The organism is Dechloromonas agitata is5, assembly GCF_000519045.1.
Lineage (GTDB): Bacteria > Pseudomonadota > Gammaproteobacteria > Burkholderiales > Rhodocyclaceae > Azonexus > Azonexus agitatus.
This window is the reverse complement of sequence record NZ_KI912532.1, coordinates 2,877,159-2,933,076: the sequence shown is the minus strand read 5'-3', so window position 1 is coordinate 2,933,076 and position 55,918 is coordinate 2,877,159. Positions and strand designations below refer to the sequence as shown.

Below are 55,918 nucleotides of genomic sequence, written 5' to 3'. Positions count from 1 at the left end.
ATGGAAGAGCGCCTGCACAACCGCGTGGTCGGCCAGGACGAAGCCGTGCGCCTGGTAGCCGACGCCATCCGCCGCTCGCGCGCCGGGTTGTCCGACCCGAACCGTCCCTACGGTTCCTTCCTCTTCCTCGGTCCGACCGGTGTCGGCAAGACCGAGCTGTGCAAGGCGCTGGCTGAGTTCATGTTCGATAGCGAGGAACACCTGATTCGCATCGACATGAGCGAGTTCATGGAGAAGCACTCGGTCGCCCGCCTGATCGGCGCGCCGCCGGGCTATGTCGGCTACGAAGAGGGCGGCTACCTGACCGAAGCGGTGCGCCGCAAGCCGTACTCGGTGATCCTGCTCGATGAAGTCGAAAAGGCGCACCCGGATGTCTTCAACGTGCTGCTGCAGGTGCTTGACGACGGCCGGATGACCGATGGCCAGGGGCGTACCGTGGATTTCAAGAACACGGTGATCGTCATGACCTCCAACCTGGGCAGCCAGATGATCCAGCAGATGTCGGGCGACGACTACGGCGTGATCAAGGTGGCGGTGATGGCCGAGGTGAAAACCTACTTCCGGCCGGAGTTCATCAACCGCATCGACGAAGTGGTCGTCTTCCACAGCCTCGACGAGGAGCATATCGCCGGTATCGCGAAGATCCAGCTCGGCTATCTCGAAAAGCGCCTGGCCCAGCTGGAGATGGGCATTGTCGTCGAGGACAGTGCCTTGTCCGAACTGGCCAAGGCCGGCTTCGACCCGGTGTTCGGTGCCCGCCCCTTGAAGCGCGCCATTCAGCAGCAGATCGAGAATCCGTTGGCCAAGGCCATCCTGGAAGGCCGCTTTGCCGCCAAGGACACGATCCGGGTGGCCTGCGAAAACGGCATCATGCGTTTTGCCAAAGGTTGATCAGCGAGCAGGCTGAAACAAGAAGGGCGATGCCAGGTGGCATCGCCCTTTTTATTTGTGGGGGAGCGGAATCAGCAGCGGCCCTTCTTGGCCTGGCCCGGCGGACAATGGCCGCCATCCTGGTGCGGCACGCCTTTGTTACCGCGACCGGTATAGTATTTTTCGCCTCGCGGACCGTTGTGCTGCTTCCAGTAGCCCGGGTCGCGCCAGTCGTAACCATCCCAGTAGTAGCCGCGATCATTGCGGGTGCCGAAGGTGACGCTGACACCGGGCGCGTCAACGCGTACGCTACCGAGATTGACATTGATGTCGGCGGCGCTGGCGAACCAGGGCAGGGTGCCGAACAAGGCGGTAATCAAGATTTTTTTCATGGGCACTATCCTCATCAGTGTGAATGAACAAGCGAAGGAAACCGCCTGACACTCGTGTAGAACCATGATAACCATTTCGCGGACAGGATGACGAATCATGCGGGAAGAACAGAAGGAATGGCAGGCTCGGCGCCATGCCGAATTGAGCGCTCCGGACAGTTGGTTGGGCATGGCCGGTTTGTTCTGGTTGCAACCTGGCGTGAATCGGGTCGGTTGCGGTGACGATTGCCTGGTTTGCCTGCCAGAGGGCCCGGCGCATCTCGGCGATCTGCTCTGGCAGTCTGGGTTGTTGCTCTGGCAGCCGGTCGACGGGCCGGAGCAAAGCCTGCAAACAGACTTGAACGGTGCCCCCAGCGTGGTCGATTTCGGCGACTGGTCGTTCTTCGTTGTCGACCGGGAGGGGCGGCTGGCTGCCCGTTTGCGCGATCGGGCCTGGGCAGCGAAGCAACCGTTCAGCGGTCTGGCCTATTTCGACGACGACCCGCAATGGGTCATCGAAGCCGATTGGGAGACGCTGTCGCCGCCGCTCAGCATGGAGGTTCCCAATGTCAGCGGAGACCTGAAACAGGTTGAGGTTGGGCATCGTGCGGTATTCAACGTCGGAGGCGAACCCGCCAGCTTGTTGCCGATGGCGGTCAGCGACAATGAGGTCTTCTTCGTTTTTCGTGATCGGACCAGTGGTCGCGAGACATACGGCGCCGGGCGGTTCCTCAAGGTGCCAGTGCCGACTGGCCGCAAAATCAGGCTCGATTTCAATCGTGCCTACAATCCGCCCTGCGCCTTCACGCCGTTTGCCACCTGTCCGCTGCCACCGCCGGAGAACTGGCTGCCTTTTCCGATCACGGCCGGGGAAAGGAAATGGCTTCCGAAATGAGCCTGGCGGTCGTCGCCTGATTGTTCGGCTCCTTCCACAGGCGCCCTGTCGTGACTCGGCGTCGCTCTCCGGCAGATGCCGTGCCCTGAGATCGCCGCCCTCAGCCTTCGGCGCGGGTTGGCGCGAGGGCTGGGAGGCCGATTTATTCCGTTGTTTGGGGAATGGATTCCAGTTGAAGCTGCTGATAGTTGGTAGTACATTTGGCAAATAAATGTCAAAAATAATGCCTGCTTGACCAACTGGCGGGCGTGGAGACACATCATCAAGGTCCATAGCCGCATCCTGCTGGTTCTGATTCTGCTGGTCATCGTTGCGCTGTTGGCGGTTACCGACACCATGCGCCGCTGGTACCAGTCGATCGACGATCGCCTGAGCAGCGACGCGACGGGTATTCTTGCCCGGCGTGACGACGTGTTCGGCCAGGCGTTGCGGCAGCCGCTGGGCAGCCTGCGTCTGCTGGCTGCATCGCGGACCCTGGCGCATGCAAAACCGCTCGATGTCCAGGCCGACCTCGATACCTGGAAGGCCAACCTGCAGGATGTCGAGGCCATTTACCTGTTCATGCTGGATGGTCGCATCATCGCCGCAGGCGGGTCAGAGAGCACCCCGGCGTACATCCGGGACGCCTACCGCGACTATCGTGAACGGGGGGCGCCGGCACTCGCCATGCCCCGTGTCGTGATGGATGGCGGCCGGCCACTGGTCATCATGGGCACGCCGCTGGCGGGGCAGGCGGCCGGCGTCGTGCTGGCCACCTTCCATCTGGATCAAATGCTGGGGCCTTTGCTGGTTCGTCTGCCCGGCAACAACGCCCGCCTCATTCTCCTCGACGGGAGTGAGCAGGTGCTGGTCGATGGCTTTGCGCAGCCCGCCTCGGGCGACCATCTGCTCAATGGGCAACAGGCGGCCCATCCGGCCGCACTGCTCGCGGCGCTGCAAGGCAAGGCGACGCCTGCTGGCGTGGTCGCTGGCCTCTATACCGTGCACGGCGAGCAATATCGCTATTACGCCTCGCGCATGAGCAGCACAGACTGGTTGCTCGCCTACGTCCAGCCGGAGGCCGATCTGCTCGCCGCCTACCGGGAGGCCAAGTATCTCGGCTGGGCGCAGCTGTTTTTCGTCGTGCTGGCTGCCTTGTTGCTGGTGGCGATGATGCAGCGCCTGGTGTTGCGCCCCCTGCAGGCCCTGGCCAGGGTTCAGGAGGCCATGCGGGACGGTGCCGTGCCGACCCCGGTGGCCGTACGGGGAAGTGGTGAATTTGCCGCCATGGCCGCCTCCTATAATCGCCTGGTGGCTGACCTTTCCGCCTCGGAATCACGGCTGCGCACGATTTTCGAGGCTTTCCCGGAGTCGGTCATCGTCACGCGCCTAACCGATGGCGTTATCGTGGACACCAACGACGTCTTCCTGAACAAGATTGGACGGTCGCGGGCCGAGGTGATCGGGCATACCGGCCAGGCGCTCGGTGTGCTGGCCGACAATAATGATGTGATGGCACACCGCGAGACCTTGTTGGAGAAAGGCAGCCTGGAACGCGAGCTGATCCATTTGCGGACAGCGCAGGGCGAGGATCGCTGGAGCATGTATTCCAGCCGCCTGATCGACTTCGACGGTGTACCGGCAGCACTGATCGTCTCGGTTGATGTGACGCAGCTCAAGCTGGCCGAGACGCGTATTCGCCAGGGCGAAGCGAATTTCGCCGCCCTTTTCCAGCTGGCGCCGGTGCCGATGTCCTTCATCCCCGAGCGCGACCAGTACGGCCACACGCACTGGAACGATGCCTGGTATGCGGCATTCGGCTTCCTGCCGGAGGAGGCCGAGGGGCGGGGCGGCGACGTGCTGGGCATCTGGGTCAATCCGGATGAACGCCGCCAAATGATCCAGGGCGTGCTGGATACCGGCCATGCACATGCCTTTCAGGTGGTACTGCGGCGCAAGGATGGCGCCTTGCGCCAGCACATCCTGTATGCCGACCGGATCGAGACCGGCGAGGGCAAGGCGATGATCGTCGCCTATGTCGATGTGACCGACAGCCGCCGGGCCGAAGCCGAACTGCGGGCCAGCGAGGAAACCCGGCACGCCATTTTCAACGCCTCGCCAGTCGCCATGCTGGTTTCCGATATGGCGCACGACTATACGGTGGTCGATGCCAACCAGGCCTGGTTGCGGCAGTTCCAGCGCACGTTGCCGGAAATTCTCGGGCGCAACGGCCGGCAGATCGATTTCTGGGTGAATGAAGAAGATCGCCGGCAGGTCGTCGGCCTGATCGAGCGGGAAGGCCAGGTCGCCGATTACGAGGCCGAGTTCGTGCGCGGCGATGGCAGCCGCCTGATCTGCCGCGTCGGCGCCCGGCGGGTGCAGGTCGAAGGCCGGGATCTGCTGCTCATGCTGCAGGAAGACATCACGCTCCAGCGACAGACCGAGCTGGCGCGCCAGGAGGCCGAACGCAAGCTGCGCCGCTTCAGCTTCATGGTCAGCCATGCCAACGACGCGATGTTTTTGTTCGATGAGGGGAAGATATCCGATTGCAATGAGGCGACGCTGCGCATGTTCGGGAGTACGCGCGAGCGCTTCATCGGGCAGTTGCCGGATGCCTTTTCGCCGCCGACCCAGCCCAACGGTGCATCGTCGCGCGAATTGGCGATGGACCGTGTGGGTGCGGCGATTGCCGGCGAGCCTCAGCGTTTCGAGTGGGTGCATACGCGGGGCGACGGCAGCCTCTTCGATGCCGAGGTTTCGCTCAGTGCTTTCGAGGAATCAGGTCGGGCGCTGATCATTGGTGTGGTGCGCGACATCACCGAGCGCAAGAAGGCCGAAGCCGAGATCCGTGATCTGAATGCGACGCTTGAAGCCAGGGTAGTGTTGCGTACTCGCGAACTGGCGCAGGCCAACACGGAACTGGAGGCCACGCTCGGCAACCTGCAGCGAGCCCAGGACGAACTGCTGCGGGCGGAGAAGCTCGCCTCGCTGGGTGCCCTGGTGGCGGGCATTGCGCATGAACTGAACACGCCGATCGGCAATGCGGTCACCGTATCCAGCACCTTGCTCGACGAGCAGCGGCGTTTTTCCGAGAAGGTGGCGAGCGGCCTGACGCGCAGCGCGCTCGACCGCTTCGTGGGCGTGGTGGGCGAAGCGGGGCAGATCGTCGAGCGCAACCTGTACCGGGCGGCGGAATTGATCGGCAGCTTCAAGCAACTGGCGGTCGATCAGTCGAGCTATCAGCGGCGCCCCTTCGACCTGCAGGACGTGGTGCGTGAAATCATGCTGGCAATGGCGCCCAGCATTCGCCGCACCCCCTTCCGCATCATTGACGAGGTACCGGCCGGCCTGGTGCTCGACAGTTACCCGGGGCCGCTTGGGCAGATCCTGATGAACCTGATCAACAATGCGCTGATCCATGCCTTCGACGGGCGTGACAGCGGCCAGGTCTTGATCAGGGCCGAGACCGCCGAGCCGGGCTGGATCGTCCTCAGCGTGGCCGACGATGGCTGCGGTATTTCGGCGGAGCACCGGAAGCGCATCTTCGATCCTTTCTTCACCACCCGGCTCGGCCAGGGTGGGTCGGGGCTCGGCCTGCACGTCGTGTTCAGCCTGGTGGTCGATCTGCTCGGCGGGCGGATCGATGTCGACAGCACCCCCGGACAGGGTGCAAGATTCATTGTGCGTTTGCCGCAGGTGGCGCCGCAGCCGAATGGCGAGCTAGCGGTTTCGACGGCCAGTGAGCAGAACAGGGAGATGTAATGATTCTGGAAGACCGCGACGAACCTCTCGTCTTTGTCGATGAAGCGGAGCGCCCTGGAGATGCGGCTGCTGCTTCCTGGCGCATCCTGATCGTCGATGACGAACCCGATGTCCATGAGGTGACGCTGCTTGCCCTGCGCGATGTGATCATCGAGGGGCGCAGCCTGAGCTTCCTGCATGCCCGGTCGGCGGCCGAAGCCGAGACGCTGTTGCGCCAGGAAGACGACATCGCCGTCGTGCTGCTCGACGTGGTGATGGAAACCGAGGATGCCGGGCTGCGGCTGGTGCGTTTTCTGCGCGACGAACTGGGCAATCGGGCCACGCGCATCATCCTGCGCACCGGCCAGCCCGGCTACGCGCCGGAAATCGAGACGATCCGCCTCTACGACATCAACGACTACAAAACCAAGTCCGAACTCACCCGCGTCCGGCTCTACACCAGCATCACGGTCGCCATTCGCTCGTACTGGCAGATCCACCAGCTGGAGGCCAACCGGCGGGGGCTGGAAATGATCGTCAACGCGACGATGGAATTGAGCAGGCCGAGAGGTTTGCGCCGCTTTGCCGAGGGTGTCGTCACCCAGTTGTGCGCCTTGCTCGGCATCGGCGAGGAGGGACTGGTCTGCGCTGCCGCCAGTGTGGCGGGGGTTTCGCCTTATGTCCTCGCCGCGGCCGGGCGTTACTCGGCATGGATCGGCCAGTCGCTCGACAGCATTCCGGACGATCGGGTCCGGCAGGTGCTGGAGGATGCGCTGGGCAAGCGACAGCACACCTTCGAAAAATCGACCTGCCTGTATTTCTCGACCTCGGGCAACCACGCCCTGGCCGCCTTCGTCGATATCTATCACCCCCTGAGCGATGTCGATCGCAAGCTGCTTGAGGTCTTCTGCAGCAATATTGCGGTGGGCTTCGAAAACGTCCAGCTCTATCAAAAGGTCTATGACCTGGCTTTCGAGGATTTGCTCGTTCGCCTGCCCAACCGCAACAGCTTCATCGGTCTGATCGAGTGCCGGCCGGCCTCCGCTGACCGCGTCGCGCTGGTCGACATCGACGGCTTTTCGGATATCAACAGCATTCTCGACCAGGCGTTTGGGGATCAGGTGCTGGAGGCCGTGGCCAAGCGCCTGCGCGCTGCGTTCCCGCTATCGGTTGCCGTGGCCCGGGTCGGCAGCGACGTCTTCGGCCTGCTCGGCAATGCCGACGAGGTGACGCCGGAGCATGTCGCCCAAGTCTTTGCCCAGCCATTCTCCGTTAACGACCAGGATCTGCGGCTGTCGGCCACCACCGGCCTGATTTCGCTCGTTGGCAACACCGAGCGGGCGGTCGAGATCATGAAGAATACCGGCGTCGCGCTCAAGCAGGCCAAGAGCTTCCGGCGCGGCAAGGCGATGTTCTACGAGCCGGCCCATGCCATCGAGGCGCGTGATCGCATGCGGCTGCTCAACAGCTTGCGTCAGGCCTTTTCGGCCGACTACCTGTTCCTGCAGTACCAGCCCTTCATCGACCTCGCCTCCGGTCGCGTGGTCGGTGCCGAGGCCCTTTTGCGCTGGAAGACGGAAGAAGGGCAGTTCGTGCCGCCCGACCGCTTCATTCCGCTGGCCGAACAGTCCGGACTGATGGTCGCGCTGGGGAATTGGGTCATGCGCAGCGCCCTGCAATTCCTGGCGCGCCTGCACAGCGAGGGGATCAGCGATTTCCGGATGGCCATCAACGTGTCGCATGTCCAGTTCCGCGAGCCGGATTTCGTCGAAAAACTGGAGGCGGCCATTGCCTCCTGCCAAGTCGCACCGTCTGCGGTCGAGATCGAATTGACCGAATCGGTCGCCATCGAGAACTTTGCGCTGATCGAGCAAAAGCTGGTCGCCTTGCGCCGGGTCGGCGTGGCTGTCGCCATCGATGATTTCGGTACAGGTTATTCTTCGCTGAGCATCCTGCGCCGCCTCGATGTCGACCGGCTCAAGATCGACCGTGCCTTTGTCAGCGGCGAGCAATGTGTCGCCGAGGATAGCGGCATCGCCCGCATGGTCCTGCAACTGGCCTCGCAACTGGGCCTGCAGACGATCGCCGAGGGCATCGAAACCGAGGCTCAGCGCCAGACGTTACGCGAACTCGGTTGCGACGAGGGCCAGGGCTACCTCTTTTCCCGGCCCCTCGCGGCAGATGCCTTGCTGGATTTCGTGAAGCAAGGCCGCGCCTGAAGCGCGCCGGGGTCAGCCCAGCGAATCCAGCGCTTGGGCCAGGTTGGCGACGGTGCGCTCGGGGTTGTGCAGCTTTTCCAGACCGAACAGGCCGATGCGGAACGTGCGGAAATCCGGTCCCTCGTCGCACTGCAGCGGCACACCGGCAGCGGTTTGCAGCCCGGCAGCGAGGAATTTCTTGCCGGACTGGATATCCGGGTCGGTGGTGTAGCTGACCACCACGCCCGGCGCCTGGTAGCCTTCTGCCGCCACGCTCGGGAAACCGCGCGATTCGAGCAGTTGGCGGATGCGCCGGCCGAGTTCGCGTTGTTCTTCGCAAACCCGGGCGAAGCCGTAGGCCTCGGTTTCCAGCATCACGTCGCGCATGGCCGCCAGTGCATCGGTCGGCATGGTGGCGTGGTAGGCATGCCCGCCGTTTTCGAAGGCCTGCATGATCTGCAGCCATTTCTTCAGGTCGCAGGCGAAACTGGTGCTGGTGGTTTGCTCGATCCGGGCCAGGGCACGCTCGCCGAGGCCGATCAGGGCGCAGCACGGCGAGGCGCTCCAGCCTTTTTGCGGAGCGCTGATCAGCACATCCACATCATTGGCCAGCATGTCGACCCAGACGGTGCCGGAGGCCACACAATCGAGCACGAACAGGCCGCCCACCTCGCGCACGGCGGCGCCAACCGCCTGGATGTAGTGGTCGGGCAGGATCATGCCGGAGGCCGTTTCGACGTGTGGTGCGAAGACGACAGCCGGCCGCTCGGCGCGGATGGTGGCGACGACTTCGTCAATCGGGCAGGGGGCGAAGGGGGCCTGCGCGCCGTTCGTTATCTGGCGGGCCTTGAGGACGGTGACGCTTTGCGGGATGCGTCCCATGTCGAAAATCTGTGTCCAGCGGAAACTGAACCAGCCGTTGCGGATGACCAACACCTTTTGATCCGTGGCGAACTGGCGGGCAACGGCTTCCATGCCGAAGGTGCCGCTGCCCGGCACGACGACGGCAGCCTGGGCGTTGTAGACCTGTTTCAGGAGGCGCGAGATGTCCTTCATCACGCCCTGGAAACGCTGCGACATATGGTTGAGTGCGCGGTCGGTGTAGACCACCGAGTATTCGAGCAGACCATCGGGATCGGGGTGGGATAGCAGGGCGCTCACGCTTGTCTCTCTCCATGGTTTGAGTGCGGTGGCACAGCATAACGCCTAGTCCAGTGACTGTGCCAATGGGCGCCAAAAAAGATGATTGTTCTGTATATTTTCCTTAAAAAAGTGAATTCGCCTGCCGGGTTGTTATTCGTTGGGTGGGTGTTTTTAAAACTACAAAATATTTGGTTGAAGATTCTTGTAATTGATTTTCTTCCCAAATAAGCTGCTGCAAACAGCGTCATGAAGTGCATAAATCACCAGCGGAGAGTGCCATGGTAGAGCGAGTCACTGTTCTGGTTGTCGGTTGCGGCCGGTGTTGGCTGTGCCCGGTTGGCCGGGTTGCTGGGCGGATATCCCCGCTGCCTGCCGCCGGGCGACTGGCTAAACGAACTCATTGGAGGACTGCATGCACAAACTCGATCAGATTGATCTAGATATCCTCGCCGCCTTGCAGGCCGACGGCCGCATTACCAATGTCGCGCTGGCCAAGCAGGTTGGCCTCAGCGCCACGCCTTGCCTGGAGCGTGTCAAATCGCTGGAGGCGGCCGGGCTGATCACCGGCTATGTCGCCCGCTTGTCGGCACAGGCGCTCGGCCTGGGGCTGACGGTGTTCGTGCAGATCGCCATCGAGCGCACCTCGCAGAGCGTGTTCGAGGCCTTCCGCGAAGCCGTGCGGGCCATCCCGGAAATCGAGGAATGCCACATGGTGGCGGGCGGCTACGACTACCTGCTCAAGGTGCGCGTTCCCGACATGGCGGCCTATCGCACCTTCCTCGGCGCCGTACTGTCGGGCATCCCGGGTATCCGCGAGACGCACAGCTACCCGGTGATGGAAGAGGTCAAGGACTCGGGCACGCTGAGCCTGGGCCATTTGCAGCCCCAGACTTGAGGAGGGGGCCATGAGCACGGAAATCCGCGCCACCTTGCGCCTCGCCTATCGGGCCGACGAGGCTGTTTGCGTCAATCGGCTGGCCGATCAGGTGGCAGCCCTGGCTTACGACCGTGCGGCGGCCGTCACCGAAGCCCGGCGCCTGGTGGCCGCCGTTCGCCAACAGCGCAGCCATGCCAGCGGCGTCGATCACCTGATGCACGAGTTTTCGTTATCCAGCCAGGAAGGCGTCGCCCTGATGTGTCTGGCCGAAGCCCTGTTGCGCATTCCCGACCCGGCCACTGCCGACCGCCTGATCCGCGACAAGATCAGCCGGGGCGACTGGAAATCGCACCTCGGCGGCAGCCCGTCGCTATTCGTCAATGCTGCCACCTGGGGCCTGATGCTGACCGGCAAGCTGGTCGCCACCCAATCGCACAACGCGCTGGGCGGCGCTTTGAACCGCCTGCTGGCCAGGGGCGGCGAACCGCTGATCCGGCGTGGCGTCGATTTCGCGATGCGCCTGCTCGGCCAGCAGTTCGTGATGGGCGAGGACATCGCCTCGGCGTTGGCGCGTAGCCGAAACAACGAGGCGCGCGGCTATCGCCATTCCTTCGACATGCTTGGCGAAGCGGCGCTGACAGCAGCTGATGCTGCACGCTATGCCGCGGCCTACAGCACGGCCATCCACGCCATTGGCGCGGCCAGTGGCGGGCGGGGCGTCAAGGACGGGCCGGGCATTTCGGTCAAGCTGTCGGCCCTGCATCCTCGCTACGTACGCAGCCAGCGCGACCGGGTGATGGCCGAACTGCTGCCGCGCCTGGCCGATTTGTGCCGTCTGGCACGCCAATACGACATCGGCCTCAATATCGACGCCGAGGAGGCCGACCGCCTGGAGCTGTCGCTCGACCTGTTCGTCGCGCTGGCCGAGGATGCCACGCTGGCCGGCTGGGATGGCCTGGGCTTTGTCGTGCAGGCCTATCAGAAGCGTTGCCCGTTCGTGATCGATGAGCTGATCGCCCTCGCTCGCCGCACCGGCCGTCGCTTCATGGTTCGCCTGGTCAAGGGCGCTTACTGGGATAGCGAAATCAAGCGCGCCCAGGTGGATGGCCTGGCCGACTACCCGGTTTTCACGCGCAAGGCGCATTCTGATCTCTCCTACCTGGCCTGTGCCGACCGCCTGCTGGCCGCACCGGATGCAATCTTTGCCCAGTTCGCCACGCACAACGCCCACACCCTGGCGACGGTGGCCGAAATGGCCCGGGCGCGTGGCGTCGATGACTACGAGTTCCAATGCCTGCACGGCATGGGCGAGCCGCTCTACGACAACGTGGTGGTTGCCGGGCGGCCTTGCCGCATCTACGCACCGGTCGGTACGCACGAAACCCTGTTGCCCTATCTGGTGCGTCGGTTGCTCGAAAACGGTGCCAATTCGTCCTTCGTCAATCGCATCGTCGATGCGGCGGTGTCCATCGACGAACTGGTCGAGGATCCCCTGGCGCAAGCCCGGCTGGGCGGCGGTAGCCGGCATTCGGCGATTCCGTTGCCGGGCGGCATCTACGGTGCCGGGCGGGTCAATTCGCAGGGCCTCGACCTGTCCGACGAGTGCAGCATCTCAGCCACTACCGACCAATTGCATGTGCTGTCCTCACGCCAGTGGCAAGTCGGGCCGCTGGTGCCGGGCGCCACGCCCGACGGCCAGGGCTTGCCCATCACCAATCCGGCCCGTCGCAGTGACGTGCTCGGCGGGGTGCTCGATGCGGACGGGCCGACGCTGGAACTGGCACTGGCCAATGCCGAGCGGGCAGCACCTGGGTGGCATGCCGTTCCGGCGGCGACACGGGCTGCCATCCTGCTGCGGGCGGCCGATCTGCTCGAGGCGCACCGGCCGGAATTGCTTGGGCTGTGCGTGCGCGAGGCCGGCAAGACCTGGGGTAATGCCGTTGGTGAAGTGCGCGAGGCGGTCGATTTTTGCCGCTACTACGCCCAGCAACTGCTCTCCGATGCCTTTGCCGATGCCGGAGTAGCGCCTGGGCCGGTGGTCTGCATCAGCCCGTGGAATTTTCCGCTCGCCATCTTTATGGGCGAGGTGGTTGCGGCGCTGGCGGCCGGCAGCCCGGTGCTCGCCAAGCCGGCCGAGCAAACGCCATTGATCGCCGGTCTGGCTGTCACCTTGTTGCACGAGGCCGGTATCCCGCGCGAAGTGCTGCAATTCCTGCCCGGCCCTGGGGAAACGGTGGGCGCACGACTGGTGGCCGATCCGCGCGTCAAGGGCGTGGTATTCACTGGCTCGACCGAAGTGGCGCAGCGCATCAACCGCAGCCTGGCCGAACGCGGCGGGGCGCGCCTGATCGCCGAGACGGGCGGGCAGAACGCCATGATCGTCGATTCGTCGGCGCTGCCCGAGCAGGTGGTACAGGACGTCCTGGTTTCCGGCTTCGACAGCGCCGGCCAACGCTGCTCCGCCTTGCGCGTGCTGTGCCTGCAGACCGACATTGCCGACCGCACGCTCGTCATGCTGAAGGCGGCGATGCAGGAGTTGCGCATTGGCGACCCGGCCGAACTGGGCACCGATATCGGCCCGGTCATCGACGAGGAGGCCCGTCGCCGCCTGCTGGCCCACATCGACCGTATGCGCGCCCTGGGTCGGGCTGTTTTCCAGTTGCCCCTGCCGGCCGACTGTGCCGCCGGCTGCTTCGTGCCACCGACCCTGATCGAAATTGACGCACTGGCCGATCTGCACGGTGAGGTGTTCGGCCCGGTGGTGCATGTCCTGCGTTTCGGTGGCGACAAGCTGCCGCACCTGCTCGAACAGATCAACGCCGCCGGCTACGGCCTGACCATGGGCATCCACAGCCGCATCGATGAAACCATCGAGGCCATCCGGGAGCGGGCGCAGGTAGGCAACCTGTACGTCAATCGGAATATGGTCGGTGCCGTGGTCGGCGTCCAGCCATTTGGCGGCGAGGGCTTGTCCGGCACCGGGCCGAAAGCCGGCGGGCCGCTCTACCTGCATCGCCTGGCCGAGCATGGGCAGGTCTTGCCGGCCATGCTCAGCCAACGCGAGGCGGATGGCTTGTGCGATCCGCCGCTGCTTTTCCAGCGTTTTGCCGAATGGGCTGTCGATAGCCATCGGCACGATCTCGCCCAGCTATGCACCCGATATGCCGAGGATAGTTTGCTGCAGACCCGGCTTGTCTTGCCCGGCCCGACCGGCGAGTGCAACGAACTGCGCTTTGCTCCGCGCGGGCGCATGTTGTGTGTTGCTGCGCAGGAAGATGGGCTGTTGCGGCAACTGGCGGCGGTGCTGGCCACCGGCAACCGGCCTGTGTTGGTCGATACGACCTTGTCGCGCGATGTGGCGGCCCGCTTGCCGCCGGAACTGGCGATCCGGATCGAGTTCCGTTCCCGCCAGGCCTTGTCGGGGTTGGCTGGTGTGCTGCTGGCCAGCGACGATCCCGCCCTGCGGTTCAGTGTGGCTGCCGAAGATGGCCCGCTGATCCCGGTTTTCACGGAATCGGCCGAGGGTTATCCTTTGTATCGCATGGTCGTCGAACGCGTGGTCAGCATCAACACCACCGCAGCCGGCGGCAATACCACCCTGATGACGCTTGGTGCATGAAAGGTGAGACCATGACGCAGACCGAACTGCCTTCCTATATTTCCTCCGAAAACATCGGCCCCTGGCGCATTTTTCTGCACCAGATCGAACAGGTTGCACCGCTGGTGGAGCCGGCACTGCAACCCTGGGTGGAAACCCTGCGCCGGCCCAAGCGCTCGCTGATCGTCGATGTGCCGATCCGTCTCGATAGTGGCGAGATCGCCCACTTCGAAGGCTATCGCGTGCATCACAACACCTCGCGCGGGCCGGGCAAGGGCGGCATCCGCTATCACCAGGACGTGACGCTGTCGGAAGTGATGGCACTGTCCGGTTGGATGACCATCAAGAACGCCGTGGTCAATGTGCCGTTCGGCGGGGCAAAGGGTGGCATACGGGTCGATCCGCGCCACCTCAATGCCTCGGAACTGGAACGCCTGACTCGCCGCTACACCAGCGAAATCAGTTCGATGATCGGGCCGGACAAGGATATTCCCGCCCCGGACATGAACACCAACGCGCAGACCATGGCCTGGATGATGGATACCTATTCGATGGGCGAAGGGCGCACGGTAACCGGCGTGGTCACCGGCAAGCCACTGGCACTGGGCGGCTCGCTCGGCCGGCAGGATGCTACCGGGCGCGGCGTCTTCGTCACGGCCCGCGAGGCGGCGCGGCGGCTCAATGTGCCGATCGAAGGGGCGCGCGTGATTGTGCAGGGTTTCGGCAATGTCGGCGAGGCGAGTGCCCGGATGTTCGCCCAGGCCGGCGCCAAGGTCATAGCCGTGCAGGATGTCAGCGGCACGGTCTATAACCCGGTCGGGCTGGACGTTTCGGCCCTCAAGGCTTTTCATGCAGCGAATGGCACCCTGCAGGGCGCACCGGATACGCAAACCCTGGCCAACGCCGAATTCTGGGCGCTGCCCTGTGAGTTCCTGGTGCCCGCGGCACTGGAGTCGCAGATCAACCGCTACAACGCCGAGCAGGTCGCGGCACGCATCGTCGTCGAAGGTGCCAACGGCCCGACTACCCCGGAAGCCGAGGCTATCCTGGCCGAGCGGGGCGTGACGGTGGTTCCCGACGTGCTGGCCAACGCGGGTGGCGTCACGGTCAGCTACTTCGAATGGGTGCAGGATTTTTCCAGCTTTTTCTGGAGCGAGGAGGAAATCAACGCCCGTCTCGACCGCATCATGGCCGAGGCGTTTGCGGCCGTCTGGCAATTGGCCAAGGAGCGCCAGTTGTCGCTGCGCACGGCAGCCTTTGTGATCGGTTGCAGCCGGGTGCTGGCGGCGCGGGCGACACGCGGGCTCTATCCGTAAGCGGCACGAAATTTCAGCCGATTCCCTTGAGAAAGCGGGTGGCTGGCCGTAAATAGGGCTGTGGGGATCGTGAAAGGAGTTGTGCCATGAACGTTTTCTACAACAGCGAACATTACTCGGTGCTGGCCTACCCGCGACTGATGGGTTTCGAGTTGCTGGACAAGTCGGCGGGCCGCATTCTCTTCCTGCACGGGCCGCATGCCCGGCACTTCCGCCTGGCCATCGAGGAAATCCCGGAAGCCGAGCGCGACGAGGAAACCATCGACGCGTTTCTCGATGGCTACTGTGCCGGTGAAGCGCGCCCCATCGTCTTCCACTGACATGCTAGAATCGCGCCCATTGCTTTGAACTTTCGAGGGATTTGAGGATATGGGTCAGGTCAATTCGACGTATACGTCCGACCATCAGGACTGGATGAACGAACAACTGGCAAAGCACCCCGAGTGGGTCGAGGACCAGAAAGCTGGTCGCGCCCTGTGGTGGGACAAGAAGCAGGATGTCGAGACGACGGTGCGCAACGCCGAGTCGAAGGTGCCCCAGAAACCGTATCCGTACGACGTGAATTTCTTCGGCGAATAACGCGCCGCAGCGAGCAAGGCACAAAAAAGCCGGTCGAATCGACCTAGGCGTTAAGTTATCGTGTTGAAAACTCGGTAACGAATCATTAAAATCCCCTATAGGTCTCAATGACTTATAGGGGATTCTTCATTGGCAGTAAATTCTTCCGCGTCGAACTCGGCCGCCAAGGCCACACCGGTGCCACCTGCCGTAGCAGGTTTGGACGTGAATTTCTGCAAAAATCCAGCCTGTGCCAACTTCGGGGTTCCGGCGAACATCGTTAAGCACACCCGGCGCAAGGGCACGGAACTAGCAACAACTCCAGGCACGGCTTACTCGCTTGTTGGGGTGGGAAAGAACCGCCCGGCACTGAAGTGTCTGCTCTGCGAAGAGACCTTCTCTCTGAAGAGCAACCTGGCCGTGGTAGAGGAATATCGGCGCTTTGCGCGCTACCTGTTGCCGTCCGAACCAGCGAGTTGCCCCAATGCGGAGTGTGCCAACCACGCTGTGCCGGTTTCTACCGCGAATGCCTATTATCGCTTTGGGGTAACCAACGCCGGAACACCTCGGTACCGCTGCAAGCACTGTAAACGGACGTTTGCAGTGGGTGGCCGGGCCACCAAGAAGCAGCGTATCACTCACCTCAACAAGACCATCCTGTTGGCCCTGACCAACAAGATGCCAATTCGCCGTATTGCCAAGGTCACTGGGCTTAACGCAGTCACTCTATACGGAAAAATCGACTTCTTGCACCGGCAATGTATGGCCTTCGCTGCTGCTCGCGAGCGGGAACTGCCGACGTTGGCTCGCTCCCGCCTCTACATCAGCGTGGACCGTCAGGATTACATGGTGAATTGGAGCCGGGACAACGACCGCCGAAACATTATCCTACGGGCGGTGGGTAGTGCGGATAACACCACAGGCTACGTTTTCGGCATGCATCTGAATTTTGACCCCGAACGAGACCCGGTGACTATCGAGCAAGACGCTGCCGACGTAGCTGACCAGACGCTGCCATATCCTCACCGAAAGTATGCTCGGCTCTGGCTCGCTTCCGATTACGAAGAAGCCCTGCAGGACGCGGCAAAGGAGCGCAGCCGGAAGGCGGCAAAGGCGGCCAAAGGTCCGGTCAGCAATGCGCTGCCCGACCTTATCGGAGATGCCTATGAAGCGGCTGGAGCACGCGAAGATAGCGAGGTATCGGAACTCAAGGACGAGGACCAGAAGCTGCCGGAGAAGGCGGGGATGCAAGTGCGTGAGGAATATTCGCTTTACGGGCATTTCCAGTTCTTGAAACAACAACTGGCCGGAGTCGAAAAGCTACGATTCTTTCTTGACCAAGATTCGGGCATACGAGCAGCCTGCTTTGCCGCGTTTGCCGAGGACATCCAACAGAAACGGGTCGATGCGTTCTTCGTTCGCATAGCCAAGGAGATGACGGTCGACAAGAAGCGCGCCCTCGTCAATCGGTCATTGTCCGAATTCAAGAAGACGAAGGCGGCAAACGACAAGCTCTCGGACGCGGCGATAGAGGTGTTGCTGATGCGCGAAGCCATAGCGCAAGCGCAGGCCATCGGCAAATGGGAAGACCGCTGGGCATCGCATCCGTTACCAACGATGCTAGAGCCAGCTAAGGCCATGTGTTGGCTGACTGACCTGCGTAGGGAGAAGCCTGATTACGAAGAAGAGCATCAAGCTCGTCTCTTTCTGAAGGCGAGCCTTTCAGCCATCGACAACTTCTTCCAGCGCATCCGACGCAGCATCAATCCGCTAGAACGCCCCTTACTGACGGCGAGCAAGGGGCGGCGGACGTGGTACGGCTATAACCCCTACAACCCGGCAATGGTAGGCAAGCTATTGGACATCTACCGGGTTATGCATAACTTTGTCGAAGTGACGGGCAAGGATAAGAAAACACCTGCTATGCGCCTGGGGCTGGTGAGCAAAGCGTATGAACCTGAAGATATTTTGTATTTCGAAGCATAGGCCCAGTCCAGCAGCTAGTTAAAATGGCTTGTGACCTTCGCTCGCGCCGGCTGGCTACCAGAGGCCTGCGTTGAAGCCGGCAGGCACCGGGTACTGAAAATTAGCTTGGCCGAAGTTGGCCTCCACGACCATCAGATTTTTCATGTTGGCATCTTTTGTAACGCCAGGGTAATAGGCTCTAGCGGTAATTCCCGTAAAGGCGACGCCTTGCCGGACCCCGTTTTTAGAGTATTCCAGCGTGTGGCTGTCCATGTCCAGGAGCACTCCGATAACGTCACCGTTTACATATACGGGGCTACCGTAGGGGACATACCCGCTGTAGCTATCCTTACATTTTACGCTCCGGTAATCGTTGGTTGTCCAAGCATATGTAAACCACGCATAGCCCAAGCCTGCGTTATTGCAAATACGTTCGCTAATAGCCGCTTGTAACGGAAGTATGTTGACGCTCGTTGAAAACTGACCAGAAAAGCGAGGTTGTGCGCGCTGAAAATTGACCAGGGTGATTAACTCGTCCGCTCATTTTTTGAGCAGGATTTTAGGAGATGATCACCATGAAGGATCTGGGAAGGATTCGGCGGTTGTTTTATCGGGATGGCCTGTCGCTGTCCGAGATTTCGCGGAAGACGGGGTATAGCCGGAACACCGTCAAACGTTGGTTACGGACACCGGAAGGGACGGAGCCGAGGTACGAACGGCAGAACCCGAACGTCAAGATTGCCCCGTATGCGGCGCGCCTGATCAAGGCACTGGAGGCGGATGCCCGGCGCCCGAAACGGGATCGGCGTACCGCGCTGAAACTCTTTGGCGAATTGCAGGCTGCCGGATTCACCGGCACCTACTGCCGGGTCACCGAGTTCATCCGGCGCTGGCGGGCCGATGGCGGTGCAGCCGTCAGTAAAGCCTTCGTTCCGCTCCACTTCGAGTTGGGCGAAGCCTTCCAGTTCGACTGGAGCGAAGAGCATCTGGTCATTGGCGGCGTCTGGCGGAAGATACTTGCCTCACATCTGAAACTCTGCGCCAGTCGGGCCTTTGTCGTTCAAGCCTACCCGACGCAAGGTCACGAAATGCTGTTTGATGCCCACACCCGCTCGTTTGCTGCCTTGGGCGGCATTCCCCGACGCGGCATCTACGACAACATGAAGACGGCCGTCGATAAGGTGCAGAAAGGCAAATCCCGCATCGTCAATTCGCGCTTCTCGGCGATGGCCTCCCACTACCTGTTTGATCCGGATTTCTGCAATGTCGCCAGCGGCTGGGAGAAAGGCGTTGTCGAGAAGAACGTCCAGGATAGTCGGCTGCGGCTCTGGCAGGATGCCGGTAAGGAACGGTTCAGTTCGTTCACCGAACTGAACGTTTGGCTGCTCGAGCGCTGCCGGGGGCTGTGGCAGGAATTGCGTCATCCCGAGTACGCCGATCTGACGGTGGCCGAGATGCTCGAACACGAGCAACCCAGCCTGATGCCGATGGTGGCGCCGTTCGATGGCTATGTCGAAACATTGGGCAAGGTATCGAGCACTTGTCTGGTGACACTGGATCGCAACCGCTACTCGGTCCCTTGCGAACTCGTGGGCCAGGCCGTCAGCCTGCGTCTTTATCCAGAGCGGATCGACATTGTGGCGCACGATACTCGGGTGGCCAGTCATCCCCGCAACTTCAGTCGCCAGCAAACCCTCTACGACTGGCAGCACTACATTCCGCTGATTGAACGAAAGCCCGGTGCCTTGAGAAACGGTGCGCCGTTTGCCGACATGCCGGAACCGTTGCAACGATTACGCAACTTGCTCCTGCGCCGGGAAGGTGGGGATCGGGTGATGGCCAAAGTGCTGTCAGCGATTGCGCAGTTTGACCTGGAAGCGGTGCTGGTCGCCGTCGATCTGGTGCTGGAGTCCGGCCTACCCAGTGCCGAGCACATCGAGAACATGCTCAACCGCCTGAAGTCGGGTCCCATGCCGCCACCGGTGGAAACGCCACTCACCCTCAGCGAAGTGCCGATTGCCGATACTGGCCGCTATGACCGCTTGCGTACCGAGGTGACTGATCATGCGTGAGCTGATGAGCGAGTTCAAGGAACTGCGTCTGCACGGCATGGCCGGTGCGTGGGAGGAACTGACAGCCAACGGTGGCAGCCGTGTCGAAGCCTCCCGCTGGCTGATCGAGCATCTACTGCAAGCCGAGCATACGGATCGCGTGATGCGTTCGATTGGCTATCAGATGCATGCGGCCCGCTTCCCGGTACATCGTGATCTGGCCGGATTCGACTTCGAGCAATCGAAAGTGGATCAGAAGCTGATCCGGCAACTGGCCGACCTCTCCTTTGCCGAGGAAGCCCAGAACGTCGTGTTCATTGGCGGTACGGGCACCGGCAAGACGCACCTGGCCACGGCGCTGGGTGTCTCGGGCATCACCCATCACAGCAAACGGGTGCGTTTCTTCTCGACAGTCGATCTGGTCAATGCGCTGGAACAGGAGAAGGCTGCCGGCAAAGCCGGGCGGATTGCCTTGGGGCTGCTGCGTATGGACCTGGTCATTCTCGATGAGTTGGGCTACCTGCCGTTCAGCCAGGCCGGTGGCGCCTTGCTGTTCCACTTGCTCTCAAAGCTCTACGAGCACACCAGTGTGATGATCACGACCAATCTGACCTTCGCTGAATGGCCGAGCGTCTTCGGTGATGCCAAGATGACCACCGCCTTGCTCGACCGGCTGACGCATCACTGCCATATCGTGGAAACGGGCAACGAGTCGTTTCGCTTCCGGCACAGCACGGCCACTGCCAAGTCGAGGATCAAGGCACGGGAGCAGAGCAAGCGGGGAAATCCACCCGAAGCAGATCCGTTCTGATCGGGGCCGCGTTGGGAAATCCGTTCCGGACTTCGTCCTCCACGGCTTCCCCAACGCATTCGTCGTGGCTCGGAAATCAGTTGTTCTGAGCTACACTTATCCACAAGCCAACCTATGTCAGGCGGCTATCACACCTGGTCAAAATTCAACGCGCACAGGTGGTCAAATTTAAACGCGCGCCGACAGAAGTACGCCAATTTCGCTGTAAATCGGCTCCAAACTACCGAAATTGTTAGCACCCGTGGACCGAATAGTGAGCTCCCAGTACCATTTTCCTGTCGTCTTGCCTACGGTAGCCCGAATTCCCCCGGCGATTGTTCGATTAGGCAACTGAACCACTAAGTTATCCGCTGATAAGGTCGTTGCGCTTGTTCTATCGGTTGGATTCCAGGTGGCGCACCCCGTAGCTCCCGAGGTGCAGCCGCCCACCGTGCTGACGCCATCTCCAACAAGGGAAGGAACCTGCGGTGTTGACGGGGTAACTACTGCGTTGACGGTCAGTCCTGGCACTGGCATGCGGTATTGATAGGATATAGCGGCGAGTGCTGCGGGCACGCTTGCGCCAAGCGCAAGCGCGGCAACTAGCGGTTTAATTAGGGTTGGTTTCATTTGGCGTCCCAAAACAGATTGAATGTCTGTTGTATAGGCATCGCACGTCAAATCTGGCGCCCCGAAAGTGGTTAATAACCTTTGCTTAGCCCAAAAAAAACAGGCTTCCGAAGAAGCCTGCCTTAAATCAGATGCGGTCATGCCATTGGCGTAAATATTTCAACACGATAACTTAACGCCTAGTCGAATCGACCGGCTTTTTGCATTATTGGCCCGGTGCTGCGGGCCAATGGCGGATCAGCCCGTCAGCGGCTTGACCACGCGCTTGACGGCGGTGTCGTCAGGATGCGGATGGATGGTGAAGCCCAGGCTGGTCATCAGGCGGAACATCTTGGCGTTGGTCGACAGCACGTCGCCGACCACGGCCCGGTAGCCCTTCATGCGGGCACACTCGATCAGTGCCGTCATCAGCTTGCGGCCGACGCCGCATTTCTGCCAGTCGTCGCCGACAGCCAGGGCGAACTCGACCGATTCGCCATCCGGGTTGACCACGTAGCGGGCGACGCCGATCTGTTTCTCCATTGGCGGCACGCCATCGACGTTGTCCTCGACCTCCTTGGTGATCGTGGCGACCAGCGCCATTTCGCGGTCGTAGTCGATCTGCGTGAAGCGAACCAGCATGGTCTGGGTCAGTTCGCGCAGGGTATCCATGAAGCGGTAGTAGCGTGATTCGTCCGACATGTTCTTGACGAATTCCTGCTCCATGTCGGCATCTTCCGGGCGGATCGGTCGGATCGTGACGACCTGGCCATCGTTCATCTGCCATTCCTGGATCAAATGCACCGGGTAGGGGTAGATCGACATGTGGGCGTAGCGGTCGCCGTTCGAACTGGTGGCGTGGTCGATCACGATGCGGGCATCGGCAGCGATGGCGCCGTTTTCATCGACGATCAGCGGATTGAGATCCAGTTCCTGGATCCACGGCAGTTCGCAGACCATTTCCGAAATGCAGAGCAGGACTTCCTTGATCGCTTCGCGGTCGGCCGGCGGCATGTTGTGGAACTGGCCAAGAATCTTCGAGGCACGCGTCGATTCGATCAAGTCCTTGGCCAGGAAACGGTTCAGAGGCGGCAGGGCGACCGAGCGGTCGGAGAAGATCTCGACGTCGAAACCGCCGGCGCCGAAGGTGATCACCGGCCCGAAGATCGGGTCGCGGAAAACGCCGATCATCAGCTCACGGCCGTTAGGGCGGGACAGGAAGGGCTCGATCGAGACGCCATTGATCTTGGCATCCGGCCGGCGCTTCTGCACCGTGTCGATGATGTCGTGATAGGCGTTGCGAACAGCCGGGGCGTTCTGGATGTTCAGTCGCACGCCACCCGCGTCGGACTTGTGCGGCAGATCCGGAGAGTCGACCTTCATCGCCACCGGGAATCCGATCTGCTCGGCCAGCAGCAGCGCTTCGGTGGCGGTGCGGGCAACCATGGTCTGCGCCACCGGCACCTTGAAGGCGCGCAGGATGGCCTTCGATTCCATTTCCGACAGCACCTTGCGACGCTCGGCGAGCAGGGCCTCGATCAGCATCTTGGCGCCTTCCGCCTCGGGGCGGCCGAACTGGCGGGTTGGTTCCGGCGTCTGGAGCAGCAGCTTCTGGTTGCGGTAATACTTGGAAATATGATGGAACAACTCGATCGCCGTCTCCGGCATGCGGAAGGCCGGGATGCCGGCATCCTCGAGCAGTTGGCGGGCCTCGCGAACCTGGTCTTCGCCCATCCAGCAGCAGATCAGCGAGCGGTTCAGCTTGTCGGCCACCTCGATGATCGCCTTGGCGACGGCCAGCGGGTCGGTCATCGCCTGCGGCGACAGCATGACCAGCGTGCTGTCGACATGGGGATCCTGGGTGACGGCCAGGATGGCTTCGCGATAGCGTTCCGGGGTCGCGTCGCCGCCGATGTCGATCGGGTTGCTGTGCGACCAGTTGGCCGGCAGCGCCTTGTTCAGCACGGCCATCGTGTCATTGGCCAGTTCGGCCAGCGGAATGCCGAGGTCGCCGGCGCGGTCGGCTGCCATGGCGCCCGGACCGCCGCCGTTGGTAATGATGGCCAGGCGGTTGCCGAGCGGCCGGAATTTGGAAGCCAGCGCCTTGGCGGCGTAGAACAACTGGCCGACGTTCTGTACGCGAACCACACCGGCCCGGCGCACGGCGGCGTCGAACACGGTGTCGGACACAGCAGCCATGCCGGAATGGGTGGCAGTGGCCATGGCGCCCGCTTCGTGGCGACCGGCCTTGAGCAGGATGATCGGCTTGATGCGGGCCGCCGAACGCATGGCGCTCATGAAGCGGCGGGCGTTACGGATGCCTTCGACGTACATCAGGATGTAGTGCGTCCGGCTGTCGTAGATCAGGTAGTCGAGGATTTCGCCGAAATCCACGTCGGCAGTCATGCCGATGGAAATGACCGACGAGAAGCCGACGTCGTTGGCCTTGGCCCAGTCCAGCACGGCAGAGCACATGGCGCCGGATTGCGAAACGAGGGCGAGGTTGCCAGCCTTGGCGGAAATCTTGGTGAAGGTGGCATTCAGGCCGAGGTCGGGGCGGATGATGCCCAGGCAGTTCGGGCCGAGGATGCGCACGTTGTAGGAACGGGCGATCTCCAGCACCTTGCGCTCCAGCGCGGCACCGACGTGGCCGGCTTCAGAGAAGCCTGCGGCGATGATGATCACGTTGCGCACGCCGCTGCGGCCGCACTGCTCGATCAGTTGCGGCACGGTCTGCGGCCGGGTGGCGATGACCGCCATTTCGACCCGGGCGCCGATTTCCTCGATCGACTTGTAGGCCGGTTGGCCCTGGATCTTCTCGTGCTTGGGGTTGATGGCGTACAGGCGGCCTTTGTAGCCCGAGCCGAGGATGTTCTTGAAAATGATGTTGCCGACCGAATTTTCACGGTCCGAAGCGCCGATCACGGCGACGGATTTCGGTTCGAAAAGCCCCGTAAGATAGTGCTGTTCAAGCATGGCGAGCCCCTTGTCAGGCTGTTATTGTGCAGTGCGGAATTTTGGCATAAGGACCCTGTAATGTCATGGGTCGAATAGGGTTATTCAGCGTGTCGTCAGTTCGCAGGCGAGCACCATCGATTGCGACAGGGCCCGGTGCACCGGGCATTTATTGGCGATTTCCAGCAGGCGCTGGCGCTGATCGTCGCTCAGTTCGCCTTCCAGCGTGATGCTCCGGTTGATGCGGTCGCGCGTCACGCCGCCGATTTCCACCTTTTCGTGGCTGAGCGCAACGCTGACCCTGGTCAGCGCGAGGCCCTTGCGTTCGGCGTACATGCGCAGGGTCATCGAGGTGCAGGCACCGAGGCCGCTCATGATGAAATCGAAGGGCGCCGGTCCCGCATCCGCCCCGCCCATGCTCGCCGGTTCGTCGGCGATCAGTTGATGCTGGCCGGCGGTGATGGCCTGCTGGTATCTTCCCTTCCCATTTTCTGCAACGACGACGATGCCCGACATGACTGCCTCCGTGTGTGAATTGCCTTCGATCATACCGCCTTCCCCGTGGGTGGTGCGCCACTGTGGACACATCGTGCCGGGCGGCAGGGTGCTCGACCTGGCCTGCGGCAGCGGCCGGCATGCCCGTTACATGGCCAGCCTGGGCCATCCCGTCGCCGCTGTCGACCGCGATGCCGCGGCTATCGCCGGCTTGCAGGGTTTGCCCGGCATCGTGGCCGAGCGGCACGATCTGGAAGCGGGAGGCTGGCCACTGGCCGACCATTCCTTCGCCGGCGTCGTCGTCACCAACTACCTGTGGCGGCCCCGCCTGCCTCAAGTCATGGCCTTGCTGGCGCCTGGCGGAGTGTTGATCTACGAAACCTTCATGCGCGGCAACGAAGCCTATGGCAAGCCGTCCAGCCCCGCCTTCCTGCTCGAACCGGGCGAGTTGCGGCGGGTTGCCGCCGCCGCCGGGTTGGTGGAAATCGAATTCGTCGAGGGCTACGTTGAAACGCCCAAGCCGGCCATGCGTCAGGCCATTTGTGCCGTGCGGGCCTGAACGATGGCGGCAGCCAGCCGGTCGATGCCGTCCGGCGACAGGTCGTCGGTGGCAAAGGTTTCCGGGTGCTGCAGGCCGGTGAAATTGTGGTCCTGCGAGCGGCGGTAGAGCGGGTCGTAATGCAGTTCCAGCAGTTCGCGCACCAGGACGGGCCAGTCGGCCGTGCTGACGTAATCCTGCCAGCGCTGCAGGGTCTCCCCGGCAATCAGCGTGCGCAGGGCATCCAGACGGCGGTTGAGGAGATCCGGCAGGTCGAAAAAGTAGGCGTAGTCGCGCAGCAGGAAATCGACGCGGGCGGCCAGTGTCGCCTCGACATTCAGGCAGTCGCCGGCGCGAACCTGGCGTATCAGCGCTTCCGGTACGTGCAGGTTGCCGATCTTCCGGCTTTCTGCCTCGACATAGACCGGGCGCCCGGGATCCAGGGCGCTCAGTGCCTGGAGCAAGCTGGTTTCGAACCATTTCTGCGTCGGTTGCGGTTGCCCGGGCAGGACGCCGAGCACGGAGCCCTTGTGGCTGGCCAGGCCTTCCAGGTCGAGCACTTGCTCGCCGAGCCGGCCGATAGCCTGCAGGATGGCCGTCTTGGCGCTACCCGTCGCGCCGCACACGACATGAAAGCGGAAGCGGCCGGGAAGGACTTCCAGTTGCTCGATGACGTGCCGGCGCCAGGCCTTGTAGCCGCCTTCCAGTTGCCCGGCCTGCCAGCCGATGGCGCGGAAGATGGTAGTCATCGAGCCGCTGCGGTCGCCGCCACGCCAGCAGTAGATCAGTGGCTTCCAATGGCGCGGCCGGTCGAGGAATTGCGCTTCCAGATGGCAGGCGATATTGCGCGACACCAGCGCCGCGCCGACCTTCTTGGCCTCGAAGGGCGACACCTGCTTGTACATCGTGCCGACGCGGATGCGTTCCTCGTCATCCAGCACCGGGCAGTTGATGGCGCCGGGGATGTGGTCTTCGGCAAATTCGGCGGGGGATCGGACATCGATGATCGTGTCGTAGGCAGCGATGTCGGCGACGGTGGGGTGGGAGCGCTTCATCCGCCTATTTTAGCAGGGGGGCCAGGGTGGGCCAGACGTGGTCGAGGATCAGCGGTTGGGCATCGGCCACCGGATGCAGGTTGTCGGCCTGGAAGTAGCGTTGGTGGGCGGCCACCGGTTCAAGCAGGAATTCGACCAGCGGCACTTTCTTAGCTTGGGCGATGTCCACGAAACTGCGCCGGAAATCCTCGGCATAAGGGCCGTAATTCGGCGGTAGGCGCATGCCGGCCAGGGCCACCCGGGCACCGCTGGCGCGGGCGGCATCGATCATGGCGGCGAGATTGTCACGCATCTGGCCAAGTGGCAGGCCACGCAGGCCGTCGTTCGCACCGAGCGCAATGACGACGACGGCCGGCCGTTGCGCCTTGAGCGCGGCCTCGAGGCGGGAACGCCCGCCAGCCGTGGTTTCGCCGGAAATCGACAGGTTGGCGACGCTATAATCGAGGCGCTTTTCGGCGACGCGGGCGCCGAGCAGGGCGGGCCAGGCCTGTTCCGGCCGGATGCCATAGCCGGCGGAAAGCGAGTCGCCCATGACGAGGACGGTCTTTGCGGCATGGGCCGGCAAGATGGTTGAACAGAGCAGGCAGAACAGGAAGAAGGCGAGCCGCATGGCAGACAATCCGGTGATCGAAGTTTCAGGTTTGGGCAAGACCGTCGATAACGGCGGCGAGCCGCTGACGATTCTGCAGGATATTTCCTTCGCGGTCATGCCGGGCGAAACGGTCGCCATCGTCGGCGCTTCCGGCTCCGGCAAGTCGACCCTGCTCGGCCTGCTGGCCGGGCTGGATGAACCAAGCAGCGGTGCGGTGCGTCTCGACGGCCAGTCGCTTGGCGAACTGGACGAAGACCAGCGGGCCATTTTGCGCGGCCGGCTGCTCGGTTTCGTCTTCCAGTCCTTCCAGTTGTTGCCGTCGCTGACGGCGGTCGAGAACGTCATGCTGCCGCTCGAACTGGCCGGTACGGGCAATGCCCGCGGTCTGGCCGGCGAATGGCTGGCCCGTGTCGGCCTTGGGCATCGCCTGAAGCATTATCCGAAGCACCTGTCCGGCGGCGAACAGCAGCGCGTCGCGCTGGCCCGTGCCTTCGCTCCGAGTCCCCGCCTGGTCCTCGCCGACGAACCGACCGGCAATCTCGACGCGGCGACCGGCCAGCAAATCATCGAACTGATGTTCGAGCTCAATGCGAAACAGGGAACGACCCTGCTGCTGGTCACCCACGACGAAGCCATCGCCGCCCGCTGCGGGCGGATGCTCCGTATCCAGTCCGGACGACTGGCCGGCTAGCCGAGCAGGGTTGTCGGGTAGTCATCATTCGGCACGTGGCAAAGCTCGATATACTGGCTGACGCTTTCCCCTTTTCCTTGTGAAATCATCGCCCATGTCTCTGTTTACGCAACCCGCTGTCTTACTTTCGCCGGGCAGGGCGTGAGTCCGCCGACTTCCCGCCAGGGCCTGGCGACAAACCTGCAGGCTGCGGCCGATTCCTATCAGCGGGCGCATGTTATCGAGCATTGCGCGGTGTGTGCCAAGCCGTGTTGCCGTCTAGATACCCATGTCCTCGAACTGAACTGGAAGCAGGTGAAGGTTTTCTGGCAACTCGACGAGTCGCGTGCCGCCTTTGACCGACGGCTGGCGTCGGGCAAGGGGCCCGAGGAGATTCGGGCGGGTGACGGGCTTTATTTCGCCCACCGCAAAGTCTGCCCGGCCTACGACGAGGCGCAGCATTGTTGCCGGGTCTATGACCAGGCCATCAAGCCGACCGGGTGCTCCGATTACCCGGTGTATGGCGATGGGAATGCCCTGATTGCCGATCTGCGCTGCGAAGCGGTGGATATCGATGAACTGGCCGCCTGGGTTGCGCGTGCACTGGGGCCGGCGTTTCATGTCACCCAGTCGGCCGATCGCGATTTCCCCTTTTTGGTCACCCTGACGGTCAAACGGCGGGGCGGCGATCCAAAGTCGAGGGCTGGGCGCCGCTAGGCTGGGTACCCGCTAGAGCGACCGCACGGCGTGCATCATGCCGGGGTCGTCGGCATCGCGACGCACCTCGAAGCCCAGCTGGCGGGCAAACTTGATCATCTTGTCGTTGGAAGCGAGGATGAAAGCCTCCATCTTTCGCATGCCGCGCGCCCTGGCCGCGTCGATCAGCGACAGCATCAGGATGCCGGCGACGCCGCTGCCTTGCCACGTATCGTCGATGGCGATGGCGAATTCGCAATCGTCGCCGGACGGCCCGGCAACATAGCGTGCCACGCCGATTTCCACCGGCCGCCCGTCCTGCTCGATGACCGCCACCAGCGCCAAGTGGCGAATGTAGTCGATCTCGGTCAGGTATTTCAGCTTGCCGGGCGGCAGTTCCTTCAGCGTCGACATGAAGCGCTTGTACCGCGAATCGGCGGAAAGGTGCTGGACGAAATCCTGTTCCATGGCGGCGTCTTCGGCACGGATCGGTCGGATGGTGACCGGGTTGCCGTCGAACAGGTAACGTTGGCGGACAAGTTCGACAGGGTAGTCGGCCATGGCTTACTCCGGCAGACGTTCGACCAGGTAGGCGACGATGCCGTCGAGCGTGACGACCTTGCCGTAGTCGGTTTCCGGGATATTCACACCCAGCTTCTCGTGGATGCTGGCCAGCACGTTGAGCCAGTCCATCGAATCAAGGTCGATCTGGGTGCGCAACGGCTTGTCGGGAATGATCCGCGCCGGATCGACTTCCGGCGCCAGCCGTTTGACGATGGCCAGCACCTCCGTGCGGATTCGTTCTTGCTGTTGACTCATTTTTCTTCCCCCTGCGCCAGCGTCGAGGTATCGCCCTCGGGCAGGCCGAGTTCCCTGGCCTTGAGCAGCCGGCGCATGATTTTTCCGCTTCGAGTATGTGGCAGCGCTGATACGAATGCAATTTCCTTGGGCGCCACCGCTGCACCGAGACGCTGCCGGGCATGGGCCAGCAAGGCTAGGTTCAGCGCATCGTCCGGCGCGTTGCCGTGCCTGAGCACGACGAAGGCCTGGACCACCTCGCCGGCCAGGGCGTCCGGCTTGCCGATGACGCCTGCTTCGGCGACGGCCGGGTGCTCCATCAGCACGCTTTCCACCTCGAAGGCACCGATCAGGTGGCCGGACGACTTGATCACCTCGTCGCTACGGCCGACAAACCAGTAGTAGCCATCGGCATCGCGCCGCACCAGGTCGCCGGTCAGGTAGAGCTTGCCGGCAAAGCAGGCGCGGTAGCGTTCGGGCTGGCCGAGATAGGCGCGAAACATCGAGGGCCAGCCGGTTTCCAGCGCCAGTTCGCCGACCGTGTCCGGTGTTTCGATCAGCGATACCGGTTCTCCCTCGACATGGCGCACGACATGGGCGGCAATACCCGGCAAGGGGCGGCCCATCGAACCGGGCTTGATGTCGCGGGTAGCGGTGTTGGCCAGCATGATGCCGCCGGTTTCGCTCTGCCACCAGTTGTCGTGGATCGGCCGGCCGAGCATGTCCTGCCCCCACCATACCGCCTCCGGGTTGAGCGCTTCGCCAACGCTGGCGACAAAGCGCAGGTCGGGGAAACGGTGGCCGGCAAACAACATCGGCCCGGCCTTCATCAGCAGCCGGATGGCCGTCGGTGCGGTGTACCAGACATTGACCCGCTCGCCTTCGAGGATGGCAATCCAGCGTGTCGGGTCGAATTCGGCCTGGTCGACGACGCTGGTCACGCCGAGGACCAGCGGTGCAACGATGCCGTAGGAGGTGCCGGTTACCCAGCCGGGGTCGGCGGTGCACCAGAAGGTATCGCCCGGCCGCAGATCGAGGGCAGTTCGCGCCGTGGCGTAGTGCGTGAGGACCGCAGCATGGACATGGAGCGCCCCCTTCGGCTGGCCGGTCGTGCCGCTGGTGAAATGCAGCAGGGCGGGGTCTTCAGGGCCGGTGGGAACCTGGGCCGGGGTATCCGCTGCCGCCTGCAGCAGGGTAGGTAGATCGAAGGTGTCGGGCAGTGGACCGACGCCCAGGTCGTCGACCAGCAGGACATGCCGGAGCGAGGGGAGCATGGGGCGGAGTGCAACCACCTTGCGCTGATAGAGGCTGGTCGTGGTGACCAGCACCGTGCCGCCTGCCTGGGCGATGCGGCTGCGAATCGGCTCGGGGCCGAAAGACGGGAAGAGCGGCGAAACGACGGCCCCGATCTTCAGCGCGCCGAGCACGGCGACGTACAACTCGCAGATGCGGCCGCACAGCACGAAGACGCGGTCGCCCTTGCGCACACCAAGCGTCGCCAGGGCATTGCCGAAGCGATCAGTCAGCCCGGCGAGTTCGCGGTAACTGAGATCCCGGCGACTGCCATCGGCGTTCAGGAAGCGGAAGGCGGTTCGCCCAGCGTGCGCCGAGCGGGCGTGGCGGTCGACCGCCAGTTCGGCGATATTGACCGGGCCATCCGGCGTCATACCGAGTTCCTCGGCGACCCGCGCCCAGGAAAATGCGGTGTCATCGGCTGCCGAGGGCGAGGTGGTGGGCGGTTGGCGAATCAGCGGAGGTCTCATCGGCGCATTCCTGACGGAAACCCTGCCATCGTAAGCCGAATTGAGGCCCGGCGTACCGGGTTATGCGCCTCAAGCCGGCTGTGAAATCGGCTGAGAGACAGCGATCGCGTTCCGCGCAGCGCGCCGCCCGCTGCGCACGGCGCCTTCGAGTGTTGCCGGGTAGTCGGCCCAGGTGTAGTCACCAGCCAGAAACACGCGGGGATGTGTCGTCTGGCTGTCGGGACGATGCAGGCCGGGGTGGGCGGAAAAAGTGGCGCGCTTTTCGCGAATCACCTTGTGCCAGAGGAACGGTTCGGCCAAGCCCAGTTCGCCGTGCAGGGCGGCGGCCAGCGCCTCGTCGGACAGTGCCTCCCACGCACCATGACCGCTCAGCACGCAGGCAAGCAGGCCATTGCCGCGGTCGACCACCCACTGCCCATGCTGGCCCAACAGGTGGAAGAGCGGGAAGGGCAGGGTGGTGCCCGTGGGGAATTGCAGGTAGATCGTCGCAATCGGCTCGAAGGCGTAGTTGGTGCGGGCGGCCGGCCACAGGCTGGCGACATGCTGGGGGGCGGTGGCAATCACGACGGCTGCGAAGGATTCATCGCCGATGCGCACGCCGTCGGCGCTGGCGACGATTTCTCCCACCCGGCAACCCAGCCGCACATCGGCTCCCTGGGCTCGCAGCGAGCAGTCAGCCGGTTCAGGGAGCAGTTGGCCGAAATCGACACGCGGCAGCAACAGGTCGGTGTCTGCCCGGCAGCGGCTGCCCAGGCTGTCGCGCAGCACGTTGGCGAACAGTTGGGCTGAGGCGTGTGCGGCGGGAGTGTTCAGGGCGGCGAGACAAAGCGGTTCCCACAAATGGCGGCGCAGCACGCCGGTCTGGCCGGCTGCATCCAGCCAGTCGGCGACGCTCGTATCTTCGGCCAGACGGAAGCCGCGGCGCTTGATGCCTTCCATCCACCAGGCCGTGCGCAGTTTTTCCCGCCAGCCGACGGTCGGGCTGCTCAGCAGGCCCCAGGCGACATGCAGCGGTGCCGGTAGCAGGGGAAGTCGGAGGCGAAAGCCGGTACGATCGACGACCTGCAGCGGGCGGCGGTCGAACAGGCGCTCGGGATCGGCGCCGACCCGGCGCATCAGGTCCAGCGTGTCGCGATAGGCGCCAAGCAAAATGTGCTGGCCGTTATCGACGGTGCGGCCATCGAGGCTGACGCTCCGGGCCCGGCCGCCGAGCACGCGTCCAGCTTCGAACAGCGTCACGGCGCGGCCGGCCTCGGTCAGGTCGACCGCAGCGGCAATGCCGGCCCAGCCGCCACCGATGACGGCGACCCGCATCGGGTCAGCCCTTGATCCAGGTCTTGGCCGCCAGCCAGAGCTTGCGGCCGGGCGGCAGCGAAATGCGCTGGTGCAGCACCTGGAAATTCTCGTCCTTGATCTCGGCCAGCAGGGTCCGATAGATCGCCGCCATGATCAGTCCCGGGCGCTGACTCTTGCGATCCACCGCTGGCAACTGGGCGAGGGCCTGTTCGTAGTAACGCTCGGCCCGCTCGTACTGGAACTGCATCAGGGCGGTGAAGTTGTCGGAATACTTGCCATTCAGGATGTCGGCGGCCGGCACATTGAACTGCTTCAGTTCGTCCATCGGAATATAGATGCGGCCGCGCCGGGCATCCTCGCCGATGTCGCGGATGATGTTGGTAAGCTGGAAAGCCATGCCCAGGTCGTGCGCATATTTCTGCGTCTGGCGGTCCCGGTAGCCAAAGATCTCGGCGGCGAGCAGGCCGACGACGCTGGCCACGCGGTAGCAGTAGAGCGACAGGCCTTTGAAATCAAGATAGCGCGCCTGCTGGAGATCCATTTCCATGCCGTCGATGATTTCCAGCAACTGCTCCTTGGGCAGGTTGATACCGGGAGCGACCTGCTTCAAGGCCTGGCCGACCGGATGTTGCGGCTTGCCCTCGGCGACCCGCTCCACCTCCTGGCGCCACCAGGCCAGCTTGGTCGAGGCGACCGAAAGATCGTTGCATTCGTCCACAACGTCATCCACTTCGCGGCAGAAGGCGTAAAGGGCCATGATCGCCCGCCGGCGCTCGGCCGGCAGGAACAGGAAGCTGTAATAGAAGGAGGAGCCGCTGGCGGCGCACTTCTCCTGGCAGTACTGGTCGGGAGTCATGGGGCTACATTCTAAGGGATCGCCCGCCGAGAACCAGCCAGTCCCAGGGGCCGAGCTTGGGCCGGCGGTGGAAAACATCGCCCCGCACCTGGCGAATGCGCTCCAGAATGCGTAGACCGCCCTGCACGGTCAGGCGAATTTCCCAGCCCATGCGGCCGGGCAAGGCATGGACGAGCGGCGCACCGCGCTTCATCAGCGCCATCGCCCGGTCGATCTCGAAATCCATCAGGGCTGCCCAGTTGGCCGACCAGCGGTTGGCAGCGATGTCGGCCTCGCTGACCCGGAAATGCGGGAAATCGGTTTGCGGGATATAGACACGGTCCTTCTGCCAGTCGATGGCCACGTCCTGCCAGAAATTGATCAACTGCAGGGCGGTGCAGATACAGTCGGATTGCATCAGTTGCTCGTCGCTGGTCCGCCCGAACAGATGCAGCACCAGCCGCCCGACCGGATTGGCCGAGCGCCGGCAATAGTCGAGCAGTTCCGGGTAGTCGGCGTAACGCGTCTTCACCACGTCCTGCGCGAAGGCGTCGAGCAGGTCGCGGAATAACGGGATGGGCAGGGCGTGGGCAGCGATCACCTCGGCCAGGCTGGCGAAAAGCGCCGTTTGCGGTGTCTCGCCTCGTGCGATGCGGTCGAGTTCAGCCTGGTAGGCGGCGAGGGCGGCCAGGCGTTGTGCCGGCGTCGCATCCCCCTCGTCGGCGATATCGTCGGCGCTGCGGGCGAAGTGGTAGACCACCTCGATCGGCCGGCGGAGCCGGGCAGGAACCAGCCAGGAGGCGACCGGGAAATTTTCGTAATGATCGACAGGCATGGGCGATGACTTCAGTCGGTGCTAGAATGCGCCCCGCTCGCCCAGGTGGCGAAATTGGTAGACGCACCAGATTTAGGTTCTGGCGTAGAAATACGTGGGGGTTCGAGTCCCTTCCTGGGCACCATATAAAATCAAGTAGTTAGATTACTTTCGGGTACTTCTGACTACCGCGAGCAAACCGAATTTTTTGGGGAAATCTTCCCAAATCTTCCCAACGTTTTCGGTCTAACCCCTTGCGGCAGTAGAGCAAGAGGGGTATATTGTACTTCACGGTAGCTGGTATCACCGGGCGTCAGCCAAAGCCAGCCGTTTAAAGTAGTTTCTCCGGCCATCAGGTCGGGCCGCGACGGTTGGGACTTTGTTTCCTGCGCGCCGCGCGGCAAAGGAGGGGCGCCCAGCCACCTCCATGTTGTTGGCATTGTACTTGGGCCAATGACAAGCGGGTTCCTCAAAAGGACCCAAAATGACTCTCCCGGAATTTTTTGCCCTTGCCGGCAGCCGCTTTGAAGTGCGCCTCCAGGACGCATGCCGGCTGGCGGGTATCAACTATCAGACCGCCTGCAACCAACGCCACCGCGGGGTTTTTCCGCTCCCGGTGACCAAACGCAGTAGGAACAATGTGGTCGTCAAGATCGACGACCTCTACGCCTATGTCTACGGTGTAAAAGCTGTCACTGCCCCTGTTTCCGTGGCGCCGCCTGCTGTTGGTCGGCGGGGGAAGCCCAGGAAGGAAGAAGTAGCAGAGGCTCGCTCGCGCGGCCTCTCCGTGCCCCAGCTGCGCCGCCTGAAGGCGGGGCTGGAGGGTTAAGGCATGGCAAAAAACAGGTATCCGGCCGACTGCCAGCCAGTCCTCAGCCAATATTCACCCTTGGCCAGGGCCCTTGCACAGGCTTCCGGCCTGACCCTAGACGACATCCGCCAGGAAATAGCAGCGGCCTGGCTTGAGGGGGCAGAGCCAGCCCACGCGGTGCCCGCCTCGTTGGGCCTGCGGCGCCTACCCTGTGGGTGGGTTTCAACCGACCTTCACGTCAACGCCAGGCGGGCGGGCGACGACGAAAATTTTGTGCCAACTGAAGAGATGCCTAGGCCTAAACCACGCCGTGGGCATGTCGCTGCCGGCGTGGCTGCTGATCTGGGCTTGGGCCTTAGGTCAGCGCAGAAGCGCCTCAAACGGCAGCGCGACGCCGCTGGGGCGGGGCAGGGCGACCTGTTCATGTTCATGGATGGGGAGGGATCATGACCTTCCATGCCATTCACCAAGTGGAGCAGATGCGCCAGGAGGCGCCCTATCGACAACGTTATCAAGGGTTTGCTCGGGCGCCTGCAAATGAAAATGAAGAAGTTGCCCTTTCGAAACCTTTGTCACCTTGGGCGGACAAAAAAAGAGGGGTCCCCAACGGTTTTTTGCGGTCGGCCCTGTTCGGCGCGATCGCCAAGGGGCGGCGGCGGTACGTCGACGGCGAGGATCTCGCCGCCGTCGATGGCGTGACGATACGCTACAAGGGCGAGCGCCTCGACCAAGGCGACCTCGATGTGTGGGAGAGCGTGCTGCACGCCGTGCGGCTTCAGGAGCTGGGCAGTCAGTGCCGCGTCACTTCCTACGCCCTGCTGAAGCTCATGGGCAAGACCGATACCGGCAAAAACCGGGCGACGCTGCACGTCCGCATCGAGCGGCTTGTAGCCAATGCCTTGACGGTCAAGCAGGGCCGCTACACCTACATCGGCGGCCTGATTCGCTTCGCGTCCAAGGACGAGGACACCCAGGAATGGGTCATCGAGCTGGACGCGAAGCTGCGCCCGCTTTTCGCTGCCGACCAATTCACGCAGGTGGAATGGGCCGTGCGCCGCGCGCTGGCCGGTAAGCCGCTGGCCCAGTGGCTGCACGGGTTCTACTCCAGCCACGCAAAGCCCTTCCCGATGAAGGTGGGGACGCTGCTGCGGCTGTGCGGGAGCGAGTCGGAGCTGCGCCGGTACCGGCAGACGCTGGGCGATGCGCTGGATGCCGTGGCCGAGGCCAGCGCGGCCAACGGCGAGGACTTCCGCTACGAGATTCGCGGAGACCTCGTGCACGTCGAGAAGCAGGCCAAGGGAGCGCAGCTGCGGCACTTGGCCAAGAAGGCCAGCAATCCCCAGAAGCCACGCGGCTGATACCGTTCCAACGGGTGCGCCATACCGTTCTAGCGGGTGCGCCATACCGTTCTAGCGGGTGCGCCATACCGTTCTAGCGGGTGCGCCATACCGTTCTAGCGGGTGCGCCATACCGTTCTAGCGGGTGCAATATCCACAGGTTGAACAGGCTGAAACCTCGCTCTACCAATGGTTTTAGCGATTCGTTGGGTTTCGCTAATCTTTATTAATCTTTATTAATCCGGCTCTCAATTTGCCCTCTAGAAATCCAAGTTTCTTGTGGGATCCTGTAAAAACTGCCACGTGGCAGTTTTTAGGAGTAGCTATGAAAACTGAAATCCAGAACCTCAGGAAGTCCATCAATGATTGCTGGCTGGCGGTGGCTAGCCAGACTAGAACGGCTCATGGGATGGTGAAACCATTCCAGACGCACCTGGACGATCCTGTTTTCTCGATCACTGCCCAGATTCATGATGAACTTGCAAGGGTTGAGAAAATCCTGCGGGCGGATCTTCCTGCCCTTATTGACGATTTGGACAGGGCAATGAACGTCAACATCCGATAGCCAGAGCTCGACTTACCCACCGCTAGGGCGTGGCTTGCTCGATAAGGAGCCCGCCGGCAAGCCCTAACCGTGGATAAGTCTCAGAGCCTCTCCCACGCGCTGCGCCGCCACCCTGTGCTGCGCCCGGCCCCGAGGGGCCGGGCTTGGCCTTCGGCTTTGCCTGCTAGATGGCGGGCAAACATTCGGGCTGGAGCGCGCGGGGCCAGATGCCAGCGCAAGCGCTGGCCCATGATCTGATGATCATGGAACCCCGTGCCTTCCTCTGGTCAGCCGCTGGCTGATCTTCGTCAAGCACCAGCCTGTCAGTCATCTTCCGCTGGTCGACAACTGATAGGCTGAAAGCAGTTGGCCTATGCAAGCTCCCGCCAACCTGGGGGCATGCCCCCAGTCCCCCAAAGCAGAAGCACAACAGCCCGACCGCAAGCGGCCGTACTGTCACACACCACGCAGCCCTATGGGCTGCACATCCGCCCCCCTGCGGGCGGTAGCGCCTTGCTGCGCAAGGCTTTGAGGTGCAGCACTGCGTGCTGCACCAAGCGCCGCACAAGTGCGGCAACCCTCCTAGCCAAGGCCGGAAAACCGTGGCCTGGCCCGGCAAAACAAGTGCGGCACGTTCGCGCTGCGTACATAGGTCGGTAAGGCGTCAAGTTTCGATGCCCAACCAGGAGAAAAACATGAGCAAAACAAATCGTTTGAGCGTCCCGATTTCGCCAAGTTTTGAGCGTCAACTCCGCCAGTTGAGCGCCGAAAATGGGCGCTCTCTAGCAGCAAATTTTGCCGAAATGGCGCAGCGCGGGGCCGAGAAAATCACCATCGAGCAGCTGCTCTCCGCGATCAAAGGTGACCTGAAAACCTGGACGGGGGGAGCAGAGGAACTGAAAACGATCGTTGCAAAGTTGGGCCTCATAGAAAAGCATCTGGGCGCAGAAAAACCCACTGCTGGCGCGCTGCCAGAAGGCGTGTTTATTCCTGAAAAACCGGCGCGATTGTTGTTCGGCGAAGCCCTGTTTTCTGCTGCGCTTAGTGCCCAAATATTGAATGCCGAAATGCCAGGAACGCCGTCAAAGCCAGCCGGCTTCCACATCCGTGCAGCGCGCGAAAAAGCAGACGCTCAACTTGCCGAATTGCTGCGGGGTGAAAAATGAACAGCCTGAAAAAACTGCTTCTAATCTCGGTCGCGTTGGGCAGCTTCATGATTCTTGCGTATAACCTTGTTTGGTCGCCTGATTGGCAAGTGCAGCGGTGGCCAGAGACGCGGTTGCGTGCTCTGTATGTGCAGGCAGTCTTTGCCGCATCGATTGATTTAAGCGATGGGAAAAATCACCAACTCGTGATCGACGCGATCCAAGCTCGCGAGCCGAAAATCGAAGAGATAGTGTTTCGTCGTCTTCTCGTTTCGCTCGGCATAGCGATCACCATCACCGCTGGTTTGTCACTTCTGCCCGGACTTCTGGGGAGGGGAAAAGAGGGGCGCCTGCGGGGGGCTGAGCTTGCCTCTGTGGAGGCTCTCAAGCGATTACTTTTTTGGCGGCAGCATCGTCGTCAAATGGCCTTTGCAGCCGTATATGTCGCGCTTGGTGTAGGCCTAGGTGCAATGTTCTTTAAGAGCCTACCTGCTGCGACTTTATTGGGGTTTTTTGGGCTTGCCGCGTTTATGCTTGCCGAGTTTTTGAGTGCGGGGCAGCTTAAAAAACCGACTGGAATACGAATCGGCGGCGTTGAGATACCAATCGAAATGGAAGGGCGGCACACTGTTGTGTTTGGCACGACAGGCGCAGGCAAGTCGATGATTATTTACTCCGCTATCTTGGATGCGAGGAACCGGGGAGATCGAGGGTTCGTAATCGATATTGGGGGAGCATGCTGGCGCCGCTTTGCGCGCAAAGGTGATGTCCTTCTGGCGCCAGGGGATGAGCAAAGCGTGAAGTGGAATCCGTTTGCAGAGATCCGCAACCGTTTCGATTTTCTGGAACTGGCACGGGCGGCCATTCCGGATGGCACAGGGGAAGCTGCCGGCTTTCATGATATGGCCCGTATGCTGCTCGCCGTCGTCATGGAAAAGATGCATGCTGAGGGAAACTGGTCGGTTTCTAGGCTCCTATATCTCATCTGTTCCTCAAAGCGTGAGGAAATGAATGCAGTTGTCCTTGGCTCGCCGGCAGATGTTTATACTCAGGATGGTGCGGAGCGGCTGCTACAGAGCGTCCGCGCGGTGCTGACTACGTATCTGGTAGCTTGGAGTTTTATTGAGGATGGTGGGGATTTTTCGATCAGAGACTGGATTCGGAACGCCCCGCCCGGTACGTGGCTGTTTGCTAAATACAGCGACGGAAACGCGACGGTAATGAAGGATTTACTTACAAGTTGGTTCACCTTGTCCGTTAAAGAAACGATCAGTGATGACCAAAACATACCGCCGCCGACATGGACCATCGCGGATGAATTTGATTCGATGGGTGAGGCCTCTGCCGCCAGGCCTGCGCTAACCAAGTTGCGGCGATACAACGGCCGCTGCCTACTTGGTGTGCAAACCGTTGCGCAGTTGTGGGACACGTACGAGCGCGATGCCGCACAGGTTCTTTTGTCCTGTCTCTCGAACCAAATTTACCTTCGTGCGGGCGATCCGGAGACAGCTGAGTATTGTTCGAAGGCATTGGGCGAACAGGAATTCCTGCGGCAGGAGCAGAGTCGGAGTCGGCAAGGCTTGCTCGGCTTGGGGGGCGATCCATCAAAATCGGAAGCAGAGCGGCATGCCTTGGAGCGCATCGTTTTGCCTTCTGAAATGATGACCTTGGCTGATCGCGTCGGCTATCTGAAGCTTGCCGGCGATCTGCCGATCGTGAAAATCAAAGTTCCGATTCCATCGACTGAAAAGCGGAGTTGACTCAGAGCCGGCTTGCCGGCTTTTCGCTAACTACACGCGCGCCGCAATTGGTTCGTCGACTGGGCATATAGCAGTGTTACCAACGTAAAAAGGGAGCACTGCAAATGATCCGTTGCACGAATGTCGCCGCACGACAGGCGGAGTCCTACTACGCCCGGGACGACTACTACACCCAGGACAACCCACCAGCCTCCTGGTACGGCAAAGGGGCGGCGGAGCTGGGCCTCTCCGAGGACAACGCCGATCGCCTGTTTGGCGATCTGCTGCGCGGCAAGCTGCCGAACGGCGAGGAAATACCGGGCGGGCAGGGCGGGAAACGCCGGGCGGGAACGGATCTGACGATCAGTGCGCCGAAATCTGTCTCAATTGCCGCCCTGGTCTATGGCGATGCTCGCGTCACCGAAGCGCATAACGCGGCCGTCCGGGCTGCCCTGGACGCCGCAGAAAAACGAATTCAGGCCCGCATGGTGGGCCCGGACGGTAAAACCATCACCGTCGACACCGGCAACCTGATCGCCCGTACGGTGCTGCACGACACCAGCCGCGCCGCCGACCCGAATCTGCATACCCATTGCGTGCTGATCAACGCGACCCAAACGCCGGACGGCCGTTGGCGAGCCATGGAAAACCGTGAGCTCTTCAAAATGCAGCGCGAGCTCGACGTGCACTACAAATCGGAGCTGGCGGTGCGCCTCGCTGAGCTGGGCTACCAGCTGCGCCACACCAAGAACGGCTTCGAGCTGGCCACGATCAGCGACCAACAGATCAAAACGTTTTCGACGCGCACGGCAGCCATCGACTCCGCCCTGGCAGCGCGGGGCCTGAGCCGGGAGGAGGCGAGTGCCGAGCTGCGCGACAAGACCGCGCTCGACACCCGCGACCGGAAGGTTCACTACGACCGGGATCTGCTGGTCTCAGCCTGGCGCGAACGCGCCGCCGAACTGGGCCTGGCCGTTTCGCTGCCGGCCGGCCAATTGCCTGGCCTGGCACGTGACCCGAAGGAAGCGGCGCAGGAGGCGATTGAATTTGCCACCGGCCACCTCTCCGAACGCGAGGCAGCCTTTGAGAAGAAGGATTTCATGGCGGCAGCTATGTCCGTCGCCTATGGCCGGGCAACGCTGGCCGAGGTCGAGGCGGCATTCAACAAGGCCCTGGCCTGGGGCGACCTGGTACAGAAATCGGACGGCCGGATTACGGATCGCGCCTCGATCGCCCGTGAGCAGCGGATGCTGGAGGTCGAGCTGCTGGGCCGCCGCGCCGTTCGGGCGATTGCATCGGGCACGCTGTTCCTTGACCCCAAGTTGAATGAACGCCAACGGGCAGCCGTTGAGGCGGCGCTGACCACCACGAACCGCATCACCGGCATCCAAGGTCTGGCCGGGGTCGGGAAGACAACCCTCCTCAACGAGTTCCGCCAGCAGGCCGAGGCCTGCGGCTACACCCTGGCCGGGGTAGCGCCGTCGCACGGCGCCGTCAAGGCGCTGGCCGAGGCCGGCATCGAGGGCAAGACCCTCCAGAGCTGGGAGGTCTCAGGTTCCAAACTGGACGATAGGACGATCCTGGTCATCGACGAGTCGTCGCTGGCCAGCACGCGGCAACTGGCGGACGCAGTGATTCGTGCGGAAAAGGCGGGGGCACGCGTCCTCGTGGTCGGCGACAGCGATCAGTACCAGAGCGTGGAAGCAGGCCGAGGCTTCCAGCAATTGCAGCAAGCCGGGATGCAGACGAGCATCGTCGACACCATGCTGCGCCAGCAGACCGACATTACCCGCGAAGTCGCCCAGTTGGCGGCAGAGGGCAAGGGCGCCGCCGCCCTGGAGGCGCTGGCGAAGGCGGGCGGTGTGGTGGAAATCAAGGACGAGGCGCAGCGGCTGGCATTGATTGCCGCCGATTTCTGCGCCCTTCCGGCGGAGGAGCGCCGGGAAACCTTGGTGCTCACCGGCACCAACGAGGCACGCCGCCAGATCAATGCCGCCGTGCGGGAAGGCCTGAGCCTGGCGGGGCAGGGGAAGACGGTGGAGACCTTCGAGCGTGGCGACCTGACGGCAAATCAACAGCGCCGGGCACAGTTCTACGCCGAAGGGGATGCTGTGCGTTTCGATAAGGATTACCGCAGCCTGGGGGTGAAGTCCGGCGAGATTCTCAAGGTCAAGGCAATTCGTACGAACGAAATCGAACTCGCCCGGCCGGATGGCTCGACAGTGACGTTCACCCCGGCCAACCTCTCCGGCAAGGGCTGGACGGTCGGCAGAACCGACCGGCGCGAGTTGTCAGCTGGCGACCGGATTCGCGTCACGGGCGATATTGCGGCCACCGGGGAGCGCCTGCGGAACGGCCAGCGCGCCACGGTGCTCGCCATCTCGGACAAGCAGATGCAGGTGCAACTGGATGGCGGCAGCGGCAAGAAGGTTGCGATCAATCTGGAGAACGGCAAGCCGCTCTCCCTCGACTATGGCTATGCCGCGACCGGCCACAGCGCCCAGGGTCTCGGCGCGAAGCGCGTGCTCCTGGAGCGTAGTTCGGCCTGCCGTACGGCAAGCCAACGCGAGTTCTATACCGACGTGACCCGCGTGAAACAGGAGCTGAAGGTCTATACCGACGACCGCGGCAAGCTCGGCAAGGCGGTGGAGAAGCAGAACGACAAACACCAGGCGCTGGAGCAGTCGAACGACGGCGGCGACCTGGGCAACAGCTTTTCTGAGAAGGCGATGGAGACCAGCGAACAGGCCCACGAGCTGGTGGACAAGATGCGTGACCTCGCTGACAGGTCGCGCCATGTCAGCCGTCTGGCTCGGGAATTTATGGAGTTTGGCCTGTGAGTTGGCGTTTTGGGTTCGCGCTGGCGCCATAAGAGGTATGGCCCACTCTTTCAAGGATCGTTATGAAGCCGAATCCCCTTCCGCCGCCGCCTCTGCCCAAGCCGTACGGCATGGCGATTGCGCCGCATTGCAACATGCTCGCCGCCCGCACGGTGTCCTGTCATTTGAAGCCTGACGGCTTTCTGCTGCTGACCTACCAGCTCGACGATGGCGATACCAAAACAGTGCGCCTGGCCGCTGACCGGCCTCCGCCCCGGCCGGGTCAGGCGGTCCTTATTTTCTTTCAGACCGGCGAAGCCGTTCGATTTACCACCCTGCCTTTTAGGAGCATTCAATGAGCAAGCCAAAATCCATCCTGAAGCCGGCGGCTAGCGCCGGCTCTGCCGTCTCGTTCCGCGTTCCCGCGGATCTTGCCCAGGGGGTTCCCAATGAAATCTGATCAGAAAGGATTTGCGGCCGGGCGGGATGCCGCCGAACAGGAGAAACAGCAGCTACAGCCGGAAGTTATGCGTGGCCTAGATAGTCGTTTGAAATATGGCAAAGCTATCGTTGCGGCACAGATTTATGGCGACGAAGGTGCTGATATTGGTCTGGCCGAGGCTGAACGTCTTGGTTCTATTGAATACAAAGATGGGCGGCGCTTGGATGATCCGCCCCTGTTGTTCAAGAGTGCTCCCATCCTCCTCGAGGCTTGGCGGCTCGGCTGGAAGGAGCAGTGTCATAGCCGTGAGGGCCGATCTATCGGGAAGCCGGTCGACAAGGAACAGGCGCTCGAGCAGCCGGCACTCGAGATGCCTGGCGGCGATGCTGGCCTGACTCAAAAGCTCGAACCGGTGACGATGGAGCGCATTGAGCAGGTTGCTGATGTGTTTGCAAAAGGCCGAGAGATAGCGCCAAAAGCAATCGACTACGGCCTCGGCTTTTGAGTTCGTTTTCTGGACATAGGGAGGTGTAGCCACCTCCGAAAGGATCTGTTAATGAGCAAGTCAAAATCCATTCTGAAGCCGGCGTCTGCCGCTTCTTCCGTGTCGTTCCGTGTCCCGGCCGATCTCGCCGCCCGCCTGACGGCCGTGCGGGCGGCTTCGCAACCTCTTGGCCTAGTGCTCGATATCGAACCGGCCTTGACCAAGGCGCTGTCGCGCCTGGTCAAGCAGGCCGAGGCCGAGCTGGCAGCGTCCGCAGCGCCTGTGGCCGCTGGGCTGGAGGCGGTTGCGGCTTCTTCCGCCCCTGTTTTTGAATCGGTGTCCCCGGAGGTGCAGCATGTCTGATGGCGTGTTGTTCGTTGATATATTTTCCCCTGAGCAGATCATCGCCTTTCGGGGCCAGGTGCTCGATCATCTTCAGCAGATGGACGAGGATGCTTGGCTGTCCTTCCGCCATCACGATGCCTTGATGGAAGATCGTTGGGTGACTAACGATCTGTCATCCGATGCGGTGCTCGCCTTGACCCGTGCGGATCTCGTTTTGCGCCATGTGTCGTCGTCCAATGTGCCGGCCGAGCAGCTGCGCCTGCTCGATCGTCGCTGGATAACTATCGGCACGATCGAGGATTCACCCATCTGGTACTCCCGGCATTGTGGCATTTACTTCTGGGCCGTCACGCCAGATGCGCCGCATACGCTGGAACTGTGGTTGTCTTTTCCGGCTCTGCCTCGCCGTTGGTAGCGCCCGGCGCTTGTCGTCAAACAGGGCCGATATATGTCCGATATATCGGCCCTGGTTTGCTGGCGTTGTCGGATGCCTGGTTGGTGTCGTCAAACATGTCCTAAGGTTCGGACATATATCGGCACCATGTTGTTTTGCCGTGGCGGGGCTTGTCGTTTTCGTCGTCAAACATGTCCGAAGGTTCGGGCATATATCGGCACTATGTTGTTTTGCCGTGGCGGGGCTTGTCGTTTTCGTCGTCAAACATGTCCGAAGGTTAGGACATATATCGGCACTATGTTCGGCGAATCGGCCGAGGGCCGAGCGGGTACTGCCAGGGTAGCCGAGTCAGGCTCGGCTATCTTCCCGCCAGCGGGAAGAAGACCCTTCTGCCCCCTTTCGCTTGCGCCGTCCCGGCGCTGTAGGGGCTAAAGCCCCGGCCGCTGCGCGGCAGTCAGTCGGCCGATAAATCGGCCTTTGGTGGCTGGAAGCCGTTGATCTGCGGTGCGCTTCCTTTTCCTAGAACCGTCTTAAACGCATGCAGCGCCCTAAAACGCCGACGTGTAACACGCCAGCGCTCCCTGCAAGGGCCGGGCTGCGCCCTGAAATCCGCGCCCGTTCGGTCCTCGCTGCGCTGCGGTCCGCATGCGGCCTGTGGTTTCTCCCTTTCCAGTCGCTTTTCCTGGCGTGTTCCTCGACGGCACGGGCACTGCAAGCAAGACGGATCTAGGAAAAGGAGAAATAACCATGCACGCACATCAACAACCAGCCACCACAAGCAAAAGCCAGGTACGGGATGCAGCAATCCAGATCAGCAAGCCCCAAACCCTGAACAGCCAGCCGATTACCTGCGAAACGCTCGATGGCGTTTCCTACTACAGCACCACCCGCCGGGGCGTTCATTACTGCGCGTGCAAGCAGCACGACAGCGATCAATGGTGGGTTTCAACGCACCGTATCGCCCTCGGGTCGATGCACATCGGAGGCGGGCGCTACTACCGGGATCTCAACGACCTGGCTGCCAACTGCAAAGCCTTTGCCGCACTGCCGGCCCTTCTTCCCCTCATCTAACCCCCAGGAGCAAACCATGAATGCAATTTTCGGCGATGTGATCTACGCCTACAGCCGCGCCCAGGCGATCGAGGACGGCGTATTGGTCGACCTGAGCTATCCGGAGAGCGACACCGCGCCGGTGTGCCGTCAGCACTACAAGTTTCCGATCGCCGCTACCGCTGCGGTGTTCGAGGTGATGCAGAAGGCCGTGGATAACCGGAATTACTGCAACAGCTACGCCGGAATCCTCCACGACATGCTGTGGATGAGCCGCGCAGCCGGCCGCAAGCTGGACGAATCCACCGTGGTTTTCCCCGTGATCGTCGCGGGCGCCGGTCGCCGCCGCAACTACGAATTCAAGCTCGTCGTCGGACCCGGCGACCAGGGCGAGCCGGTGATCACGATCATGCTGCCTGGCGAGGATTGAGCGGGGTCGGTTCGCTCTGGCGACATATGGATTTAGCAGTTTTTGAAGCGTTTTATTGGATAGGAGATTTCAACCATGACCCTGTTTATCGGCAATCCGAAGGCGACAGAACACCAGCGAGGCGCCGAGGGACTGTTCGCCTGCTGCGATACCAAGGCGATGCGCGCACCGGCCGGCATGGCTACGCGCTGGCGGACTACCCATCGGCCAACCACCAGCCCCCAGATGGGAACGCCCGCATGGGACGCCTGGTGTGCCGGCGAGCCCGTCTGGGAGCCTGTCCTCGTCCTCAAGGCAATCAGGGGGAAAGTATGAAGGTCAGCGCTGACCGACTCTTTGACGCCTCATTTGCCGAGGCTTGCCGTGTCCAGGCAGCCCACCTGGTGGGCAAGCCATACGCCGGGGAGCTGGCCTTTGCGGGTGCCTTGGCGAAAGTCTCCGATCTTTTGAGCGACGCCCTGTCGTCGTCTCCTGAGCGCCGTAAAAGCGCTCGCAACCGTCTCAAAGTCTTACTCGCACAAGGGGAATGAAATCATGAACGAAAACGAAAAAAACCAGGGCTTCTGGAAGAGCGTCAAGCAGTCTTTCGCGTACGGGCTGGGCGGTTCGCTGGGCTGGCAGGCCGGCAACCTTATCGGCGGCGCCATCGGCTGGCTGTTCCGCCGCGCCTGGCTGCTGCTGTTCGTCCCGGTCCCGTACTACATGCTGGCCATCAACGAGACCGCCAAGGCCGAGCGCCAGCAAGCGAAACCGGCCATCGTGAAAAAGGTGGATGCCCCGGCCCGCCAAGGCGGCAAGCAGCAGAGCGAGCAGAAATCCGAGGACAAGCCGAGCAACGCCCCGGTTTTGTTCGGCCGGCCCCTGTACTGAGCGTTTCGGTTCGCGCTGGCGCCATAGGAGGTAGGTGGTCAGGTTGGCCACCGCAACCGCGAAAGTCGAAAGGAGCATCACCATGGGCGACCACGCTCAATTGTCAGCCGATGATCTCAACACCGTCCGCCAGGCCTTGAAGTGCCCGGCGGAACAAGTCCAGTCTGAGGCGGAACGTTCGTTTCTGAAATCGACCCGAGACCGTCTCAAGCGTTTCGGGGAGGGGATTTACCTCAGCACGAAGCAGCTTGAGTGGCTGCGCAACATCGCCGCACGCGGCGCCACTGATGGCGGCAAACGCCCCGGCAAGGCGAAGGCGGCTAGTCAGGTCGAGGATCTGCCCGCCTATGACGATCTGGCGGGGGAGTGATCATGCTCTGGACCTTGCCTATCTATACCCTGGCGAGCTTGCTCGCGTATTCCGTGGCGCACCGGCATGGTATCGCCCCGGCGCTTGGCCCGGTCGCGGCCTATGGCGTCTCCCTGGTGGGGGCCGTTTCCTTGTATGCCCTCGCGGAATACCTGGCCTGGGCCTTCCTCGTTGAGTTGCCGCGCCAGCTGGCCCGCCGCGCATCGGTGCCGGCCGGCGAAGCATCGCCGCCAGCTTTCCGGCGCATGGAGGTGGCCCAATGAAACGGCCCATTCTGTTCCTGGTCGCGCTGCTGTTTGCCGCGCCCGCCCTGGCGGCTGGGGCCGATCAAGCCTTCGCCCAGGCGATCAACAGCTTCTTCGACAGTGCAAATGGCTTGGCATCGAAAAATATCTTTACGGCAGAGGGCCAGTGGCTGATGGGCGGGCTGCTGACCATCCTGATTAGCTGGACGGGCATCATGTCCCTGGTCAGCGACGGCGGTTTGCCGGAAGCCATGGCAAAAATGGTCCGCATCATCCTGATGGCGGGTATTAGCTGGTTTTTTTTGCAGGCCGACACCCAGCAGAAGCTGGTCGGCGGATTCGACTACATGGCGGCCAAGGCAGCCAAGGCAGCGGCCACCGGCGCACCGATCCAGTTGGACAAGCCGGCGCAGCAGCTCGCAGCAACCATCGGCGCCGGCCTCGATACGGCCTTGAGCCTCTGGAAGCCGATCGACGATGCCAACAACCAGGACAAGCGGGACTGGCTGGATATCACGCTGAACGAGGGGCCGCTCGCTTTCCTGGCAGGGAACCTGGGCGAGGGCATCGTGAAAGCCCTGACCGTGGCCCTGATCGTCCTCACGCTGGCCGTTTATGGCTTCGTGATCGCCTCTTCCCTCGTGCTGGTTCAAATCGGTCTGGTCTGCGCACCGATCCTCGTGCCGTGGCTGCTATGGGATGCAACGAGCTTCCTGTTCAACAGCTGGCTTCGTTTCATGATCGTGGCCGGTCTCGTGCGCCTGGTGGCCGCGCTCAACCTCTCGATGACCTGGGCGCTGCTCGATGGCGTGAAGAAGCTCGCCAATACGGCGAATAGCACGGCGGCATTCGATTTCTCAGCTTACCTCGCCGCGCTGCTCCTGACCTTGCTCATGTGCTTCCTGATGCTCCAGACCTTCAGCATCGCCTCCGGCCTGGTCTCTGGCCTGCCGTCCATCGCCATGCCCAGACTGCCGAGCCCTGGCCCGAAGCCGGGCGGCGGCAATGGCAACGGCCCATCCAAGAAATAACCCAGACCCACAGGAGTTCACCATGAATATTCCCGATCGCATCAAACCGAACGCGCAGGAATCCGCCGAGCTGCGCGCTGCGCTGAAGTACCGGCGCACCCTGTCACTCGATCACGAGGAGCGCGGTATCGCGCCGCCCAGCGCGGAATGCAGCTGGGGCGGAGCGCTCTGGTGGGCGCTGGCCTGCCAGCTCCAGGACCGGCCAGCCGTAACCGTCGCCGGTTTGCTGTCCCTTTTCTACGTCGGCGTGTTTCAGCCGATTCACCAACTGCTTTTCGTCTGACCAGGAGGAACAAATGCGTAAATTCTTTGCTATCGCCGCCACCGTGTTGGCTACCAGCGTGAGCCCATCGGCGCACGCGCAGTGGGCAACCATTGATATCGCCAATCTCCTGCAAAGCATCATGACTGTGATTTCCGAGACGAGCCAGGAGGCGAATCAGATCGAGCAGCTGATGAACCAGGCGCAACAACTGGAGTACGACTATCGGCAACTACAGTCTATTGGTCAGGGAGACGTGTCAGGACTGCTGGGAACGGTGCGTAGCGCGCTGAATACCCAGCGTGCCTACGTGGGGTCCGTCAAAGGGCTGTACGGCGATCTGGGCAACGCCAAGCGTGTTGCCGAGGATCTGTACCGGCGCATGGCGGCATCCGGCCTCTCGCAGGCGGAATGGATGGAGCGGGAGGCGGAGATCAACAAGGCTCGCCAGGAGGGGAACGGCTATTTGTCGGATTACCAGGCCGACGTGCTGCAACAGGTCGGCAAGCGTTACGAGGAGGTGCGAAACCTCCAGGGCAAGATTACCTCGACCGAGGGAACGCACGAATCCATGCAGCTGATGAACTCGCAGATGAACGTCCTTCTGGCCACGACCAATCAGCTCCTGGAGCACAACGCGACGCTGGCCCAGCGGGCAACGCACCAGGATATCGAGCAGGCCGGCCGCGAAAAATCGCGGGTAGATGCATACGGTGAGTGGCGCAAGGCCCAAACCGAAAGCACGGCCAACGCCCGCAAAGCGTTCAAGGCGCTGGAGGCAAACGCCCCGAAGTAATCCACAGAAACTGTGGATAAGCGGCCCCTGGGGGCCGCCTGAACCCCCGAACTGCTTGGGTGTGGTCGGGGGTGATTAGTTTTTAGGCGGGTATTCCACCGAAGCTGCTTCAGCTTCTTCCGCTTGCCGCCGATTGATTTTCTGGGCCAGCTTCGGAGCTCCAATGTGGGTGTACTCCTTTAGTGACTGCTGTGAGATGTGGCCCGAGATGCTCGCCACTTCTATTTGATCCAAGCCTAGCTCAAATAGTCGCGAGACCGCCTCATGTCGCAAATCATGAAATCGAAGTCCAGCTATTTCGGCGCGTTTGCAAGCAAAATCCCATGCTGTTCGAATTGCATCTTTCGTGAACGGGAAGACGCGACCGCCATCAGAGGGGCGCTGGAGCTCACGAATCAGCGCAACAGCCTTGGCGGACAGGGGGACAACCCTATCTTTACCATTCTTTGTGTCGTACAGGCTGATTGTCCCGTGGTCGTTGGCCAGCTCGATATCTTCCCAGCGCATCTTGAGCAGTTCGCCTTGGCGCATGGCTGTCTCTATCGCCAGCTGTACCAAGGGGCGCATAGCTGGGTTACGACTGGCCTTCAGCGCGTCGATGAGGCGGGTTTCCTCTCCATCTTCTAGGCGGCGCTTTCGACTCTTGCAGGGGGGAGGGAGAAAAATGTCACGTACTGGGTTCGGCACCGCAATCCTCCACTGCCGGCGGGCGACCTCATAGAGTGAGGAGATCAGGCTTGCATATTTGCGTTTGGTTTCGCCAGTCAATGCCTTGCCGGCCTGGGGGCCTGTGCCATCACGTTGAAGGCTGTTGAGAAAGCTGTTCACGTCTTCGCCGGTGATCTGATAAATCGATTGCTTGGCAATTTTGTGGCGGTTGATCTTCCGGATAAATCCCTTTTCAACCTCAGCTCCTTTCTTGCGCGGGGTAATCTCCTTTTCGTAGCGCTCCAAAGCCTTGGCGAGGGTCAGGGCTTTGACATCGGCTTTCTTTACGCGCGACGCCAAGACACGTTTTGCATCTGGATCCAGCGCGACGGCTGCGCGCTTTGAATCGCGGTAGGCTCGGGCCTCGGCCAGGGTCGAGAAAGTGCCCGATACAGAACAGCCATTGATGGTCAGTTTGACCTGGTACGAGTCAGGCCCCCGCTCGTAGATTCCCTTGTCGACACGCTTCATTTTTCCCAATCTTTCCCAAACAGGACGGGTAAAATTTTACAGTGACTTGTTTAATAAGTGAAATCTATGTTTACGCACCAGCTTTAGGTTCTGGCGTAGAAATACGTGGGGGTTCGAGTCCCTTCCTGGGCACCATAGCGAGCACTTCGGCCAGGAACTGGTGGGCCGGCAGTCGGAAACCGGCTGCATTGCGATGGCCGCCTCCGCCATAGCGGGCGGCGATGACCGAAACGTCGAAATCCCCTTGGGAACGCAAGGAGACCTTGGCCAGGCCGTCGGCGGTCAGTTGCCAGGTCAGACCGAAGCTGCCGCTCCGCTCGGCCAGCAGATTGCCCAGCTCCGATGCAAAAACCACGTTGGCGTTGGCTGCCAGACCTGTCACGGCCTGCCACGATTGTTCGCCGTCGGTAATCACCGGCAGGCCATGGCGTACCGCCTGCAAGGCATCGATCGGTTCGCCGCGCAGGCGGGCCGGGCAGGGGAGTCCGCCCTCCGCCAGGCGCCTGACTTCAGCCTGGAGTTGCCGTTCGATGGCTTCGCCACCGACCAGCAATTGGCGATAGGCTGGCGAATCAGCATCTTCGCAGGTGCGAACGAGGGCATCCCAGGTGGCGAAAGAGAAGGGCTCCATGCGCAGTGCACGACACAGTGGCCGTGTCTCGTCCAGCGTGAATCGCCACAGATCTAGGTCCTCGATGCAGGCGAGCAAGCGCGGCAGGGGCTCATCAGGCTGGAAATGCTCCCAAGCCAGTCGGGTGCCGGATTTCTCCAGGTCGAAGACGACCGTCAGTGGCCGGTCAGGAGCGTTGTAGCAGGTGGCCCCCTCGTTGGTGTTCAGGACGGCAAGCCAGTCCCGACGTGCCGACACGTGATGATCGAGTTGCACGACGCGGGTAGCCTGCGCCGCCATCGCTTCCAGTATGGCGGGCGGAAACGAGAAATCGAGAATGAAGACCTGCCGACCGGCAACGTCGTCGGCCAGCCAACTGTCGCCATGGTGCATCGGGCGATAGTGAGCCGCCTCGCCGAAGCGACGCCAGGCAGCATAGGCGGCAGCGAAACCATCCAGGCAGTCGGCGTGGTAATAGATCGTGACGGGGTGATTCATCGTGCCTGGCAATCAGTAATGCGGCGGAATTTCATCCCGCAGGCTGCGTTGTTCCGCCGGTTGGGCATTCATGACCTGTTCGCGCAGCGCCCGGAGTTCGCCGATCAGTAGATCGATCTGCTGTTGCTGGCGAAAGACGGTGCGGTTCAGTTCGTCGACCAGGTCCTCGGTGTAGCTGAGTTTGATCTCGATTTCGGTGAGGCGTGATTCCATGGGCTTTATGTTCAGTGATCCTGTGGTTTGTCGTTTTTGTCCGGAAGTTGTGGTCCGCGATGCAGCAGTGGCAGGGCAGCGCCGAGCAGGATCAGGAAGCAGAGTCCGAGAATGATCCAGGCTGTATTCATTCGATGTTAGTCCAGTTGGCGAGCCCGACAGTGTAACGAAAGAAATTGCGAAAGGCTGTTGACACGGGCGAATAATGGTCTATAATGCGGCCTTCTTCAGGCGGTTAGCTCAGTTGGTTAGAGCGCCACGTTGACATCGTGGAGGTCGTTGGTTCGATTCCAATACCGCCTACCAAAATTCCTGATGAGGCTGATCATGCTGTTCCGAACTTGCACCGAAGTTCAGAAACTGTAATCGAGTCAGCTTCGTTAACAAAAAAGTGCGGCTCGGACCGCACTTTTTTTTCGTCCAGATTTTTCCAGAGATTCCGCCATGCCCGATATCAAACTGCCCGATGGTTCCGTCCGCTCTTACGAGCAAGCAGTCACCGTCGCTGAAGTCGCTGCCAGTATTGGCGCCGGCCTGGCTCGCGCTGCACTGGCTGGCAAGGTCGACGGCAAGCTGGTGGATACCTCGCATCTGATCGAGATGAATGCAGACCTTGCGATCATCACTGACAGGGATGCCGATGGCCTCGAAATCATTCGCCACTCGACTGCCCATTTGCTGGCCTATGCCGTCAAGGAGTTGTTCCCCGACGCGCAGGTTACGATCGGTCCGGTCATCGAAAACGGTTTCTACTACGACTTCGCCTACAAGCGCCCATTTACGCCCGAGGATCTGGAGGCGATCGAGAAGCGTATGGCGGAACTCGCCAAAAAGGATATTCCGGTCAGTCGCGAGGTCTGGGATCGCGACGACGCGGTGAAGTTCTTCCTGGCTCAGGGGGAAAAGTACAAGGCCGAACTGATCGGCGCCATTCCGTCGGGCGAGCAGGTTTCGCTCTATCGAGAAGGCGATTTCATTGATCTGTGTCGCGGCCCGCACGTGCCGACCACGGCCAAGTTGAAGGTCTTCAAGCTGATGAAGGTGGCTGGAGCCTATTGGCGTGGCGATCATCGCAACGAGCAACTGCAGCGTATCTACGGCACCGCCTGGGCCAAGAAGGAAGATCTCGATGCCTACCTGCACATGCTGGAAGAGGCTGAAAAGCGCGACCATCGACGTCTGGGTAAGCAGTTTGACCTGTTCCACATGCAGGACGAGGCGCCGGGTCTGGTCTTCTGGCATCCCAAGGGTTGGGCGATCTGGCAGGAAATCGAGCAATACATGCGCGCCGTCTATCGCAATAACGGCTACCAGGAAGTCCGCTGTCCGCAGATTCTCGATAAGTCGCTGTGGGAAAAGTCCGGCCACTGGGAGCACTACAAGGACAACATGTTCACCACAGCATCGGAAAATCGCGATTACGCGGTGAAGCCGATGAACTGCCCGGGTCACGTTCAGGTCTTCAATTCCGACCTGCGTTCCTACCGCGAACTGCCGCTGCGCTACGGCGAATTCGGCTCCTGCCACCGCAACGAGCCGACTGGCGCGTTGCATGGCCTGATGCGCGTGCGCGGATTCGTTCAGGATGATGGGCACATCTTCTGCACCGAGGATCAGATCGAATCCGAAGTCACCGCCTTCAATGCTCTGGTCAAGAAGGTCTATGCCGATTTCGGCTTCCATGACGTCGCCGTCAAGCTGGCCTTGCGTCCGGATAGCCGGGTTGGTTCCGACGAGGTTTGGGATAAGGCCGAGGATGCATTGCGCCAGGGTTTGCGCGCTTCCGGACTGGAGTGGACGGAGTTGCCGGGTGAGGGTGCCTTCTATGGCCCGAAGATCGAATTTCACATTAAGGACGCGATCGGTCGTTCCTGGCAATGTGGCACCATGCAGGTGGATTTTTCGATGCCGGGGCGTCTTGGTGCGGAGTATGTCGCCGGCAACGATGAGCGCAAGGTGCCGGTCATGTTGCACCGGGCGATCCTTGGTTCGCTGGAGCGTTTCATCGGCATCCTGATCGAGAATTTCGCCGGAGCCCTGCCTTTGTGGCTGGCGCCGGTGCAGGCAGTGGTGCTGAATATCTCCGAAAAGCAGGCCGATTACGCTGCCGATGTTGCACAAAAGCTGCATGCGGCAGGCTTCAGGGCCGAGGCTGATTTGCGTAACGAGAAAATTACCTATAAAATTCGAGAACATAGCTTGAACCGGCTGCCTTATCAGCTCGTTGTGGGCGACAAAGAAAAGGCGGACGGACTAGTGGCCGTGCGTACACGCGGTGGTCAGGATCTCGGTCAAATGACGGTCGAGGCGCTGATCGAGCGACTCCAAGGGGAAGTCGCGGCGCGGAGTGGCACGGCTTAATTATTGATATTTCGGGGGTTTTACCATCGCTCAGAACAAGGCCCATCGTTTAAACGATGAGATCACGGTGCCGGAGATTCGTCTCCAGGGTGTTGAAGGTGAGCAGCTAGGGATTGTGAATATCCGTACTGCGTTGCAGATGGCCGAGGAAGCCGGGGTTGACCTGGTTGAAATCGCGCCGACGGCAAAGCCGCCTGTCTGCCGCATCATGGATTACGGCAAGTTCAAGTACCAGGAGCAGAAGCGCGCTCACGAAGCGAAGCTGAAGCAGAAGCAGGTGCAGGTCAAGGAAGTCAAGCTGCGTCCGGGTACCGACGAGAACGACTATCAGATCAAGCTTCGGAACATGACACGCTTCCTGGAAGAAGGCGACAAGGTCAAGGTGACCCTGCGCTTCCGGGGACGTGAAATGGCGCATCAGGAATTTGGTATGCGTCAGTTGGAACGAATCAAGGCTGACCTCGAGGCCGTTGGCGCCGTCGAGCAAATGCCGAAGATGGAAGGCCGTCAGATGATCATGATCATCGGGCCGGCAAAGAAGAAGTAGTATTGGTCGTTGGTTATTAGCCGCTAGTTGTTAGCTAACAGCTAGAAACTGGTGACCGGCAACTAAAAAAGAAGTGCTTTCGGGTTTGGAAGCGTTCCCGCCGGGGACCACCTGACGGCATGTCATTAAGGAGCATTAAATGCCCAAAATGAAGACCAAGAGCAGCGCCAAGAAGCGCTTCTCGGTTCGCGCTGGTGGTTCCATCAAGCGCGGCCAAGCCTTCAAGCGTCACATCCTGACCAAGAAGACCACCAAAGTGAAGCGTCACCTGCGCGGTGCTACTGCTGTTCACGAGCGCGACGTCGCATCCGTCCGCGCCATGATGCCCTACGCGTAAGGAGATAGCACATGTCCCGAGTTAAACGTGGTGTAACGGCTCGCGCCCGTCACAAGAAGGTTCTGGACCAGGCCAAGGGTTACCGCGGTCGTCGCAAGAACGTATATCGTATCGCCAAGCAGGCGGTGATGAAGGCTGGTCAGTACCAGTATCGTGACCGTCGTCAGCGCAAGCGTCAGTTCCGTTCCCTGTGGATCGCCCGTATCAATGCTGCAGCTCGTGAGCTGGGCATGAAGTACAGCACCTTCATGAACGGCCTGAAGAAGGCCAATATCGAAGTCGACCGCAAGGTTCTGGCCGATCTGGCCGTCTTCGACCAGCCGGCATTTGCCGCTCTGGCTGCACAAGCCAAGGCCAAGCTCGGCGCCTGAGCTTAAGCTCTTGAAGAAAAAGGAGGCGCAAGCCTCCTTTTTTGTTTATTCGGCAGTTTCGTTGGTATTAGTCCATGGACAATCTCGATCAGATCGTTAGCGAAGCCAAGGCGGCTTTTGCTGCCATTTCCGACCCGGACGCACTGGAACAGGTGAAAGCCCGTTTCCTCGGCAAGAGCGGCCAGATTACCGAACTTCTGAAGGGCCTGGGCAAGCTCCCGCCTGAGGAAAAGAAAACTGCCGGTGCCGCGATCAACGTCGCCAAGACGGCTGTCGAAACGGCGCTGAACGAGCGTCGCGAGGCGATCCGCAAGGCTGCGCTGGAAGCGCGCCTGGCCGAAGAGGCGCTGGATGTGACGCTGCCCGGACGCGCCGAGGTACGTGGCGGCTTGCATCCGGTGACGCGCACGCTGGAACGTATCGAATCCCTGTTCGGTTCGATAGGTTTCGAAGTCGCCGATGGGCCAGAAATCGAGGAGGATTTCTTCAATTTCACCGCCCTCAATACGCCCGAAGATCATCCGGCGCGCTCCATGCACGATACCTTCTATCTGCAAAACCCGGATGGCACCTTGGCAGACAAGGTGCTGTTGCGTACGCATACCAGCCCGATCCAGGCCCGCTACATGCAGGCCCATGTGGCCAAGTTCGCTCACCTGGAGCGCATGCCCGAGATACGCATCATTGCGCCGGGGCGCGTCTATCGTGTCGACTCGGATGCAACCCATTCGCCGATGTTTCATCAGGTCGAGGGGCTGTGGGTCGGCGAGAACGTATCCTTCGCCGACCTGAAGGGTGTCATTGCCGACTTTTTGAAGAGCTTCTTCGAAACCGATGATCTGACCGTCCGTTTCCGGCCGTCCTTTTTCCCGTTTACCGAGCCTTCGGCCGAAATCGACGTCGCTTTCATGAGCGGCGCGCTCAAGGGACGCTGGCTGGAAATCGCCGGCTGCGGCATGGTGCATCCGAATGTGCTGAAGATCGCTGGGATCGATCCGGAAAAGTACACCGGCTTCGCCTTCGGCTTCGGCCCGGACCGCCTGACCATGCTGCGCTACGGTGTTAACGACCTGCGCCTGTTCTTCGAAGGTGACCTGCGTTTCCTGCGTCAGTTCGCCTGATTCCATTATCGAGACACGCCAATGAAATTCTCCGAATCCTGGTTGCGTACCCTTGTCGATCCGAAGCTGACGAGCGAGGAACTCTCCCACCTGCTGACC

General features: G+C 61.7%; 56 protein-coding genes, 3 tRNA genes and 1 pseudogene (2 of these 60 only partly in view). 43 read left to right on the top strand and 17 right to left on the bottom strand.

The genetic code is table 11. From position 1 onward, the window contains the following. Window positions 1-891 carry the end of an ATP-dependent chaperone ClpB gene (gene clpB, locus K420_RS0114365; RefSeq protein ID WP_027458678.1) on the top strand. It extends 1,692 nt beyond the left edge of the window, so the window shows 891 of its 2,583 coding nt (coding positions 1,693-2,583); its start codon lies beyond the left edge, outside the window; its stop codon occupies window positions 889-891. A gap of 71 nt (window positions 892-962) precedes the next feature. On the opposite strand, the gene K420_RS0114360 is transcribed toward clpB, so the two are convergent. Continuing rightward, complete coding sequence (locus K420_RS0114360; RefSeq protein ID WP_027458677.1) at window positions 963-1,262, bottom strand: DUF2502 domain-containing protein; 300 nt, start codon at window positions 1,260-1,262, stop codon at window positions 963-965. A gap of 169 nt (window positions 1,263-1,431) precedes the next feature. Between K420_RS0114360 and K420_RS0114355 the strand changes: the two genes are divergently transcribed. From K420_RS0114355 to K420_RS0114345, 3 genes are all read left to right on the top strand, one after another. Beyond that, window positions 1,432-2,136 carry a DUF1684 domain-containing protein gene (locus K420_RS0114355; RefSeq protein ID WP_232422838.1) on the top strand — a complete coding sequence of 235 codons (705 nt, stop codon included), beginning with the start codon at window positions 1,432-1,434 and terminating at the stop codon, window positions 2,134-2,136. 231 nt (window positions 2,137-2,367) lie between these two features. Continuing rightward, entirely contained in the window at window positions 2,368-5,877 is a 3,510-nt protein-coding gene (locus K420_RS19820) for a PAS domain S-box protein (protein ID WP_051453151.1), read from the top strand. Next, window positions 5,877-8,075, top strand: a complete 2,199-nt coding sequence (locus K420_RS0114345) for a putative bifunctional diguanylate cyclase/phosphodiesterase (protein ID WP_035854854.1) — start codon at window positions 5,877-5,879, stop codon at window positions 8,073-8,075. Before K420_RS19820 ends, K420_RS0114345 begins: the two co-directional genes overlap by 1 nt. Before the next feature lie 12 nt (window positions 8,076-8,087). Here the strand turns inward: K420_RS0114345 and K420_RS0114340 are convergent, their stop codons facing one another. Beyond that, complete coding sequence (locus tag K420_RS0114340; protein ID WP_027458674.1) at window positions 8,088-9,215, bottom strand: aminotransferase class V-fold PLP-dependent enzyme; 1,128 nt, start codon at window positions 9,213-9,215, stop codon at window positions 8,088-8,090. A gap of 394 nt (window positions 9,216-9,609) precedes the next feature. Here K420_RS0114340 and K420_RS0114335 point away from each other — a divergent pair, with 394 nt between their 5' ends. From K420_RS0114335 to K420_RS0114310, 6 genes are all read left to right on the top strand, one after another. Beyond that, complete coding sequence (locus K420_RS0114335) at window positions 9,610-10,092, top strand: Lrp/AsnC ligand binding domain-containing protein (protein ID WP_027458673.1); 483 nt, start codon at window positions 9,610-9,612, stop codon at window positions 10,090-10,092. A 10-nt stretch (window positions 10,093-10,102) separates the two neighbouring features. Continuing rightward, window positions 10,103-13,693 carry a bifunctional proline dehydrogenase/L-glutamate gamma-semialdehyde dehydrogenase PutA gene (gene putA / locus K420_RS0114330; protein ID WP_027458672.1) on the top strand — a complete coding sequence of 1,197 codons (3,591 nt, stop codon included), beginning with the start codon at window positions 10,103-10,105 and terminating at the stop codon, window positions 13,691-13,693. Between the two features lie 11 nt (window positions 13,694-13,704). Next, window positions 13,705-14,988, top strand: a complete 1,284-nt coding sequence (locus K420_RS0114325; protein ID WP_027458671.1) for a Glu/Leu/Phe/Val family dehydrogenase — start codon at window positions 13,705-13,707, stop codon at window positions 14,986-14,988. Between the two features lie 86 nt (window positions 14,989-15,074). Further along, entirely contained in the window at window positions 15,075-15,308 is a 234-nt protein-coding gene (locus K420_RS19115; protein ID WP_035854852.1) for a DUF3567 family protein, read from the top strand. Between the two features lie 49 nt (window positions 15,309-15,357). Further along, window positions 15,358-15,567: a DUF3460 family protein gene (locus tag K420_RS0114315; RefSeq protein WP_027458670.1), complete on the top strand. Its 210-nt coding sequence runs from the start codon at window positions 15,358-15,360 to the stop codon at window positions 15,565-15,567. A gap of 204 nt (window positions 15,568-15,771) precedes the next feature. After that, on the top strand, window positions 15,772-17,532 hold the full coding sequence (locus tag K420_RS0114310; protein WP_157275107.1) for a transposase-like zinc-binding domain-containing protein: 1,761 nt from the start codon (window positions 15,772-15,774) through the stop codon (window positions 17,530-17,532). Window positions 17,533-17,586: 54 nt separating this feature from the next. Here the strand turns inward: K420_RS0114310 and K420_RS21090 are convergent, their stop codons facing one another. Further along, on the bottom strand, window positions 17,587-17,922 hold the full coding sequence (locus K420_RS21090; RefSeq protein WP_027458668.1) for an SPRY domain-containing protein: 336 nt from the start codon (window positions 17,920-17,922) through the stop codon (window positions 17,587-17,589). 164 nt (window positions 17,923-18,086) lie between these two features. Between K420_RS21090 and istA the strand changes: the two genes are divergently transcribed. Beyond that, window positions 18,087-19,583, top strand: coding sequence for an IS21 family transposase (istA, locus tag K420_RS0114300; RefSeq protein WP_157275146.1), 1,497 nt, complete (start codon window positions 18,087-18,089; stop codon window positions 19,581-19,583). Beyond that, window positions 19,573-20,373, top strand: a complete 801-nt coding sequence (istB, locus tag K420_RS0114295) for an IS21-like element helper ATPase IstB (protein WP_456297580.1) — start codon at window positions 19,573-19,575, stop codon at window positions 20,371-20,373. The genes istA and istB overlap by 11 nt, the downstream gene beginning before the upstream one ends. A gap of 168 nt (window positions 20,374-20,541) precedes the next feature. Here istB and K420_RS20570 read toward each other — a convergent pair whose 3' ends face one another. From K420_RS20570 to K420_RS0114285, 3 genes are all read right to left on the bottom strand, one after another. Beyond that, window positions 20,542-21,123: an SPRY domain-containing protein gene (locus K420_RS20570; RefSeq protein ID WP_157275106.1), complete on the bottom strand. Its 582-nt coding sequence runs from the start codon at window positions 21,121-21,123 to the stop codon at window positions 20,542-20,544. A 96-nt stretch (window positions 21,124-21,219) separates the two neighbouring features. Then, a complete protein-coding gene (locus tag K420_RS0114290) occupies window positions 21,220-23,937 on the bottom strand; it encodes a bifunctional acetate--CoA ligase family protein/GNAT family N-acetyltransferase (RefSeq protein WP_027458667.1) in 2,718 nt (905 codons plus the stop codon). A gap of 84 nt (window positions 23,938-24,021) precedes the next feature. Continuing rightward, window positions 24,022-24,432 (bottom strand): OsmC family protein, encoded by a 411-nt coding sequence (locus K420_RS0114285; protein ID WP_027458666.1) that lies wholly within the window; start codon window positions 24,430-24,432, stop codon window positions 24,022-24,024. On the opposite strand from K420_RS0114285, the gene K420_RS0114280 reads away from it, so the two are divergent. Further along, the gene (locus K420_RS0114280) at window positions 24,431-24,970 is read left to right on the top strand and encodes a class I SAM-dependent methyltransferase (protein ID WP_027458665.1); all 540 of its coding nucleotides are present in this window, start codon (window positions 24,431-24,433) and stop codon (window positions 24,968-24,970) included. The genes K420_RS0114285 and K420_RS0114280 overlap by 2 nt on opposite strands. Here the strand turns inward: K420_RS0114280 and mnmH are convergent. Both mnmH and K420_RS0114270 read right to left on the bottom strand, forming a co-directional pair. Further along, a complete protein-coding gene (gene mnmH, locus K420_RS0114275) occupies window positions 24,943-26,004 on the bottom strand; it encodes a tRNA 2-selenouridine(34) synthase MnmH (protein ID WP_027458664.1) in 1,062 nt (353 codons plus the stop codon). The two genes, K420_RS0114280 and mnmH, sit on opposite strands and share 28 nt — an antisense overlap. A gap of 4 nt (window positions 26,005-26,008) precedes the next feature. Continuing rightward, on the bottom strand, window positions 26,009-26,614 hold the full coding sequence (locus K420_RS0114270) for an arylesterase (RefSeq protein ID WP_027458663.1): 606 nt from the start codon (window positions 26,612-26,614) through the stop codon (window positions 26,009-26,011). Between K420_RS0114270 and K420_RS0114265 the strand changes: the two genes are divergently transcribed. Beyond that, window positions 26,613-27,287 (top strand): ABC transporter ATP-binding protein, encoded by a 675-nt coding sequence (locus tag K420_RS0114265; RefSeq protein ID WP_027458662.1) that lies wholly within the window; start codon window positions 26,613-26,615, stop codon window positions 27,285-27,287. The two genes, K420_RS0114270 and K420_RS0114265, sit on opposite strands and share 2 nt — an antisense overlap. Before the next feature lie 141 nt (window positions 27,288-27,428). Next, window positions 27,429-27,983, top strand: a complete 555-nt coding sequence (locus tag K420_RS0114260; RefSeq protein ID WP_027458661.1) for a zinc/iron-chelating domain-containing protein — start codon at window positions 27,429-27,431, stop codon at window positions 27,981-27,983. Window positions 27,984-27,995: 12 nt separating this feature from the next. Here the strand turns inward: K420_RS0114260 and K420_RS0114255 are convergent, their stop codons facing one another. From K420_RS0114255 to hpnC, 6 genes are all read right to left on the bottom strand, one after another. Then, window positions 27,996-28,523 (bottom strand): GNAT family N-acetyltransferase, encoded by a 528-nt coding sequence (locus tag K420_RS0114255; RefSeq protein WP_027458660.1) that lies wholly within the window; start codon window positions 28,521-28,523, stop codon window positions 27,996-27,998. Window positions 28,524-28,526: 3 nt separating this feature from the next. Next, a complete protein-coding gene (locus K420_RS0114250; RefSeq protein WP_027458659.1) occupies window positions 28,527-28,781 on the bottom strand; it encodes an acyl carrier protein in 255 nt (84 codons plus the stop codon). Next, window positions 28,778-30,523: an acetate--CoA ligase gene (acsA, locus tag K420_RS0114245; protein WP_027458658.1), complete on the bottom strand. Its 1,746-nt coding sequence runs from the start codon at window positions 30,521-30,523 to the stop codon at window positions 28,778-28,780. Before acsA ends, K420_RS0114250 begins: the two co-directional genes overlap by 4 nt. Window positions 30,524-30,592: 69 nt before the next feature. Next, window positions 30,593-31,837 carry a hydroxysqualene dehydroxylase HpnE gene (gene hpnE / locus K420_RS19110; RefSeq protein WP_035854850.1) on the bottom strand — a complete coding sequence of 415 codons (1,245 nt, stop codon included), beginning with the start codon at window positions 31,835-31,837 and terminating at the stop codon, window positions 30,593-30,595. Between the two features lie 4 nt (window positions 31,838-31,841). Further along, a complete protein-coding gene (gene hpnD, locus K420_RS0114235; protein ID WP_027458657.1) occupies window positions 31,842-32,675 on the bottom strand; it encodes a presqualene diphosphate synthase HpnD in 834 nt (277 codons plus the stop codon). A gap of 4 nt (window positions 32,676-32,679) precedes the next feature. Beyond that, complete coding sequence (hpnC, locus tag K420_RS0114230; protein WP_027458656.1) at window positions 32,680-33,489, bottom strand: squalene synthase HpnC; 810 nt, start codon at window positions 33,487-33,489, stop codon at window positions 32,680-32,682. A gap of 39 nt (window positions 33,490-33,528) precedes the next feature. Here hpnC and K420_RS0114225 point away from each other — a divergent pair. From K420_RS0114225 to K420_RS19810, 20 genes are all read left to right on the top strand, one after another. Continuing rightward, window positions 33,529-33,613: transfer RNA gene (locus K420_RS0114225), tRNA-Leu, on the top strand. A gap of 339 nt (window positions 33,614-33,952) precedes the next feature. Then, entirely contained in the window at window positions 33,953-34,297 is a 345-nt protein-coding gene (locus tag K420_RS0114220; protein WP_027458655.1) for a hypothetical protein, read from the top strand. Between the two features lie 428 nt (window positions 34,298-34,725). Beyond that, complete coding sequence (trfA, locus tag K420_RS19105; RefSeq protein WP_198293857.1) at window positions 34,726-35,637, top strand: plasmid replication initiator TrfA; 912 nt, start codon at window positions 34,726-34,728, stop codon at window positions 35,635-35,637. A gap of 304 nt (window positions 35,638-35,941) precedes the next feature. Continuing rightward, window positions 35,942-36,181: a hypothetical protein gene (locus tag K420_RS0114205; protein WP_027458653.1), complete on the top strand. Its 240-nt coding sequence runs from the start codon at window positions 35,942-35,944 to the stop codon at window positions 36,179-36,181. A 674-nt stretch (window positions 36,182-36,855) separates the two neighbouring features. Continuing rightward, complete coding sequence (locus tag K420_RS0114195) at window positions 36,856-37,326, top strand: hypothetical protein (RefSeq protein WP_157275105.1); 471 nt, start codon at window positions 36,856-36,858, stop codon at window positions 37,324-37,326. After that, a complete protein-coding gene (locus K420_RS19815) occupies window positions 37,323-39,065 on the top strand; it encodes a type IV secretion system DNA-binding domain-containing protein (protein WP_051453149.1) in 1,743 nt (580 codons plus the stop codon). The genes K420_RS0114195 and K420_RS19815 overlap by 4 nt, the downstream gene beginning before the upstream one ends. 104 nt (window positions 39,066-39,169) lie before the next feature. Then, window positions 39,170-41,884 carry a MobF family relaxase gene (gene mobF, locus K420_RS19095; RefSeq protein WP_035854847.1) on the top strand — a complete coding sequence of 905 codons (2,715 nt, stop codon included), beginning with the start codon at window positions 39,170-39,172 and terminating at the stop codon, window positions 41,882-41,884. A 62-nt stretch (window positions 41,885-41,946) separates the two neighbouring features. Continuing rightward, complete coding sequence (locus tag K420_RS0114180) at window positions 41,947-42,222, top strand: hypothetical protein (protein WP_027458651.1); 276 nt, start codon at window positions 41,947-41,949, stop codon at window positions 42,220-42,222. Between the two features lie 90 nt (window positions 42,223-42,312). After that, window positions 42,313-42,810 (top strand): hypothetical protein, encoded by a 498-nt coding sequence (locus tag K420_RS0114175; RefSeq protein ID WP_027458650.1) that lies wholly within the window; start codon window positions 42,313-42,315, stop codon window positions 42,808-42,810. A 51-nt stretch (window positions 42,811-42,861) separates the two neighbouring features. Then, the gene (locus tag K420_RS0114170; protein ID WP_157275104.1) at window positions 42,862-43,152 is read left to right on the top strand and encodes a hypothetical protein; all 291 of its coding nucleotides are present in this window, start codon (window positions 42,862-42,864) and stop codon (window positions 43,150-43,152) included. Beyond that, complete coding sequence (locus K420_RS0114165) at window positions 43,145-43,549, top strand: hypothetical protein (RefSeq protein WP_027458648.1); 405 nt, start codon at window positions 43,145-43,147, stop codon at window positions 43,547-43,549. The genes K420_RS0114170 and K420_RS0114165 overlap by 8 nt, the downstream gene beginning before the upstream one ends. A gap of 726 nt (window positions 43,550-44,275) precedes the next feature. Continuing rightward, window positions 44,276-44,599, top strand: a complete 324-nt coding sequence (locus tag K420_RS0114160; protein WP_027458647.1) for a hypothetical protein — start codon at window positions 44,276-44,278, stop codon at window positions 44,597-44,599. Between the two features lie 16 nt (window positions 44,600-44,615). Next, the gene (locus K420_RS0114155) at window positions 44,616-45,008 is read left to right on the top strand and encodes a DUF6573 family protein (RefSeq protein WP_027458646.1); all 393 of its coding nucleotides are present in this window, start codon (window positions 44,616-44,618) and stop codon (window positions 45,006-45,008) included. A 75-nt stretch (window positions 45,009-45,083) separates the two neighbouring features. Next, entirely contained in the window at window positions 45,084-45,323 is a 240-nt protein-coding gene (locus tag K420_RS0114150) for a hypothetical protein (protein ID WP_027458645.1), read from the top strand. A gap of 219 nt (window positions 45,324-45,542) precedes the next feature. Then, complete coding sequence (locus tag K420_RS0114140) at window positions 45,543-45,878, top strand: hypothetical protein (protein WP_027458643.1); 336 nt, start codon at window positions 45,543-45,545, stop codon at window positions 45,876-45,878. Between the two features lie 82 nt (window positions 45,879-45,960). Then, the gene (locus K420_RS0114135; protein ID WP_157275103.1) at window positions 45,961-46,248 is read left to right on the top strand and encodes a hypothetical protein; all 288 of its coding nucleotides are present in this window, start codon (window positions 45,961-45,963) and stop codon (window positions 46,246-46,248) included. A 2-nt stretch (window positions 46,249-46,250) separates the two neighbouring features. After that, window positions 46,251-46,511, top strand: a complete 261-nt coding sequence (locus tag K420_RS0114130) for a hypothetical protein (protein ID WP_035854844.1) — start codon at window positions 46,251-46,253, stop codon at window positions 46,509-46,511. Then, on the top strand, window positions 46,508-47,524 hold the full coding sequence (locus K420_RS0114125) for a type IV secretion system protein (RefSeq protein WP_027458640.1): 1,017 nt from the start codon (window positions 46,508-46,510) through the stop codon (window positions 47,522-47,524). Before K420_RS0114130 ends, K420_RS0114125 begins: the two co-directional genes overlap by 4 nt. Window positions 47,525-47,546: 22 nt before the next feature. Continuing rightward, window positions 47,547-47,807, top strand: a complete 261-nt coding sequence (locus tag K420_RS0114120; RefSeq protein ID WP_027458639.1) for a hypothetical protein — start codon at window positions 47,547-47,549, stop codon at window positions 47,805-47,807. Between the two features lie 13 nt (window positions 47,808-47,820). After that, the gene (locus tag K420_RS19810; protein ID WP_051453148.1) at window positions 47,821-48,582 is read left to right on the top strand and encodes a hypothetical protein; all 762 of its coding nucleotides are present in this window, start codon (window positions 47,821-47,823) and stop codon (window positions 48,580-48,582) included. A 75-nt stretch (window positions 48,583-48,657) separates the two neighbouring features. Here K420_RS19810 and K420_RS19085 read toward each other — a convergent pair whose 3' ends face one another. After that, window positions 48,658-49,761 carry a site-specific integrase gene (locus K420_RS19085; RefSeq protein ID WP_198293856.1) on the bottom strand — a complete coding sequence of 368 codons (1,104 nt, stop codon included), beginning with the start codon at window positions 49,759-49,761 and terminating at the stop codon, window positions 48,658-48,660. A 56-nt stretch (window positions 49,762-49,817) separates the two neighbouring features. Here K420_RS19085 and K420_RS20565 point away from each other — a divergent pair. After that, a tRNA-Leu gene (locus tag K420_RS20565) sits at window positions 49,818-49,896 on the top strand. 55 nt (window positions 49,897-49,951) lie between these two features. Here the strand turns inward: K420_RS20565 and K420_RS20935 are convergent. Further along, a pseudogene (locus K420_RS20935) lies at window positions 49,952-50,392 on the bottom strand (phosphoesterase); the annotation flags it as partial. Window positions 50,393-50,881: 489 nt separating this feature from the next. Further along, window positions 50,882-51,082: a SlyX family protein gene (locus K420_RS0114100; RefSeq protein WP_027458638.1), complete on the bottom strand. Its 201-nt coding sequence runs from the start codon at window positions 51,080-51,082 to the stop codon at window positions 50,882-50,884. A 229-nt stretch (window positions 51,083-51,311) separates the two neighbouring features. Here K420_RS0114100 and K420_RS0114090 point away from each other — a divergent pair. The 7 genes from K420_RS0114090 to pheT all read left to right on the top strand — a co-directional run. Continuing rightward, window positions 51,312-51,388 (top strand) — tRNA-Val (locus tag K420_RS0114090). Between the two features lie 138 nt (window positions 51,389-51,526). Continuing rightward, entirely contained in the window at window positions 51,527-53,443 is a 1,917-nt protein-coding gene (thrS, locus tag K420_RS0114085) for a threonine--tRNA ligase (RefSeq protein WP_027458637.1), read from the top strand. A 25-nt stretch (window positions 53,444-53,468) separates the two neighbouring features. Next, window positions 53,469-53,990: a translation initiation factor IF-3 gene (gene infC / locus K420_RS0114080; protein ID WP_084019665.1), complete on the top strand. Its 522-nt coding sequence runs from the start codon at window positions 53,469-53,471 to the stop codon at window positions 53,988-53,990. Window positions 53,991-54,129: 139 nt separating this feature from the next. Further along, window positions 54,130-54,327 (top strand): 50S ribosomal protein L35, encoded by a 198-nt coding sequence (rpmI, locus tag K420_RS0114075; RefSeq protein ID WP_027458635.1) that lies wholly within the window; start codon window positions 54,130-54,132, stop codon window positions 54,325-54,327. A gap of 11 nt (window positions 54,328-54,338) precedes the next feature. Beyond that, on the top strand, window positions 54,339-54,698 hold the full coding sequence (gene rplT / locus K420_RS0114070; RefSeq protein ID WP_027458634.1) for a 50S ribosomal protein L20: 360 nt from the start codon (window positions 54,339-54,341) through the stop codon (window positions 54,696-54,698). Window positions 54,699-54,772: 74 nt separating this feature from the next. Further along, window positions 54,773-55,819 (top strand): phenylalanine--tRNA ligase subunit alpha, encoded by a 1,047-nt coding sequence (gene pheS / locus K420_RS0114065; protein ID WP_027458633.1) that lies wholly within the window; start codon window positions 54,773-54,775, stop codon window positions 55,817-55,819. Window positions 55,820-55,840: 21 nt separating this feature from the next. After that, a protein-coding gene (gene pheT / locus K420_RS0114060) for a phenylalanine--tRNA ligase subunit beta (protein WP_027458632.1) crosses the window boundary here: on the top strand, window positions 55,841-55,918 show its 5' portion. It continues 2,307 nt past the right edge of the window; 78 of the gene's 2,385 nt are visible here — the first part of the coding sequence; it begins with the start codon at window positions 55,841-55,843; the stop codon falls past the right edge of the window.

Excerpts from the sequence above, each read along its gene's own strand:
- mnmH (WP_027458664.1), bottom strand. The coding sequence starts at position 26,004 with ATGAAGCGCTCCCACCCCACCGTCGCCGACATCGCTGCCTACGACACG.
- K420_RS19085 (WP_198293856.1), bottom strand. The coding sequence starts at position 49,761 with ATGAAGCGTGTCGACAAGGGAATCTACGAGCGGGGGCCTGACTCGTAC.
- K420_RS19815 (WP_051453149.1), top strand. The coding sequence starts at position 37,323 with ATGAACAGCCTGAAAAAACTGCTTCTAATCTCGGTCGCGTTGGGCAGC.
- K420_RS0114170 (WP_157275104.1), top strand. The coding sequence starts at position 42,862 with ATGAGCAAGTCAAAATCCATTCTGAAGCCGGCGTCTGCCGCTTCTTCC.
- rplT (WP_027458634.1), top strand. The coding sequence starts at position 54,339 with ATGTCCCGAGTTAAACGTGGTGTAACGGCTCGCGCCCGTCACAAGAAG.
- K420_RS0114205 (WP_027458653.1), top strand. The coding sequence starts at position 35,942 with ATGAAAACTGAAATCCAGAACCTCAGGAAGTCCATCAATGATTGCTGG.
- istA (WP_157275146.1), top strand. The coding sequence starts at position 18,087 with ATGAAGGATCTGGGAAGGATTCGGCGGTTGTTTTATCGGGATGGCCTG.
- hpnD (WP_027458657.1), bottom strand. The coding sequence starts at position 32,675 with ATGACTCCCGACCAGTACTGCCAGGAGAAGTGCGCCGCCAGCGGCTCC.
- K420_RS0114160 (WP_027458647.1), top strand. The coding sequence starts at position 44,276 with ATGCACGCACATCAACAACCAGCCACCACAAGCAAAAGCCAGGTACGG.
- hpnE (WP_035854850.1), bottom strand. The coding sequence starts at position 31,837 with ATGCGGGTCGCCGTCATCGGTGGCGGCTGGGCCGGCATTGCCGCTGCG.
- K420_RS0114335 (WP_027458673.1), top strand. The coding sequence starts at position 9,610 with ATGCACAAACTCGATCAGATTGATCTAGATATCCTCGCCGCCTTGCAG.
- K420_RS0114345 (WP_035854854.1), top strand. The coding sequence starts at position 5,877 with ATGATTCTGGAAGACCGCGACGAACCTCTCGTCTTTGTCGATGAAGCG.
- K420_RS0114155 (WP_027458646.1), top strand. The coding sequence starts at position 44,616 with ATGAATGCAATTTTCGGCGATGTGATCTACGCCTACAGCCGCGCCCAG.
- K420_RS0114140 (WP_027458643.1), top strand. The coding sequence starts at position 45,543 with ATGAACGAAAACGAAAAAAACCAGGGCTTCTGGAAGAGCGTCAAGCAG.
- K420_RS0114125 (WP_027458640.1), top strand. The coding sequence starts at position 46,508 with ATGAAACGGCCCATTCTGTTCCTGGTCGCGCTGCTGTTTGCCGCGCCC.
- K420_RS0114220 (WP_027458655.1), top strand. The coding sequence starts at position 33,953 with ATGACTCTCCCGGAATTTTTTGCCCTTGCCGGCAGCCGCTTTGAAGTG.
- K420_RS19810 (WP_051453148.1), top strand. The coding sequence starts at position 47,821 with ATGCGTAAATTCTTTGCTATCGCCGCCACCGTGTTGGCTACCAGCGTG.
- K420_RS0114290 (WP_027458667.1), bottom strand. The coding sequence starts at position 23,937 with ATGCTTGAACAGCACTATCTTACGGGGCTTTTCGAACCGAAATCCGTC.
- K420_RS0114175 (WP_027458650.1), top strand. The coding sequence starts at position 42,313 with ATGAAATCTGATCAGAAAGGATTTGCGGCCGGGCGGGATGCCGCCGAA.
- K420_RS0114360 (WP_027458677.1), bottom strand. The coding sequence starts at position 1,262 with ATGAAAAAAATCTTGATTACCGCCTTGTTCGGCACCCTGCCCTGGTTC.
- K420_RS0114255 (WP_027458660.1), bottom strand. The coding sequence starts at position 28,523 with ATGGCCGACTACCCTGTCGAACTTGTCCGCCAACGTTACCTGTTCGAC.
- acsA (WP_027458658.1), bottom strand. The coding sequence starts at position 30,523 with ATGAGACCTCCGCTGATTCGCCAACCGCCCACCACCTCGCCCTCGGCA.
- K420_RS0114130 (WP_035854844.1), top strand. The coding sequence starts at position 46,251 with ATGCTCTGGACCTTGCCTATCTATACCCTGGCGAGCTTGCTCGCGTAT.
- K420_RS20570 (WP_157275106.1), bottom strand. The coding sequence starts at position 21,123 with ATGACCGCATCTGATTTAAGGCAGGCTTCTTCGGAAGCCTGTTTTTTT.
- K420_RS0114285 (WP_027458666.1), bottom strand. The coding sequence starts at position 24,432 with ATGTCGGGCATCGTCGTCGTTGCAGAAAATGGGAAGGGAAGATACCAG.
- K420_RS0114100 (WP_027458638.1), bottom strand. The coding sequence starts at position 51,082 with ATGGAATCACGCCTCACCGAAATCGAGATCAAACTCAGCTACACCGAG.
- K420_RS0114315 (WP_027458670.1), top strand. The coding sequence starts at position 15,358 with ATGGGTCAGGTCAATTCGACGTATACGTCCGACCATCAGGACTGGATG.
- pheS (WP_027458633.1), top strand. The coding sequence starts at position 54,773 with ATGGACAATCTCGATCAGATCGTTAGCGAAGCCAAGGCGGCTTTTGCT.
- K420_RS0114150 (WP_027458645.1), top strand. The coding sequence starts at position 45,084 with ATGACCCTGTTTATCGGCAATCCGAAGGCGACAGAACACCAGCGAGGC.
- thrS (WP_027458637.1), top strand. The coding sequence starts at position 51,527 with ATGCCCGATATCAAACTGCCCGATGGTTCCGTCCGCTCTTACGAGCAA.
- K420_RS0114265 (WP_027458662.1), top strand. The coding sequence starts at position 26,613 with ATGGCAGACAATCCGGTGATCGAAGTTTCAGGTTTGGGCAAGACCGTC.
- K420_RS19115 (WP_035854852.1), top strand. The coding sequence starts at position 15,075 with ATGAACGTTTTCTACAACAGCGAACATTACTCGGTGCTGGCCTACCCG.
- K420_RS0114180 (WP_027458651.1), top strand. The coding sequence starts at position 41,947 with ATGAAGCCGAATCCCCTTCCGCCGCCGCCTCTGCCCAAGCCGTACGGC.
- putA (WP_027458672.1), top strand. The coding sequence starts at position 10,103 with ATGAGCACGGAAATCCGCGCCACCTTGCGCCTCGCCTATCGGGCCGAC.
- K420_RS0114120 (WP_027458639.1), top strand. The coding sequence starts at position 47,547 with ATGAATATTCCCGATCGCATCAAACCGAACGCGCAGGAATCCGCCGAG.
- K420_RS0114165 (WP_027458648.1), top strand. The coding sequence starts at position 43,145 with ATGTCTGATGGCGTGTTGTTCGTTGATATATTTTCCCCTGAGCAGATC.
- K420_RS0114325 (WP_027458671.1), top strand. The coding sequence starts at position 13,705 with ATGACGCAGACCGAACTGCCTTCCTATATTTCCTCCGAAAACATCGGC.
- rpmI (WP_027458635.1), top strand. The coding sequence starts at position 54,130 with ATGCCCAAAATGAAGACCAAGAGCAGCGCCAAGAAGCGCTTCTCGGTT.
- K420_RS0114135 (WP_157275103.1), top strand. The coding sequence starts at position 45,961 with ATGGGCGACCACGCTCAATTGTCAGCCGATGATCTCAACACCGTCCGC.
- K420_RS0114355 (WP_232422838.1), top strand. The coding sequence starts at position 1,432 with ATGGCCGGTTTGTTCTGGTTGCAACCTGGCGTGAATCGGGTCGGTTGC.
- K420_RS0114280 (WP_027458665.1), top strand. The coding sequence starts at position 24,431 with ATGACTGCCTCCGTGTGTGAATTGCCTTCGATCATACCGCCTTCCCCG.
- trfA (WP_198293857.1), top strand. The coding sequence starts at position 34,726 with ATGACCTTCCATGCCATTCACCAAGTGGAGCAGATGCGCCAGGAGGCG.
- K420_RS0114250 (WP_027458659.1), bottom strand. The coding sequence starts at position 28,781 with ATGAGTCAACAGCAAGAACGAATCCGCACGGAGGTGCTGGCCATCGTC.
- K420_RS0114270 (WP_027458663.1), bottom strand. The coding sequence starts at position 26,614 with ATGCGGCTCGCCTTCTTCCTGTTCTGCCTGCTCTGTTCAACCATCTTG.
- hpnC (WP_027458656.1), bottom strand. The coding sequence starts at position 33,489 with ATGCCTGTCGATCATTACGAAAATTTCCCGGTCGCCTCCTGGCTGGTT.
- K420_RS0114195 (WP_157275105.1), top strand. The coding sequence starts at position 36,856 with ATGAGCAAAACAAATCGTTTGAGCGTCCCGATTTCGCCAAGTTTTGAG.
- mobF (WP_035854847.1), top strand. The coding sequence starts at position 39,170 with ATGATCCGTTGCACGAATGTCGCCGCACGACAGGCGGAGTCCTACTAC.